Raw genomic sequence first — 56,132 nt, 5'->3', positions numbered from 1 at the left:
TTGACCGATAGATCGATGATGCCCCGGATCGGCGTCTGCTTGAACTTCCGCAGCATTTCACGCACGCGGTCGAAGATCACCACGGTGTCGTTCAGCGAATAACCGACGATCGTCAAAATCGCCGCGATCGAAGACAGATTGAACTCGATCTGCGTGATCGTGAAAAACCCGATGGTCAAGATGACGTCGTGAAGAAGGGACGCGATCGCACCGATGGCGAACTGCCATTCGAACCGGAACCAGATATAAAGCAGCACGCCCACAAGCGTCACGAGGACGGCGATCGTCCCGGTTTCCGCAAGCTCTCCGGACACACGCGGCCCAACGACTTCGACGCGACGATAATTGTAAGCGTCGAAGCCAAGCGCGTCCTGCACCTTCTGCACGGCCGCTTGCTGCGCTTCGTCTCCGCCGGGCTGCGTCGCGATCCGAATGACGGCTTCGTTGCCTGAGCCAAAGCCCTGGACCTCGAAGTCGCCGAGTTCGAGAGGCTGCAACGTCTGTCGGATCGAGCCAATGTCCACGGCTCCACTCTGGCTTTGCACCTCAATCAGAGTGCCGCCCCTGAAGTCGATGCCGAGATTGAGTCCGACGACAAAAAACAAGACGAGCGACGCCACCATGGCGACCACTGAGGCAGGAAAGCCCCAGCGCGCAAAGCGCATGAAGGGAACCGTGGTGTCGTCGGGAACGATGCGGAATGGCATAGCGATACTCAGATCGGCACTGTCTTGGGGCGCTGCGAGCGAACCCAGACGGCGACGATGAAGCGGGTCAGAACAAAGGCGGTGAAGACGGTCGTCAGAATGCCGAGAGCAAGGGTGACCGCAAAACCACGGATCGGACCGGAACCCAGAGCGAAAAGCGCGAAGGCAGCGATCAAGGTCGTGATGTTGGCATCAAGGATAGTGCCGAGCGCCCGACTGAAACCAGCTTCAATGGCATTGATCGCGGACCGTCCCAGCTTGGCCTCCTCGCGTATTCGCTCGAAGATCAGCACGTTCGCGTCCACCGCCATACCGACCGTCAGCACGATGCCGGCAATGCCCGGAAGCGTCAGCGTCGCCTGCAGGAGCGTCAGAAGCGCCAGCAGGAGCACGATATTGCAGATCAAGGCGAAATTCGCAAAGACGCCGAAGAGGCCGTAGACGAGCACCATAAACACGACGACACCGGCCGTGCCGATCAACGCGGCGATTTCGCCAGCGGCAATCGAATCTCGACCGAGGCTAGGTCCGACCGTGCGCTCCTCGACGATGGTGAGGTCGGCCGGAAGGGCGCCGGCCCGCAGCAGAACAGCGAGATTCTGCGCGCTTTCGACGGTGAAATTGCCCTCGATTTGCCCCGAACCGCCGAGGATGGGCGAGCGGATGACGGGGGCCGTGATGTATTTGTTGTCGAGGACGACCGCAAAGCGGCGCCCGACATTCTGCTGTGTCAGCTGTCCGAAAATCGACCCGCCGCGAGAATTGAAGCGGAAGGTGACGATCGGCGTGTTCGTCTGCTGATCGAAGGCCGGCTGAGCGTCGACAAGATCGTCACCGGAAAGCCGGGCCCGCGATTCGACGAGAACCGGACCGTCATTGGGATCGGCCGGCTCGACGATCTCACATCCGGCGGGCGGACGCCCCTGTTGCGCGGAGACGACGTCGCCCTCCGGGCACTCCAGATGGAATGTCATCTTCGCCGTCTGGCCGAGGATTTCTTTCAGCCGGCTGGTATCTTCAAGACCCGGGACCTGGACGAGAATGCGATCGTCGCCTTCGCGCTGGATCGTCGGCTCGGTGGTCCCGAGCGCGTTGATACGGCGTCCGAGAACGGACAGGCTCTGTTCGACGGCCGAGCGGGTACGCTCTTCAAGCCCCGCCTCCGTCAGGTTCAGTGTCACCTGCGCGCCGTCACGAGAGACCTCTACCTCGCTCACAGACCCCTGTCCGAAGAGCCCCGATTGCACGGGATTGGTCAGCGGACGCAGCAGCTGCATCACACGATCTGCTTCGCTCGGTTCGCGCAACGTGAACGTCACGCTTTCTCCGCGGCTGCGCAGATTGCGGTAGCCGATGCGTTCGTCACGCAAGGTCTGCCGAACATCGCCGACCAGTGTCTGAAGCCGGTCTTTGACCAGCGAATCGCGCTCCACCTGCAAGAGCAGATGGGCGCCGCCTCGCAGATCGAGACCGAGGACGATCTGGCGCTTGGGCATGAAAGACGGCCACGCCTGCACCGTCGCGGCGGAAAAAAGATTGGGAAGCGTCACGATCACCCCCGCCACAAGGACGAGGATGATGAGGACGATCTTCCAACGAGCGAAATAGAGCATGAAAAGGCGGGTCCTGAGGTCAGGCGGCGGAGCCGCTCACCGGCTCGGCCTTTGCTCGAACCTCATAAATGAGGCCTCTTTGCGCCCGCACCTTCACGCCTTCGGCAATTTGTACTTCGAGCTCGTTGTCGTCGATCACCTTGGTGACCTTGCCGATGAGCCCGCCACCGGTCACCACCGTGTCGCCACGACGGATCGCCTTCAGCATCTCTTCCCGCTTCTTCGCCTGCTGGCGCTGCGGACGGATGATGAGAAAATACATGATCACGAAGATCAGGATGAAAGGCAGAAGCGAAATCAACATCTCACCGCCGCCACCTGCGCCTGCGCCTTGCGCATAGGCCGGAGTCACGAACATAAAGGCCTCGGAATTTGCTTGCGGACCCGTCGGTCCAAACCGGCGCGGACTATAGCTGTGGCGCGCCCCTTTGCAACCGGTCCCGGCACGAGCGATCTGTCGACCCCTCGATCCTTATGTTACCGAGACGCCCCGCCTGTAGGACGTGAACCCAAGTGACTCAAGACCAAACGCAAAACCTCATTCCGCTCCTTGAACGTATTGCCGGTGCTCTGGAGCGGCTCGCTCCGCCCGTGGCGCCGCCGCTCGACCTTTCGGCCGATGCCTATGTATGGGATCCGCAGCCACCTCGCCTCATCCCGGTGAAGAACGTGAACCGCCTGGAAATCGAGCTTTTGCAGGGCATAGACCGGTCCCGCGACACGCTGCTTGAGAACACACGGCACTTCGCCAAAGGCTATGCGGCCAACAACGCCCTGCTTTGGGGCGCCCGCGGGATGGGAAAATCTTCTCTGGTGAAATCCGTCCACGCGCAGGTCTCGGCCGAAGCGCCCGAGACGCCACTCAAGCTCGTCGAAATCCATCGCGAGGATATCAACACACTGCCCGATTTGATGAACACCATTCGCGATCGGCCGGAACGATTCATCTTTTTCTGCGACGACTTGTCCTTCGATGCCGACGACACGTCCTACAAGTCGCTGAAAGCCGCACTCGAAGGCGGCGTCGAGGGCCGGCCGCGCAACGTGATCTTCTACGCCACCTCCAACCGCCGCCACCTGCTCCCCCGCGATATGATCGAGAACGAGCATTCGACAGCGATCAACCCGTCGGAGGCGGTGCAGGAAAAGGTGTCGCTTTCAGACCGCTTCGGCCTGTGGCTCGGCTTCCATCACTGCGATCAGACACAGTATCTGGCGATGGTGCGCGCCTATGTGGAGCACTTCGGCATCGCGACGCCGGAAGAGGAATGGCGCCCTCAGGCCTTGGAATGGGCAACGACGCGGGGGAGTCGCTCCGGCCGCGTCGCCTGGCAGTTCATTCAGGATCTCGCCGGACGGACAGGTCAGTCGCTCGGCTGACTGACCCCTGCCCGAAAACCCGGAAGGCGCCCGCTCAAGCGGACGCCATATGTCCGACCGGATTGACCGGGGTCGCTCCCTTGCGGAGCTCGAAATGCACCTGCGGCGAGGTGACGTTGCCGCTCATTCCCGACTTCGCAATGATCTGACCGCGCCGAATCTTCTCACCGCGCTTGACCAGCAACTCGCTGTTGTGGGCATAGGCCGAAACCCAGCCGCCCTCGTGGCGCACCAGGATCAGATTGCCGTAGCTCTTCAGCTCGTTGCCTGAATAGATCACGGTGCCGTCTTCGGCGGCCTTGACGGCCGTGCCCTCTGGCACGGCGAGATTGATGCCATCGTTGCGCTCACCGTTCGGCTTGCTGCCGAACTCCGCAATGATGCGCCCGTGCACCGGCCACCGGAAGCCTGCGCCTCCAGATTTGGCAGTGGTATCGGCTGCAGGCGCCGCGCTTTCTTGCTTGGGCTCCGCCGATGGCGGTGTGTAGCTCACCGGCGTCTTTTCGGGCCGCACCTCAGGCGTGGCTTCCGGCTGTGCATCCGACATCGTTCCGTCTTTTGGATCGACGCGCGCAACCTGCGTTTCGCCACCGGACGGGATTTTCAGCGTCTGACCGGGGCGAATATTGCCGCCCTCAATGTTGTTGGCCGAGGCGAGCTCGCTCGTCGTGACACCATGCGCATGGGCGATGCTCCACAGCGAATCACCGGAGCGAACGGTATAGCCCCCGCTCGAGGCCACGTTGTTTTGCTGGTGCGGCTGCGGGGCTTCGGTCCGCGCAACCGCAGGCTCCGCACGGCGCGGCTGAGGCGTGCCTTGCGAATCGACGGTCACCTTCCCGAGAGGCTTCGGCATGCCGCTCGGCGCGTAAGGCTTCGGCGGCGTATAGGGTTTCGGAGCAGATGCCTGCTGTTGCGGGTAGCTCGTCGGCGCGCTCGAATAGCTCTGCTGCGTCCCGGCGGAACCCGGATAATTGTAGGCGGTCTGATAACCGCCAGAGGGTGGTGGCAACTGCCGCGACTGGACGGCGGGCGATGGCGCCGCGAACTGTTGCGGTGCCTGATAGGCATTCGCTTGGGCTGAAATTGTCTGCTGCTGATTCGCCGTCGAGCCGGTGTAGATGGGCTCAGTCAGACGTATGGCATCGGCGCTGCACCCGGCACCGAGCCCGGTAATCAGGGCGAGCGCACTAATGCGGGTGAACCAGAAGCTGGCAGACTGACGGTATGACCTCATCGAACAAACTCACGCAGGCATTGGGGATGCTGACGTGATGTAAAAGCATTAACATTGAAAAGGCGTTAAGGGACGCCGGCAAAACGAACCAAAATCAAAGATTGCGGGCGATGCCTTCGATCAGCGGCACGAAACGGACGGCACCGAGATCGCGGGTGTCCACCCGCGTCCCCTCTTTGCGAAAAAGCGTCAGCCTCTGCACGGCATCGACCGGTCCGACCGGCGCAACGAGAATGCCGCCATCGACCAGCTGTGCGACGAGTTTGGCGGGCGCAACGGCCGCTGCAGCGGTGACCAGGATCCGATCGAAGGGGGCCTGTGTCTGCCATCCCTTCGACCCGTCTGCGACGATGCCGGCGATATTGGTGATGCCGAGAAGATCCCAGCGCGTCTGCGCCAGTTCCAACAGCGTCCGATAGCGCTCAAGCGTGGTCACCCGGCGCGACAACCTCGCGAGAATGGCGGCCTGGTACCCGGAGCCGGTGCCGATCTCGAGAACATGGTGACGTGGTTCGAGTTCGAGCGCTGTCGTCATCATCGCCACCACCGAAGGCGCACTGATGGTCTGCCCGCATTCGATCGGCAAGGCGCGATCGAGATAGGCATCGTCTCGATACAGATCCGGGACGAAAGCCTCGCGCGGCACCGTCTCGATCGCCCCGAGCACCTTTCGGTCCGAAATGCCGAGTTCGCGCAGCCTCAGAATGAGGCTGGCCAGCCGAACACGCGCCTCAGGATCTGCCTCGATGTCAGGATCGTCGCTCACGAAGAGGCCCGGTTTGCCCCGCTTGGAGCCGTGAAATGGCGTGTGAGCTCCTGGCGGGCAGGTTCATCGGTCATGTCGAGAGACAAGGGCGTGACGGAGATATAGCCCTGAGCGAGCGCCGCCAGATCGGTTTCCGGGGGCGGCTCCATCTTCGAGTGCTTGAAGGCGATCCAAAAATACGGCCGCCCGCGCCCATCGCGACGTTCGTCGATATGCATCCAATCGGCAGCGCGCTTGCCCTGACGCGTGAGGAGAACGCCCGAAACGTCCTCAGCTGAACGGTTGGGGAAATTGACGTTGATGAGAACGCCTGACGGCAATTGCAGACCGAGTACGCGCTCGATGATCCCAGGGGCATGAGCTCGGGCGCAATCCCATCTCGGATCGTCGATCGTGTCCGCCCCGAACGCCTGCGACAGAGCGAAGGAGCGGATCCCGAGGATCGTCCCTTCGATCGCACCGGCAACCGTACCGGAATAGCTCACATCGTCGGCGATGTTCTGTCCCCGGTTCACGCCAGAGATCACCAGGTCCGGCTTTTCGCCGATGACGACCTTCGAGGCCATGATCACGCAATCCGTCGGCGTTCCGCGCACGGCGAAATGGCGCTCGTCGACCTCCCGCAAGCGCAAAGGGTCGCTCAGGGTCAACGCATGCGCCACGCCCGATTGATCTGTCTCCGGCGCGACCACCCACACATCGTCGGAAAGCGCGCGTGCGATCTCCTCTGCGACCTTCAGGCCCGGAGCATGGATTCCATCATCGTTGGTGACGAGAATTTTCATGCGCCGATCCGCTCCATGCCGCCCATATAGCGCCGCAGCACCTCCGGCACGGTGATCGACCCGTCGTCGTTGCGGTAATTCTCCATGACGGCGATCAGCGCCCGACCGACCGCCACGCCGGAACCGTTCAAGGTATGCACGAAGCGCGGCTGCTTTTCGCCTTCGGCCCGGTAGCGCGCGTTCATCCGACGCGCCTGAAAGTCGCCGCACACCGAACACGACGAGATTTCCCGGTAGGCACCCTGCCCCGGCAGCCAGACTTCGATGTCGTAAGTGCGCCGCGCGGCAAATCCCATGTCACCCGTCGAGAGGACGACGACGCGATAAGGCAGTTCCAGCTTTTTGAGCACCGTCTCAGCGCACGCCGTCATGCGCTCATGCTCTTCGAGGCTCGCCTCCTGGCTGGTGATGGAAACGAGCTCCACTTTGTTGAACTGATGCTGTCGCAGCATGCCGCGGGTATCGCGCCCGGCCGAACCCGCTTCGGACCTGAAACAGGGCGTCAGCGCCGTGAAGCGCAATGGCAGCTCCGATTCGTCGAGGATCGTTTCGCGCACGAGATTGGTGAGCGGCACTTCCGCCGTCGGAATGAGCCAGAGACGCGCCGCCGAGGCTTCATCGTCATCGACGGCTGCAGTTGCGTAGGAATCCTCGGCAAACTTCGGCAGCTGGGCGGTGCCGAAAAGCGCATCGTCCCGCACGAGGATCGGCGGAGCGACCTCGGTATAGCCGTGCTCGCTCGTATGAAGATCGAGCATGAACTGGCCGAGCGCCCGCTCCAGGCGCGCAAGCTGGCCCTTGAGCACGACGAAGCGCGAGCCTGAGAGTTTCGCCGCACTTTCGAAATCCATCAGGCCCAAGGCCTCGCCGATTTCGTAATGTTCCGGCGCGCTATCGCTCAACACAGGGTCGCCGACGAGCCGCAGCTCGACATTGGCTGTCTCGTCGGGCCCGACGGGCACATCCGGCAGTGGCACGTTCGGAAGTTCGGCGAGTGCCGTCCGTAGCGCTTCCTCGAGTGTGCGCTCCAGGGCTTCGCCTTCCTGTATGGCACTCTTCAGCTTGGCGACCTCGTCGATAAGGTTTTGGGCCGCGGCCTCATCACCCGAAGCCTTCGCCTTGCCGATCTGTTTCGAAGCCTGATTGCGCGCGTTCTGCGCTTCCTGCAATTGACGGATATGAGCGCGCCGCTCATCGTCGATATCGATCAGGCGTTGAGCGGCCGGCTCCGCCCCTCGATCGGCGAGAGCGCGGTCGAGCGCCTGCGGATCTTGGCGAATCCATGTGATGTCGAGCATCTTTCGCGAACCTCTGCTGGACGCCTTGCGGCGACTCCGCGTGCTTGTCTATGGCCGCAGGGCGTAACGCAACGACGGCAGCGGTCAAGTCTCGCGTTGAGGAAGATCCGCAGATCCGGATGACTTCAGCCGTCCAAGACCAGGTTCACCCGACTATGTCGCAGCTTCCTCGTCCCTTGCAGCATTCTTCAGTTCCACCCGTCGAACGGCGTAGATGGAGATTTCGTAGAGAAGAATTGTCGGCAACGCGAGACCGATCTGGCTGATCGGATCAGGCGGCGTAAGGATCGCCGCCAGGATGAAGGCGATCATGATGGCGTATTTGCGCTTGGCTTTGAGGATCGCCGCATCGACGATCCCGACGCGGCCGAGAAGCGTCAGGACGACCGGAAGCTGGAACACGAGGCCGAAGGCAAAAATCAGCGTCATGATGAGGCTGAGATACTCGTTCACCTTCGGCAGAAGCTCGATCGATGCGCGCCCGGCGCCACCCGTCTGTTCCATCGAGAGGAAGAAGGCGAGCGCAAGCGGCATCACCGCGAAATAAACGAGCGCCGCTCCGATAATGAAGAGGATCGGCGTGGCGATCAGGTAGGGGTAGAACGCCTGACGCTCATGCTTGTAGAGCCCCGGCGCCACAAATTTGTAGATTTGGTTGGCGATGACCGGGAAGGCCAGAAAGAGCGCGCCGAAGAAGGCAAGCTTCATCTGCGTGAAAAAATATTCCTGCGGAGCCGTGAAGATCAGACGGATGCTGCGGTCCGCACCCGCTGCCCGCTCATAGGGAATGATCAGAAGATTGAAGATCTGATCGGCAAAATAGAAGCAGACCACGAAGGCGATCGCGATTGCGATCAAGGCACGCAGAAGACGCTGACGCAGTTCGATCAGATGCTCGATCAACGGCGCTCGTGAGGCTTCGATATCGTCGTCGCTCATGCTGCGTCGCTCGTGCGCGGGCTTCCGCCTCTGTTGTCGGGGGCTTCTTCGGCCGCCCCGTCGTCCTTGCTCGACGCCACGTCTTGCACCTTTTCTTCCGCCGGTGCCGGGCGATCATCCACGTCCTCCGTGGGCTCCGTCACTGCAGCTTCGCCTGATGCGGGTTCTGCCGACGGGGAGGCCTCCTCCTCCGCGGGCGCGAGAGCGGATGGCACAGTCTCGGCCGCCGGCTTCTGACCCGTCCGATTGGCGGCGGCCTCGACGTCTTTTTTGACGCCGGCGAGGGGATCCATCTTGGAAATCGACTGCAGCGACTTCCGGGTTTCCTCCAACCCGGCCTGTTGCTCGGCCTCTTTCAGAGCATCGTCCAGCTGGCGCTTGAAATCGTTCGCAGTGCGACGGATCTGGCCCATCGTCTTGCCGAACGTGCGCAGCATCCCAGGCAGATCTTTCGGCCCGACGACGATAATCGCCACGCCGGCGATCACCACCAGTTCGGTCCAGCCGATATCAAACATGGCCGAGCTCAAACATAGATTGTGTCGGGTTCGCCGTGGCCGATGCTGTTAGCCGACCTTGTTCTTCTTCTCCGCCGGCTCCACGCTGGCAGGGTCGTTGTGCTCGATGGTCCGGGACTGGTTCGTCGACGTGGTATCGTCGTCCTCCTGCAAGCCCGTCTTGAAGCTCTTGATGCCTTTAGCGACATCACCCATCAGGTCAGAGATCTTTCCGCGCCCGAACAGGAGCACGATGATGATCGCGATGATAACGATCTGCCAGAAGCCTATCGACATAGGATAAACCTTTCAAAACTCGCCACGGCCGGTCGCGGGACTATTGCAAATCGTCGGATTCGCATCAACTCGCCCTCTTCTCCGATCCCCTGTCCCGTCACGAAACTGCGACAGGCATTGAGATGCGGCGACCAGCGTTTCCTCCAAACAGTCCCGGAGTGATATAAGTGGCCCGATCATTCAAAGCCACATCGAATTCTGCGCCGTCCGAAAGGGGCGAAACCTTCCGTAGGGTCCGCCGTGGCAAACGACCCTCATCCACAAGAGCGGTGAGATTGAGGCTGGAATAGCCGGCGTTTTGCCGCAGATCGGAATTGGTGAAAAATGCGCTGATTCCCGAGAATCGCTGGCTTGGCGTATCAATCCGTCAGTCGCCATCCAAAGGGTCTTCGTCGTCCCGCAGCCCCTCGCTCCCAAAGGCAGGCGGCGCTTCGAAGCCCGGCGGAATGTTTGCGTTCAGAAGACCGGCCGCCTTCAAGTCGAGAAGACCCGGCAGATCGCCGATTGCTGCAAGGCCGAAATGATCGAGAAACTCGTTCGTCGTGCCGAAAGTCAGCGGGCGCCCCGGCGAACGCCGGCGACCCCGCGGCCGCACCCAACCGGTCTCGAGCAGGACGTCGAGCGTACCCTTGGATGTCGAGACGCCCCTCACCTCTTCGATCTCGGCACGCGTCACCGGCTGGTGATAGGCGATGATGGCGAGCGTCTCCATCGCGGCCCGAGAGAGCTTGCGCTCCTCCACCTTGTGCTCCTGTAGAAGGAAGCCGAGGTCGCTCGCAGTGCGGAATGCCCAGCAATCGCCGATGCGCCTCAGATTGACGCCCCGGCTCGCATAAGCGGTCTGCAATTCGTGCAGCAGCACGTCGACCGTAACGCCCTCGGGCATCTTCGCGGCCAGTTCCGCCTCGCTCATGGGTTTCGCCGAGGCGAACAACATCGCTTCGAGCATGCGCAGATGCAGCCGGCGATCCTCCGGCGACAGGCTGGTCACATTGCTGCCGCTGGCAAAAAGATCAGGCACGCTTCGCCTCCAACGAAGCAGACCTCCGCCGCACGTAGAGAGGTGCAAAATTGGATGACTGCGTCAATTCCAGCTTGCCTTCCCGCACCAGTTCGAGACTTGCCGAGAGCGCACTTGCCCGGGCTGTCGCCCGCAGTTCCGGCTTAGCCAGAAACTCGGTGAGATACGTATCCATCGGCATCCAGGTCGCATCGTCACCGATCAGGCGCATGAGGCGATCGCGTGCTTCCTGCAGACCGATGACTTTGCGCTTCTTCACCTTCACGAAGCTCGCAAACTGGCGCGCACGCAAAGCCGAATAAGACTGCAAAAGGTCGTAGAGCTCTGCCCCCCATCGCATTGTCCGGTCGCTCGCGATGGCTTCCGGCATGCCGCGTTCGAAAAAGCTGGAACCAAGCTTGTCCCGGTCCGACAGCTTCTCGGCCGCGTCGCGCATGGCCTGCAGCCGCTTCAGGCGGAAAGCGAGCCGCGCCGCCATTTCCTCGCCGGACGGTTCTTCCATCGGTTCGGGATCGGGCAGAAGAAGCCGCGACTTGAGATAGGCGAGCCACGCCGCCATCACGAGGTAGTCGGCAGCGATCTGCAGATGCAGCTTGCGCGCATGATCGATGAAAACGAGATACTGCTCGGCTAAAGCCAGCACGGAAATTTTTGTCAGATCGACCTTCTGACTGCGGGCGAGAGCGAGGAGCAGGTCGAGCGGGCCTTCGAAACCATCCACGTCGACAAGCAGAACCTCGGCCTCGTCGACGGGCGTATCTTCCTCGAAAGCATCCGCCGCAACACTCATCCAACAACCCTGTCTGATCCCAACAACTGCGACAACCGCTCGTGCAAGAACGCCCGATCTCCGACCACATCGGCAACGCTGCCAAGAAGGGACGTCTCGGCACGCTTCAGCACATCGCCGGAAAGCTCCGGAACGGCATTCGCCACGTCGCGCATCTCTTCCATTTCGCCGTTGCAGTGAAGGACGACGTCGCAGCCTGCGGCGATCGCACGCCGTGAGCGTTCGGCTGGACTGCCGCTCAGCGCCTTCATGGAGATGTCGTCCGTCATCAGCAGACCATCAAAACCGATTCGCTCGCGTATGATGTTAGCGATGATTGCAGCGGAATGCGTGGCCGGCTGGGCGTCGTCCACTGCGGAATAGACGACATGGGCCACGATGCCGAGGGACGCGCGCGCGGCCAACATTCGAAACGGTGCGAAATCGACGGCCTCGAGTGCCGCCAGATCCGCATCGACGACGGGAAGCTCTTCATGGCTGTCGGAAGCCGCGCGACCATGGCCAGGTAGATGCTTGATCACCGGCGTCACGCCGCCGGCACTCAGTCCGGCCATGACGGCGCCGCCGAGCGTCACCACCATCTCGACCGTGTCGCCGTAGGCGCGATCGCCGATGATATCGTGACTGCCAGGCACCGGCACATCGAGGACCGGCAGACAATCCACGTTGATGCCGAGTTCGATGAGGTCGAGCGCCATCAGCTTCGCGGCAAGCTGCGCCGCCTCGATTCCGGAAACAGGATCCGTCTTGTAGATGTCCCCGAAGCGCTTCGCTGGCGGATAGGAGCGCACCACCGGCGGGCGAATGCGTTGGACCCGGCCTCCTTCCTGGTCGATCAGGATCGGAACGTCCGGACGATCGAGCGTCTCGCGGACGCTGTCCGTCAGCCGCCGGATCTGGCCAGCATCCTGGATGTTGCGGGCAAAGAGAATCACGCCCCAGGGTTTTTCATCGCGCAAGAAAGCGCGTTCTTCCTCGCCGAGCGTGAGCCCGGCGAGGCCGCAAGCGAAGGCCTTCGCCATCATTCAGTTCGATATCCTGCGTGGAGTTCTACTGCGTTACGAAGCAACTGCCGCCAGCGCTCTGCAGATTCTCGCACAACGAGATCGCCGCCTCGCGCGAAGCCATCGGACCGACCCGGACACGGTAATAGATACCCTTGTCGCCGAGATCGGCCTGAAGGATCACTGCCTCCTGGCCTCCGAGAAGCTGCGGGAAACGCCGCTGCAGATTGCTGTAGGACGATCGGGCCTGCTCTTCTGAACGTTGGGAGCTGACCTGAACCGCCCATCCGGCCGGTGCCGTGGAGGCGACCTGCGGCTCTGACGCGTTCGAAGACGGCGCAGACGCCGTCAAGGAAGAGGCCGAAGCCGCTGGCTGCTGTGCGGTCTGTGCCGAACTGGGAGAAGGCGCGACAAGATCCGGTACCGTCGGCCGTGCCTGCGGCAGGTTCGCGATGTCGAAGCTCGGAGTTTCGGCGGATGTCGGCGTTTCGCCGAGCCCGTTCGGCTGCGCGCTCGCTTGCGCGTTGTTTCCGGCGCTTTCATCCGCAGGAATACCGCCGTCCTCCGGCTGGACGCGCACGCTCTGCACCTGGACCGGCTGCGGATCTGTCGCCGGCGCAGGGCCTGCGAGCTCCGTCGGCTGCTGCGAGGTCGCGGACTGGCTGCTCGGAGTGTTTTCGACGATCGTTCCATCGGGACGGACCGTCAAAGTCCGGACCTTCTTCGGTCCAATTGGCGTGACCTGCGGCCCCACCTGCGGCTCAGCCGTATCGTCCGAAATGCGCGCGGAGATCTTTCCGTCGTCGTCTGCCGCTACGGCCCCATTATCGGCACCCTCGCCGTCTTGCGCGTTCGGCAACACGATGCGAGCGATTTCTCGTGGTTCCTCGTTGCGGTCGACGAGCTTTTCATCAGTCTCGGGATCGCGACCGGAAACACGGTCGAACACGGCCTGGCCGACCTCGTCGTCTTTCTTGTCGCCCGGGTTTTCGACGGCCACTTTCACATCGCCGCCATCGGCGGTGATGATGGGAACGGAACCATCCGAATCACCCTCGCCCCCACCGAGCATGGCGATGACGCCGCCGCCGACAACGACGACACTCAAGACGGCCGCCAGCGCCATCAGACCTTTGCGGCGTCCCTTGCGGCCATCCCCCTCGTCATCCATGCGGATCTGACCATCGGGATCGCCATCGGCGCGACTGACGAGCGGATCACTGTCGACAAGGAACGGAAATTCTTCGTGGCTCGGCTCGGGCGTGTCGGCCAGGTCATCGCTCGCGGGCCAGTCGCGCTCCGCATGCGGAGCCCCGGCCTGAACGTGTGGGACATAAGGAGCACGCGGCTCGCGCGGCTGCGGCACACGCTCATCCTCAGACGAATCCGATCGCTCGTAATCGGCACCGCCGTGCTGCGGCTCCGACCATGACGGCTCTTCCCTCTGCGACTGGGCCGCGAGTTCGCCTGGGAGTTCATGCTCCATCCAATGAGCAAAGTCTTGAGCCGCGTTGCGATGGGATTCGGGGTACGCCCCCTCCGGAGCGTCATAAGGCTCCTGCGGAGGCTCCTCGTAACCGGAAGACTGAGGCGAATCCTCATAGGCGCCATACGGATCAGAGGCCGGATAACGATCCTCCGGGAAAGAGCGCTCGTCATCGACCTCCTCCGCGGCAGGGCCGCTCGGAAACCTCGTCACCAGAGATGAAAGAGGATGCTCGACGCGCGGCTCCTCGGCGCGCGGCCCATGGCTCCGCCAATACGCCTGCTCTTCCGGCTCTTGCGCAGGCTCGGGCACGAAACGGGGTTCGGCACGCGTGTAGCTCTTGGGGGTGTACGGCTCGGGCGTGTAAGGCTCAGGCGTGGAGCGCTCGGGCTGGCGCGCACGGTTCGATTGCTCGAACTCCCGCATCAGCTCCGCTTCGAGCTCGGACGAGAACGCGTCCACGTCGGGCTCCCGCCTTGTCGGGGCAGCCTCGGCACGTGGCGACGGACGATAATATGAGCTGTCTTCGCTGACGATACGCGCCAGCTCGACGAGCGGATCCTCCTCCTCCGGGCCGGCAGGTCCACCGCCGGGTCCGTGATGCAAGTAGGAGGTTTTCGGACGTTCATCCGCCATCGGCAAACCTTACGCGTTGTTCCGGTAACGCCGGGCGCTCCTGAGATTCAGCGCATCTCCTTGGGCGCCTCGACCCCGAGCACCGACAAGCCCGCTCGGATTACCATGCCAACAGCATCCACCAAGCCAAGCCTCGCTTTTGATATCTCTATATCATCAGGCTTAATGAAGCGTAATTGCGGCGACTCCTTGCCTCTGTTCCAGTGAACATGAAAGGAATTCGCTAAATCGTAGAGATAATACGCAATCCGATGCGGCTCTCTGCTCTGGGCGGCAAGCTGCACGATACGCGGCCAATCGCAGAGCTGCTTGATGAGCTGGAGCTCACCGGGATCTTCGAGCCGGATGAGCCGCTCAGCTGAGGCAAGTTCTGCGGGTGTCTCGTCAATCTCCGGCATTTCCTGCGCAAATTGCCGCCGCACGGAGGCCGTCCGCGCATGCGCATACTGCACGTAGAAAACCGGATTGTCCTTCGACTGCTCGGTCACGGTCTGGAAATCGAAATCGAGTGGCGCATCCGCCTTGCGGGTCAGCATCATGAAGCGAACCGCGTCGCGCCCCACCTCGTCGACGACGTCTGCGAGCGTCACGAGATCACCGGCCCGCTTCGACATTCTGACGGGTTCTCCTGCACGGAAGAGCCGAACGAGCTGCGAGAGCTGCACTTCCAGCTCGCCCTCGCCTTCAGAAATGGCCTTAACCGCCGCCGTCATGCGCTTGACGTAGCCGCCATGATCAGCGCCCCAGACATCGATCATATGAGCGAAGCCACGCTCGAACTTGTCGAAGTGATAGGCGATGTCGGAGGCGAAGTAGGTATAACTGCCGTCCGCTTTCTTCAAAGGCCGGTCGACATCGTCACCGAACGACGTTGCGCGAAAGAGGAGCTGCTCGCGCTCGTCCCAGTCTTCGTCCTCATTCTCCTGCCCCTTAGGCGGCGGCAGCGTTCCCCAGTAAACGAGGTCCCGCTCTTCAAGCCACGCAATGAGTTCCGCCACCCGGTCACGGCCATTCCCGATCAGCGAACGCTCGGAGAAAAACACGTCGTGCCGGATATTGAGGCTGGCGAGATCGTCGCGGACATTCTCCATCATCGCGGCGATCGCGAAGTCGCGCACCAGAGGCAGCCAATCGGCTTCATCCAGGTGCTTGAGCGCCTCACCGTATTTTTCGGCAAGCGCCTTGCCGACGGGAACGAGATAGTCGCCCGGATAAAGCCCCTTCGGGATCTCGCCGATCGTCTCGCCAAGCGCTTCGCGGTAGCGCAGATGAACGGAGCGCGCGAGCTGGTCGACCTGCGAGCCCGCATCGTTGATGTAATATTCCCGCGTCACCGCCTGGCCGGATGCCGCCAGAAGGTTTGCGATCGCATCGCCCACGACGGCGCCGCGGCAATGGCCGACATGCAACGGCCCCGTGGGATTGGCGGAGACGTATTCGATGTTGACGGCCGCACCCTGCCCCGCCTGCACGTAGCCATAGCGGTCGCCGGCTTTCAGGATGGCTGCGAGTTCCCGCGCCCAGAAGGATTGCGCCAGACGCAGATTGAGAAAGCCGGGGCCGGCGATCTCCACGGCGTCCACATCGTCGTGCTGGGAGAGCTCGGCACCGAGCCTGGTCGCCAGGTCGCGCGGCTTCATCGCCAGAGGTTTCGAGAGCACCAGCGCAGCGTTGGTGGCAAGGTCGCCATGCGCGGCATCGCGCGGCGGCTCGACCACCACGCGCGCAAGCAGCTCCGGCGCGATCTCGCTTTCCGTTACGACCCGGGCGATAGCGGCCCGGACCCGCTCCGCAAAATCATCAAAAAGGTTCATGCTGGAATATCCGTTGCCGTCTACGCGGCATACCGTTCGATAGGCTTGGCCCCTAGCCGAGATCGGGGGTGTGGTCAAACAGGCGACGGTGCTCGGCGACCGCGAAGCCGTCGCTCATCCCGGCGATATAATCGGCCGCACGACGTGCCCGCCTTCGTTCATCGGCCATATCGACCTGTGCCTGCCACACCTCCGGCAGGAGCTCGGGCTCCGACTGCAGGCGGTTGAAAAGATCCGTCACGATCGCCTCACCGGCATGGGCTGCCCGCATAACGCTCTCATGGCGATAAAGCCGCGAAAAAAGAAAGCCTTTCAGCTCCTTCTCCTCGCGCGCCAAGTTTTCCGAGAAGCCGACCGTAGGCTTCCCGGCATGGGTGACCGCACATGCCGACGCCGCACCTGTCTCCTCAAGCCGCCTGGCCGTCTCGACAAGCACATCGGTGATCATCACGGTGATCAACCGCCGCGTGAGCTCGGCCGCGAAGCGCGAGCGCTCCAGAGTGGGAAACGCCTGCTTGAGCTCGCCGATGATACGCGCCGTCAGAGGAACCTCGACAAGATCCTCCAGATGCAGGAGACCGGAGCGCAATCCGTCATCGATGTCGTGCGCATCATAGGCAATATCGTCGGAAATTGCGGCGATCTGGGCTTCCGCGCCCGCGTAATTTTCCAGATCGAGGTCGAGCGCCTCATTGAGCTCCACCACCACTGGAGAGAGCGCCGACATTTTCCCTTTCAGTGGCCCGTTGTGCTTGACGAGGCCCTCCAAAGAGGCACGCGAAAGATTGAGACCGTCATAGCGCGCATAGCGCCTCTCCAGCCGCGTGACGACACGCAGGCTCTGAAGGTTGTGGTCAAAACCACCATATTCTCCGAGCGCGGCACTCAAAGCCCGTTCACCGGCATGACCGAACGGCGTGTGCCCGAGGTCGTGCGCAAGCGCGATCGCCTCCGTCAAATCCTCGTCGAGACCGAGGGGGCGTGCAATCGAGCGCGCAACCTGCGCAACCTCCAAGGAATGCGTGAGCCGCGTCCGGAAATGATCGCCTTCCGGCCGGATGAAGACCTGCGTCTTGTGCTTCAGTCTCCGGAACGCGGTGCAATGCACGATCCGGTCCCGGTCTCGCTGGAACGGCGAGCGCAGACGATCCTCCCTCTCCTCATGCACACGGCCACCTCCCTCATCCGGGTCTGTGGCATAGGGCGCTCTCCAGCGGGCGCCGTGCTTGAGGAGATGACGAGGAAGGCTCGCACTCATGATCTGGCTACGATTGACTTGCGGGGCAGTGCTTCTTAGCTACGATGCATTGAGATGAGCAAGGTGGCCACCATGACCGAGGCCTCGACGATAAGCGCCCACAACACCGAACAAGCCCCGGAGACGGCGGTTGTTTTGACGGATCGTGCGGCAAAGCGCATCGCCAAAATTCTCTCCGGCGAGCCTGCGGAGACGGCTTTGCGGATTTCCGTCGAAGGCGGCGGCTGTTCCGGCTTTCAGTACCGTTACGATCTCGTCCAGGACCCGCATGACGACGACGATCTCGTGCTCGCGCGCGACGGAGCTACAGTGCTGATCGATTCCATGTCTCTCCCCTTTATGGAAGGCGCGGTGATCGACTTCGTCGACGATTTGATGGGTCAGTCCTTCCAGATCAAAAACCCGCATGCCACCGCCTCGTGCGGCTGCGGCACCAGCTTCTCAATCTGACACATAGAACGCGCTGACCGACAAAGGGCGCGCAGAGATCGGACAGGCCGTTGAAGATTGCCACCTGGAACATCAACGGCGTGAAAGCGCGCCTTGATGGCCTCGTTACCTGGCTCGGAGAAGCGAGCCCCGACGTCGTGTGCCTGCAGGAAATCAAATCGATCGACGAGGCCTTCCCGCGCGAACCGATCGAAGCGCTAGGCTACAACGTCGCCACGCATGGCCAGAAAGGCTTCAACGGCGTCGCGATCCTATCGAAACGACCGCTGGAAGACGTGACGCCGCGTCTTTCCGGCGACGAGGACGACGTCCAGGCTCGCTTTCTGGAGGCGATCGTGCCGGACGACCACGACGGCATCGTTCGTGTCGTCTCCGCGTACATGCCGAATGGCAATCCGATCGGGACGGAGAAGTTTTCCTACAAACTCGCCTGGATGGAACGCTTGGAAGCGTGGGTGGACGATCGGCTCGCGCTCGAAGAACCCTTCGTGCTGGCGGGCGATTTCAACATTATCCCGGAGTCGATCGATGCCCGCTACCCGCAAAGATGGACGGAAGATGCCCTCTTCCAACCCGAATCGCGCAATGCCTACAGGAAGCTCACCGCACGCGGCCTGACCGAAGCGCTGCGCACGGTGACCGATGCGGGCGACATCTACACGTTCTGGGACTACCAGGCCGGCGCCTGGCAGAAGAACAACGGCATCCGCATCGACCATCTTCTCTTGTCGCCCGAAGCCGCCGACCGTCTGGCAGCCGTGGGCATCGACAAGCATGTGCGCGCCTGGGAAAAGCCCTCAGATCATGTCCCGGTGTGGATCGCACTCAGCTGAGGCCGACGTGAAAGTCAGGCGTTTTCGGCAAGCCGCTTCAGCTTTGCGAACATCGAGTCGCTGTCCTCACCGTAATTGAGGGTTCCTACGAATTTTCCGTCCTGATCCATCAGATAGACCGAAGCCGTGTGATCGATCGTGTAGTCACCATCGTCGGTCGGGACCTTTTTGTAATAGATCTTATAGGCTTTCGCGATTTTCTCGATCTGCTCTTCATTGCCCGAAAGCCCGCGGATATGCGGATCGAAGGCGGAGACGTAATCCTTCATCTTCTCCGGCCCATCACGCTCCCAGTCGACCGAAACGAAGACGAAATTGAGCTTTTCCGCATCGTCGCCCAGCCGCTTGATCAGACCCGAGAGTTCGTAAAGCGTCGTCGGGCAGACATCGGGGCAAAAGGTGAAACCGAAATAGATCACCGTCGGTTTGCCGCGGAAATCCTCCTCGCTGACCGTCCTGCCCTCTTCATCGACGAGCGTGAAGGGGCCGCCGATGGCGGCCACCCCAACGCTTTGCTGCAATCGCTCAGGCGGCGTCAGTAGAAAGGCGAAGACCGCCGAAACGGCGAGGATCGCTATCGCTCCTGCAACGAGCAGCCAAATTTTGCGCATCGACATCACTGAGTTTTGCTGTTTTCCGGCATTTGCATATTGTGCCCGTCCATCTCCATTGGCTTGCCGCCGGGGCTAGGAGCGCCAACGGCCGTGGCGGACATTTCCACATCGACCGAACCTGCCTTCTCGAAAGTGAGCGTGACCGGCACGTTCGCCCCTTCTTCGATGGGAGCGGTCAGATCGATGAACATGACATGCAGGCTACCGGGCTTCAGTTCGACCGTCGCTCCGGCCGGCACCGGGATGCCATCTTCGAGCTGGCGCATCTTCATCACGCCACCCGACATATCCATGGTGTGAAGTTCCACCCGACCGGAAATCGGCGATGAGGCGGAGACAAGACGGTCGTCCTCATCACCGGTATTCGTGATCTTCAAAAACCCGCCGCCGGCGGTGGCCGAAGGCGGCGTCGCGCGTGTCCAGGGATGACCGATCTCGAGATTGCCGAGCTTGTATCCGTGAGCGAGAGCGGGGGTGGCGGCAAAGACAAAAGCAGCCGCAAAGAGTTTCGTAACGAGGCGCATCGATTTCTCCATCTGCGCATAAAAAGAACCGTCGGCAGAGGCCGCACGGAAGGGAAAAGCGTCAGTTGGAGAGAATGGGTGGCGCGCGGGCTTCGGCGGCAAGACGCAGCTCGGACGGATGCGAGGTCCCGCCCCTAACGTCGCGGGCGACCACAAGAAACGGCCCGAAACTCGCAAGGAGAATTGCACCATCCTGCGGTACCAGCGGCTGCAAAAGGCTCGCGGAATGGCAAAGCGCAGAACAACAGGGGCATGCCCCGTTGTCGTGGCTCTTGCCCTCGTTCTTCTGGCCAGGCGATGCGAGCGGATTGCACAGGGCCGTCGAATTGCCCCCGGCCATAAAGCCGATCGCGTAAGCACCTGAAACGCCTTGAAAAAGAAGCATATAGGCGACGACGACGGCGACCAGGCCACCGACGAATTTGTCACCGAGCACGTGCCTCATAAAGCGCATGACAAAGTCATGCCCGATCGCCGGGCGGAAGCCAATGCCAAAAAGACGAAACTCAATCGAAGGAATTAGGGTCGCGCAGCAATGCCGGCCCGGGTGGCCCGGATGGCTTTGTCCGCAGAGCACCCCGCGCGAGAGACAGTTTCCACGACAGCAATCGACCGCATGGCGGCGGCCTTCATCGATCTGCGATTTCGGGGAATGGCTCCCGGGAGCCTGCGAGACGAAAGCTACTTCGTCTTGCTCTTGGCGAGGTAATCCTCCGCCAGAGCCATAGCCGTGCGGCGATCATTCTCGCTCGCGGCCGCAAAGGCCTCCTCATGGAGCGATTGGATGGCGTCGTCGCCACGGTAGGAATTGCGCGCGATTGAGAGCCACATCAGCCCTTTCACCGCATTGCGCCGGATGCCGATGCCGTCGAACAGGAGCCGTCCGAATTCCGCCTGCGCCTGGGCATGGCCTTTGTCAGCCGCGAGTTTCAGCCATCGCGCCGCCTGGCGATCGTTCTTCTCACCGCCGCGGCCGCTCAGATACATCATGCCGAGCTGAAACTGCGCCTCCGGATCGGCGAAGTAGGACGCGGCATAGGAATAAAACCGCCGGGCCTTCCCCTCATCGGCGACGACCGTTCCCGTGATCCCGTCACGAAAATAGCCCGCAAGCGCGACGAAGGCATCGGAGACAAAGCGCGCATCCGAGCCGCGCGGGTTGCCGTCGGCATAGTCGTTGGCGATTTTGGCAAAGATCCGAAAGGCGTGCGCATCGTCCTCGCTGACGCCGTCGCCAGTGGCGTAGATGCGCCCGAGCTTCCACAACGCGGCAGTGTGGCCCTTATCCGCAGCATAGGACAGCGCCTCCAGGGCCTCGGCAGTATGGCCCTGTTTGTAGGCGATATATCCTTCGCGAAATGCCTCGCGGGCCGACATATCCGGATCGAAGGCGAAGGCAGGCGTCGCCATCGCCACCGCCAGACACGCGGCCGGCAGAACACTACTGATCCGCATAGCACACCGTTTCCGCCGCGCCGCCCGGATGCGTCACGGCACCTTTTCGTGCCGCTCCGACGGTCTGCGCGTATTTCCACAAAGCGCCGGAGCGATAATCCGTCTCGCGCGGCGTCCATCTTTGACGCCGACGATCCAATTCTGTGTCCTCGAGCTCGACCGAGATCGTCCCGGCCTCTGCATCGATCTCGATGACGTCGCCGTCCTCGAGAAGAGCGATCGGTCCGCCCACGGCGGCTTCCGGCCCGACATGGCCGATGCAGAACCCGCGCGTCGCGCCGGAGAAGCGTCCATCCGTGATCAGCGCCACTTTGCTGCCCATGCCCTGCCCATAGAGAGCAGAGGTCGTGGACAACATTTCGCGCATGCCAGGCCCACCTTTCGGGCCTTCATAGCGGATCACCAGAACGTCTCCCTCCCGGTACTGACGGCTTCGCACGGCCTCAAAACACTCTTCTTCCGTATCGAAGCAACGCGCCGGACCTTTGAAGCGCAGATTGGTCATGCCCGCGACTTTCACGATCGCGCCATCAGGGGCGAGATTTCCGGAAAGACCGACCACGCCGCCTGTCGGGCTGATCGGCTTGTTCGCGGGATGAACCACGTCCTGCTCATCGTTCCACTGAACATGTTCCAGATTTTCGGCAATTGTGCGGCCGGTGACTGTCAGGCAGTCCCCGTGCAAGAATCCGTTATCGAGAAGGGTTTTCATCAACAATGGGATGCCGCCTGCCTCGAACATATCCTTGGCGATATACTTTCCGCCCGGCTTGAGGTCGGCAATGTAGGGCGTACGTTTAAAAATTTTCGCAACTTCGAAGAGATCGAAGTCGATGCCGCATTCATGCGCGATCGCCGGCAGATGCAGTCCAGCATTCGTGGATCCACCCGAGGCTGCGACCACCGTTGCGGCATTCTCCAAAGCCTTGCGGGTCACGATATCTCGCGGGCGGATCTGCTGCGCGAGAAGCTCCATGATCTGCTCGCCCGCCGCATAGCAGAACCGGTCACGGAACTCATAGGGCGCCGGCGCGCCGGCCGAATACGGCAGAGCGAGCCCGATCGCCTCAGAAACCGTCGCCATGGTGTTGGCCGTGAACTGCGCCCCGCAGGCGCCGGCAGAAGGACAGGCGACCGCTTCCAGCTCGGCAAGATCGTCGTCGGTGAATTCGCCGCTCAGATGCTTTCCGACGCCTTCGAAGACGTCGAGGACAGTCACCTCCTTGCCGCGAAAACTGCCGGGCAGGATCGTTCCGCCATAGATGAAGATCGACGGCACGTTGAGACGCACCATTGCCATCATCATTCCCGGCAGGGATTTGTCGCAACCGGCAAGACCGATCAGAGCGTCGTAGCAGTGGCCCCGCATGGTGAGCTCGACGGAATCGGCGATCACCTCGCGCGATGCGAGAGAGGCCTTCATCCCGGCGTGTCCCATGGCGATCCCATCGGTCACGGTAATGGTGGTGAATTCGCGCGGCGTACCTTTGGCCGATGCAACGCCCTTCTTGACGACCTGCGCCTGTCGAGACAGCGCAATGTTGCACGGAGCGGCCTCGTTCCAGCAGGTCGCCACACCCACGAACGGCTGATGGATTTCCTCAGTCCCGAGACCCATCGCATAGTAATAGGAGCGGTGCGGCGCACGCGACGGACCCTCCGTCACATGGCGGCTTGGCAAACGTGACTTATCAAAACTTTTCGCGTCCATGCCCCTAAGCCCCATGAACTCTAGCCCCGGGTGGAGCCTTCGCCATAAAGCCCCGCCTGCGCTTCGTTTATGACTGAAACGTGGCGCTTGTTAATGGGTCTAAGGGGGTGAGCTTCTTGCGCTAAGCGGCTGTTGCGCAATGGCCACAGCGACTCCCGGCATGAAGCCGTCTCACAGGACGACACGAGAGAAGGCGGCGGTTCGGCCGACGCCGTGCGGAGGAAGGAACTCGCAACGGGGCCGCAATAACGGCCCCGTTAATTGCGCTGGTCAGTGCGTATCGCTCAGCCGTCCGAGCGCCGCCGCCAAGCGTTCGCGATCGGCAACGTATTCCGCCCGTTTCTCGCGCTCGGCCGCCACAACCTCTTCAGGCGCGCGGGCCACGAATTTCTCGTTGCTGAGCTTCTTGTCGAGGCGTGAGATCTCGCCATCGACCTTGCCTATCTCTTTCTCAAGGCGCGAGCGTTCGGCATCGAAATCGATGACGCCTTCAAGCGGCAAGGCACAGGTCGCCTCGCCCACGAGAAACTGGGCCGCGTTCTTCGGCACGTCCGGAGCGGTCGAGATGGCATCCACCCGAGCGAGCCGTTCGATCGCCGCCTGATGACGGGCAAGCCGCTCCTGCGTCAGCTCGGAGGCCGCGCAGACCACGAGTGGCGTACGGGCACCGGCCGGCACGTTCATCTCCGCACGAACGGATCGGATCGACGACACGAGCAGAACGAGCCAGTTGATGTCGTCGGCTGCAGCGTCATCCGAAAATGCGCTCTCCGGCCAGGACGCGAGAGCCAAAAGCCCGGCCTCCTCTCCGCCGAGTTCGTCCCAAAGCGCCTCGGTGATGAACGGGCTGAAGGGGTGCAAAAGCTTCAGGATATCGACGAGAGCCCGTCCGGCGACCGCGCGTGTCTCGGCCGCGGCCGCTTTGTCGTCCCCGTCGAGAACCGGCTTGATGAGCTCCAAATACCAGTCGCAGAACGTGTCCCAGACGAAGTGATAGATAGCATCGGCCGCCTCGTTGAAGCGGTACGCCGTGATGCCTTCGGTAACTGCGGCGACCGTGCGGGCAGCTTCCGTGAGGATCCAGCGATTGACCGGCAGTTTCGCATCAGCCGGATCGAAAGTCGCATCCAGCCGGCAGCCCTTCATCTGACAGAAGCGCGCGGCATTCCACAGTTTCGTTCCGAAATTGCGATATCCGGCAACACGTTGTGGAGAAAGCTTAATGTCACGTCCCTGCGCCGCCATGGCCGCCAGCGTGAAACGCAGCGCATCCGCGCCGAACTCCTCGATGAGTTCCAGCGGATCGATGACGTTGCCCTTCGACTTCGACATCTTCGCGCCGTGCTCGTCTCGCACGAGGGCGTGGATGTAGACGTCCGCAAAGGGCTCCTGCTTCATGAAATGCATTCCGAACATCATCATCCGGGCGACCCAGAAGAAGATGATGTCGAAGCCCGTCACGAGCACGTTCGTCGGATAATAGCGGGCAAGCTCCGCCGTCTCGTCGGGCCAACCGAGCGTGGAAAACGGCCAGAGCGCCGAGGAGAACCAAGTGTCGAGCACATCCTCGTCGCGGTCGAGTTTCACCCGGCTGCCGTAATGGCGGTAAGCGGCGGCTTCCGCCTCTTCCTCGGAGGCCTCCACGAAGACCTCGCCATCCGGCCCATACCAGGCCGGAATCCGATGTCCCCACCACAGCTGGCGTGAAATGCACCAGGGCTGGATGTTCTCCATCCACTCGAAATAGGTCTTTTCCCAATTCTTCGGGACGAAATTCGTGCGCCCCTCGCGAACGGAGGCAATCGCAGGCTTCGCCAGCGTGACGGCATCCACGTACCACTGGTCCGTCAGGAACGGCTCGATCGGCACACCGCCGCGATCGCCATGCGGCACGACATGGACGTGCTCTTCGATCTTCTCGAGAAGCCCCCGCTCATCCATCATCGCCACGACTTTGTCGCGCGCCGTGAAGCGGTCCTGCCCATGAAGAGCCGCGATGGTTTCGGCGAGTTCTGCACTCTCCGGAACGTCGCGCAGGAAATCTTCGTTGCCGTCGAGGACGAGATTGGCCTCCACGTCCATGACGTTAACCATGGCGAGATCATTCCGCCGGCCAACCTCGAAGTCGTTGAAGTCGTGGGCCGGGGTAATCTTCACAGCGCCGGAGCCGGCTTCGGGATCGGCATAATCATCGGCCACGATCGGGATGCGGCGACCGACGAGCGGCAAGATCACATGCTTGCCGATGAGATCGCGGTAGCGCTCGTCTTCCGGATGCACGGCCACGCCCGTATCGCCCAGCATGGTCTCGGGGCGGGTGGTCGCGACGGTGATGTAGCGGCCTTCCTCTCCCTCGATCGGGTATTTGAAGTGCCACAGATGCCCCTTCATCTCGACCTGTTGCACTTCGAGGTCGGAGATGGCCGTCAGGAGCTTCGGGTCCCAATTGACGAGCCGCTTGTCCTTGTAGATCAGCCCTTCCTTGTAGAGCTGCACGAACACTTTGATGACGGCAGCCGATAGCCCCTCATCCATGGTGAAGCGCTCGCGCGACCAATCGCACGAGGCGCCGAGACGTTTCAGCTGATTGAGAATCATGCCGCCCGACTCGGCCTTCCAGGTCCAGACCTTCTCCACGAAGGCCTCACGGCCGATATCGCGCCGGCCCGGCTCCTGACGCTGCATCATCTGCCGTTCGACGACCATTTGCGTGGCGATGCCGGCATGGTCCATGCCCGGCTGCCATAGGACGTCCCTGCCCTGCATGCGGTTGTAGCGCACGAGCACATCTTGCAGCGTGTTGTTGAGTGCGTGCCCCATATGCAAGGAGCCGGTCACGTTCGGCGGCGGGATGACGACTGCGAACGTGTCTGCGCCAGGCTCCGCACCGGCACCGGCACGGAAGGCATCGGCATCAAGCCATTTCTGGGAAATACGGGGTTCGACGTTCTTTGCGTCGAAGGTCTTTTCTAGCATGAGGGAAACGCACCATGGGCCCGGAAGCGGGCGCTGAAACCGCCGCGGTTAAACTGGTGCGCCCGCCGCCTGTCAACAAGCGGTCTGGATCAGCAGCCGCAACGGCTGCAAACAAAGGGGTCGCCGCGACCGAGGGCCGCGACAGAATTAATCAGCGACGTCCGCGGGAAACGCGCTCGATTTCTTCTCTGACGAGCCGCTCCACAAGCGGGGGAAGATTGTCATCGAGCCATTCTTTCAGCATCGGGCGCAGCATCTCCGAAACGAGATCCTCCAAGGTGCGCGCGTTCTGAGACAGAATGGTATGCGCCAAAGAATTGAAGGCACCGGAGACCGCCTCATCCGCATCATCGGACAAGAGCCGCTCCTCGGCGCGCGCATGCGCTTCATAAGTCGTCATAGAGCTGGGCTCCTTCGCTGCCGACCTTGCCGGCTCGAATGTCTCTGGCTCTGCGCGATGGCCAAAGGAAGGCTGCACAGCCTCCGGCATAACCGTTTCGGCGACCTTCGTCTCTTTTACCGGCTCCGTCTCAGGCTCAGGCGACTGAGCCTCAACGCCCCCGGCAGTCTCGAACGGGGCGGAGAAATCCGGAAAATCATCTTCCTCGTCGTCGGCCATTTCCTCGGCGAGAGACGGCTCCGCGACAGCGTCCGGCGCCGAGGCAGCAGGCTCGTCAACAGGCTGCGGGCCAACAGGCTGAGGAGCATCGGGCTGAGCAGCAGACGCTGTCGGCTCGGCCTCGTCATCCTCGATGGCGACGCGCAGAGACCTCGAAGCACGCGCCTCCGACTTGTCGCCGTCCTCGGAAATGATCTGGCGGATCGACGCCAGGATCTCCTCCATGGTCGGTTCCTGTGCCGCGCTCGGATTAGCCATAAAATGCTCCCTGGGCGGAGGCGTTAGCCTCCACACATCGAATCGCTTTGGTTGTACATGCGCATTTGAAGGTTAAAGAAAGCCCCTCGCCAGGGGCTTAAGAGCATAATCCCCAGGCCCGGTGCGCGCGATGCGTGCGCCGTCTGACAGCGTGGACCTCTGGGCATGGCTGCAGCAGGTGAGAAGGGGCGCTGACGGGCCGCGCGGCATCGCCATCAATAAAGGCCATGAGAGCGCGCGGAAGTGCCGGCGAGAAAGTTATTCTCCGTTTCCCCAAGCGCTACTGAGCCAAAGGGAAACGGCCAAAATGAGGGAAACCGCCTCGTTCGCCTCAGCGACCGTCCGGCGTTCTCAGCCCGAACCACTTGTCCTTCACGGCCTCGTAATGGGCTTCGGCGTGATACCGCTCGACCGGAAGGTTCAGGGCATCCGCGTTGAGCCGGCCGACTGCAGCAAGCAGCGAGAAAGCCGCCACGATGCGGTCACGCTGGCTGACCACGCGATTGACATTGGCGTCGAGAAGCGTGCTGCGAGCGTCCAAGACGTCGAGCTGTGTGCGCTGACCGACCCGCTGCTCCTCGATCACGCCCTGCAAGGCGATATCCGAAGCGGCAACCTGCGCCGTGGCAGCGAGGATGGAGGCGTTGGTTGCCTCGAGAGTTCCCCAGGCCGCAACGGTCGATGCACGCACCTGCTCGCGCGCCACATCCACCTCGATGCGCCGCTGACCAAGAAGCTCCTTCGCCTGCCGCACGCGGGCCGAGACCGAACCACCCTGATAGATCGGGATAGAGACACGGCCGATGATCTGCGCCGTCTCGCTGTTGTCAGGCCGCCCGACGCCGATCTCTTTCTGCAGATTGCCGGTCACGCTGACGGTTGGCAAAAGCTCGCCCTCGATCCGCTTCGCATCATAGGCGGCGGCATCCATGGCGTATTGCGCGGCGATGATGGACGGATGCCGGTCGAGACTGAGAGACAGCGCCTGCTGAAGCGAGCTCGGCAATTTGTTCCGGAACGGAAACGTCAGCTGAAGATTCTTGGCCTCGTGACCGACGACCTGACGGTAGATCGCCTTGCTGGCGACGAGATTGGCTTCCGCGAGGCTGAGGTTCGACTGGGCCAGGCTCAACGAGGCACGCGTCTGCGCCACGTCCGTGCGGGTATTCTCGCCCACGTCGAAGCGGTCTTGCGCCGCCCGCAATTGCTCGTCGAGAAAGTCGATATTCTGGCGCCGCAGCCGCAACAGCGCCTCGTCGCGCAGCACATCCATGTAGGCTTGGGCCGCATCGAGAAGGACGTCCTGGACCGTGCTCTCCAAGGCAAAGCGACTGGCATAGACGTTCGAGGTCGCACCACTCACGGCGTTGCGGGTCTGAAACCCGTTGAACAGGTTCTGCTGAACCTGGACGCCGACGGCGAGGTCCGAGGTGTTGCGGTTGAAATCAGCTCCGACGCCACCAGAACGCGCATAGCCGCCGGTATGCGTACCGTCGATTTCACCGTAAGCGGAAACCTGCGGCCGATTGCCAGCTTTGGCGATCGGCACGTTCTCGTCGACCGCGCGCATCTCGGCACGCTGCGAATTGATTGTCGGATTGTTCCAATAGGCTGAGGCGAGAGCCTCGGTGATGCTCTCTGCTCCGGCTGGAGAAGCCAGAAGCGTAGCGGCGAGAACAACGCCCAGGGAGTATCTACATGGGGTCAGGAGCACGTCGTCTACCGGAAGCTGCGACCGCCGCTCGCGGTCATATGGGTTTTAACATCAGATGCACGAAACTCGCCGCTTTTGCTACGACCCTCGGCATTTCTATTTTCGGCTGCGGCCCTTCTGCAACACCCGGCAATCGGGCATCAAAGGCCTCAAAAAACGAACTCGCGCTTGCGCTCAAAGCCCGGAATGATTGGTGCCGTCGCATCGAGAACCGGTCTGCCGCTGACATGGGTCCCGACGCGCGAATAGAGCATCACACGCCCCGCCTCGCCGTTCATCTCGATCGCGGCAAGACGGCCATATTCGCTCAATTGCTCGAAAATCGCCGGCGGAATCACCTCGATTCCTCCCGCGATTAGGATTGCATCGTACGGCCCTTCGGAAGGGTAGCCTTCGGTCAAAGACCCTTCGACGATCGCAACGTTATCGATTTTCAAAGAGACCATATTGGCCTCCGCAGCGTGACGCAGCTCCTCGTCCGGCTCGACAGAGACGACCGCTTCGGCAAGCCGCGCCATGAGCGCCGAGGCGTAACCGCGCCCGCAGCCGAGATCGAGCACCACCTCTTTGGGGGTGATCTCCATCGCCTGGATAATGCGACCGAGAAGTGCCGGACTGAGCAGCACGCGTCCCGGCGATTCGAGCGGCAAATCCAAGTCGGAATAGGCGAAGGGTTGCTGCACTCCGGACACGAAGCGCTCGCGGGGCACATTCAGAAATGCCTGAATGAGTTCACGATCGGTGACATCCCGGGTGCGGATCTGGTTGTCGACCATCCGCTGACGCAGGGTTTCATTGTCTGTCATGGCTCGTTCCTGACCGTTGCGTCGTCTTTCCTAGCGGGGGTCGAGCGGTGCGACAAGCAAGGCCGCCTGCAAACATGGAGCAGCCCGCAGAAAGAGCCGCAAATCCTCGCTTGAGACCGTCTATGACATCTCAACAGCAGGACGCGAACTCGTCTTCGGAGGTTTACTGCGTCTCTGCGAGGATGGGGGCTCTGGAGGCCTCGCCCGGAATCGAACCGGGGTATACGGATTTGCAGTCCGCTGCGTCACCACTCCGCCACGAGGCCAGAGGCGCTCCCGTAGCAAAGCTTTGCCGGTCCGACAAGCACAAGCAGCTCCCGCGGCAAAAAGATGCTGCGGGGGGCTGCATCCCGCTTTTTGGTGAGCCCAGGCCTCGTCGCAGGGCCTTTGTTTGCGCTATGAGGCCCGCGGGCAAAGGGAAACGAAATGTATCACGGCGGCGACCCGGCGGCGGCGGGGGCACTCTACGGCATTTTCCGCGATGACTGGATCGATCTGTCGACGGGAATCAATCCCCATGCATGGCCATGGCGCGAACGCGTCAAACTCGACGACGTCGCCCTAGAGCGGCTTCCTTCCCGGAGTGACCTCGACTCCGTGATTGCCGCAGCAAGAATCGCGTACCGGGTTCCGGACGACGTCGAGATCTTGCCTGTCGCAGGCATCGAGCCGGTCATCCGCCAACTCCCCTCTCTCACGAGGAAGGCGGTCCTTCTCGACACATCCTATGCGTCCTATCGCACAGCTTTCGACAACCAGATCCCTGTCATCAAAGCCCCGAGCGAGATTCCGGCGCGAACGAGCGTCATCTTGGTCAACCCCAACAATCCCGACGGCAGAGTTCTGTCGCCTGAAACGATTCTGTCGCTCGCCGGGAGCCGGCAGGACGCTGATCTCGTCGTGGTGGACGAAGCTTATGAGGACGGGATGACCGAACGCACTTCGGTCATCCCGTTCATGAGCCGGATTCAAAATCTCGTCGTTCTGCGTTCTTTCGGCAAATTCTACGGCCTGCCCGGACTGCGCCTCGGCTTCATCATCGCACACGGGCAGCTGATTGCGCCGCTGCGTGAGCGCCTCGGAGACTGGCCCATCTCGCAGTTGGCGATCACGATCGGTCGCCAGGCGCTCACCGACCGGCAATGGCGGGAAACGGCGCGCCTCAGCCTCGACACTCAGGCACGAGAACTCCGGGCGCTGCTGGCCGCCCATGGACTGCAGTTCGAAAGCCAGTCTCCGCTCCTCACCCTCCTTCGCGACGACCGCGCGACCGAGATGCACCGCGGCCTCGCCGCGCAAGGCATTTGGACCCGCATCTTCACCGACCGGCCGAGCTCGCTCCGCCTCGGCCTTCCCGGCGATAAGAGCGAATTCCATCGCCTTGAGGTCGCTTTAAACGAGATTTTGCCGTCATGAGCCGTCTTGTCGTTCTTGCCCTGGGCCTTCTGATCGACCGCCTCGTCGGAGACCCGGACGAATTGTGGAAGAAGATCGGCCATCCGGTCGCCTGGATCGGACGCTTGATCGAGGGTCTGGATCAAGGCCTCAACGATGAACGAAAAACCGGCGAGGAGCGCCGCAAGCGGGGCATGCTGGCTGTCGCCGTGCTGATTGGGCTAGCGGTCTTCGCGGGTGTCGTCCTGCAACGAATCGCGACAGCACTTCCCCTCTCCCTGATCGTCGAGGCGCTGATCGTTTCCGTCTTCCTCGCTCAGAAAAGCCTTTTGGAGCATGTTCAGGCCGTCGGCGACGCCATGGCAGAAGGCGGCATCGGTCCGGCGCGGAAAGCCCTCTCCTGGATCGTCGGCCGCGACGTCACCCAGCTCGACGAAGCCGGCGTCAACCGCGCAGCCCTCGAATCGCTGGCCGAGAACTTTTCTGATGGGCTGGTGGCACCTGCCTTCTGGTACCTTATCGGCGGGCTTCCCGGCCTCCTCGCCTACAAAGCGCTCAACACCGCCGATTCGATGATCGGACATAAGAACGAGCGCTATCAGGATTTCGGCTACGCCGCCGCGCGCCTCGATGATCTTGCGAATTATGTCCCCGCGCGCCTTTCCGCGCTCCTCATCGCGGCTGCCGCCGCCTTCGCCGAAGCCTCCCCGAGACAGGCTTTGAAAGCCGCGCGGCGCGACGCACCGCTGCATCGCTCGCCAAACGCCGGCTGGCCCGAGGCCGCACTCGCTGGGGCGCTGGGCCTCGCTTTCGGCGGACCACGAAGATACGGGAACGAGGCCGTCGAAGGGGCTTGGCTGAATGCCGAAGGCCGTAGCGAGGCAACGCTCAAAGATCTCCGCCGAGGATTGAGGCTCGCGGATGCGACGTGGCTGCTTGGTTTGGCGCTCGTGGCCGTCAGCGCGCTCCTGATCTGGGGATAACGAGCGAGGCCGCGCATCCTGGTCGAAGCGTCACGGCAGTGAAGCACGCTCGACATGGAAAATCGCAATGACAGAGCGTTCCATTCTCTCAGGAGACGCTCATGTGTCGAATCGCGTTTTGCTCCCTCGCCGCTCTGCTCGTCCTCGCAACGTCCGCCCTCGCACAAGAAGGCACCCACGAACCGACCGAGGCGCTTAAGAGCGAGACGATTCGCTCTTACGACGTGCCGGAGGCCAATCAGGCCGTCGGAGTCGACGAAAACTACTTTTACGCGGTCGATAACCGCACCATCGCGAAATACGCCAAGGAGACGGGCGAACGCGTCGCAATCTTCGAGCGCGCCAAGGGCGGCGCCGTGAAGCATTTTGACAGCGCCACAGTCATCGACGGCAAGATCTATGTCGCCCATTCCAATTATCCCGAATGGCCGATGACGAGCTCGATCGAGGTGTTCGACGCCGCTACGCTCGACCATTTGGAAAGCCACAGCCTCGGGATCGAGCGCGGATCGCTCACCTGGCTCGATCGCAAGGACGGCGTCTGGTACGGGGCCTTTGCGAATTACAATCGTGTCTTTGAGCGCAGCCAGCAGGCCTACGGCAACAAATACACCACCCAGCTCGTGCGTTTCGATGACGATTGGCGCATCGCCGAAGCCTGGATCCTGCCTGACGCGCTTCTCGAAAAATTCGACGACATGAGCAATTCAGGCGGTTCGTTCGGCCCTGACGGCAATCTCTGGCTGTCTGGGCACGATCCGGCCGAGATCTACAAAATGGAGTTCCCCGAATTCGGCTCCGTCATGCGCTGGGTGGCCACCGCCCCGGCCGAAATCGCCGGTCAGGGCATCGCCTGGGACCATTCCGAGCCTGGCGTCATCTACGGGATTGTTCGCGACGAACGCCGGGTCACAGCGACCCGCATCGACCTGCCGAAAAAGCAGGCCGCCACCGAATAATCTCAGGCGCTCTTGCGCTCGTGCGAACCGCGCGAAGCGGCGATCTCAAAAATGTGGTCGAGCGGCAGATGCTCTTCGAGATGCTGCGCCAGGGCGTCGAGGACCTCTTCGACGCCCTCGTCATAGCGCGTGCTGCTTGTCGCACCGAGATTGGCGAGGAAAGCTCCCCTGAAGGCGTCGGAGCCGAAGAGGCCGTGCGCATAGGTGCCCATGACGCGCCCGTCATAGGCGACGGCTCCATCAGGGTGCCCTTCGAGCTTTGCGAAAGGTTCAGCGCGTCCGGGCCCCACGGTCTCGCCGACATGGATCTCGTAACCTGAAAACTCCGCACCCGTCGCCATATGCACGCCCCGCACCGGCACGGTCGTCTTGTCGGCGGTGAGGTTCGTGGTGACGTCGAGAAGCCCGAGGCCACGCACATTCTGCGGCGCGCCTTCGATGCCGTCCTTGTCCGCGATCAGGCGGCCGAGCATCTGAAACCCTCCGCAGATCCCGATAACGTGGCCGCCACGGCGCACATGCGCGGCGATATCGATATCCCAGCCGGCCTCCCGCAGCGCCGCCAGATCGGCAATCGTGGACTTCGAGCCGGGAAGAAGCACGAGATCTGTGTTACCCGGCAGCGCCTCGCCCGGCTCGAGGATGACGAGTTCGACGGCAGGCTCCTGCCGCAACGGATCGAGGTCGTCGAAATTGGCGATGCGGCCGAGGCGCGGCACGACCACCTTCACGATGGCAGCACCTTTTTTCGGCGTCTCCGCGGGTTCTTCGAGTCCGAGCACATCCTCGGCCGGGAGCTTCGCAGCACCGGGAAAATGCGGCACGACCCCGAGGCCAGCCCATCCGGTGCGCTCTTCGATGATCCGCATGCCTTCGTCAAAGAGTGTAACATCGCCGCGGAAGCGATTGACAATAAATGCTTTAATGAGAGAGCGATCGGCCGCATCAAGAATCGCATGGGAGCCGACGAGGCTCGCGATGACACCGCCGCGTTCGATATCTCCGGCGAGAATGACCGGCACATCGGCCGCCAGCGCAAAGCCCATATTGGCGATATCGCCCTCACGCAGATTGACCTCCGCCGGGGAGCCCGCCCCTTCGACGACAACGATGTCTGCAGCCTCGAGCTGCCGATTGAAGCTGTCCATCACGGCCGCGAGGAACTCGGGCTTGCGCACCGTGTAATCACGCGCCTTCAGCGTCGCGACGCGCCGCCCCTGCACGATCACCTGCGCCCCGATATCGCTTTCCGGCTTCAGCAGGACCGGATTCATGTGCACGGAAGGCGGGACGCGGGCGGCTAGCGCCTGCGTCATCTGCGCCCGGCCGATCTCGCCGCCATCCGCCGTCACGCCGGCATTGTTCGACATGTTCTGCGGCTTGAAGGGTCTCACCTTGAGACCGCGGTTGCTGAAAGCCCGGCAAAGGCCGGCAACCAGAAGCGACTTGCCGACATGCGAGCCGGTGCCCTGGATCATAATGGCGGGGGTACGAGACACGGTAACTCCGAAGGGTTGGCGCAAAAGCCTAGAATTCGATCCCGACCTGCGCCTTCACGCCGGACCGGAACGGATGCTTCACCTGCGTCATCTCGGTGACGAGGTCGGCGGCCTCAATGAGCTCGTCCTTGGCGTTACGGCCAGTCACGACGACATGCTTCATCGTCGGACGCGCCTCGATCACCTCGAGAACTTCCTCAAGCGGCAGATAATCGTAGCGCAGGACGATGTTGAGCTCGTCGAGGAGAACGAGATCGTGTTCTCCGTCTTCGATCATCGCCTTGGCCTTTTCCCAGACCTCGCGCGCAGCGGCAATGTCATGCTCGCGATCCTGCGTCTCCCACGTGAAGCCTTCGCCCGTCGAGACGACGGTGATCTGATCAGAGAACTTCTCCAAAGCGTGGCGTTCGCCCGTGTCGCGCTTGCCCTTCACGAACTGCGCGATACCGACTTTCATGCCATTGCCGAGCGCACGAAAAACGAGACCGAAGCCCGCCGTCGTCTTGCCCTTGCCCTTGCCCGTATGAACGACGAGAAGCCCCTTCTCGATCGTCTTCGTCGCGATGATCTTGTCTCGCGCCTCTTTCTTCCGCCGCATCTTTTCGGCGTGCTTCTGGTTGAGCTCGTCCTCGCTCAGCTCTGCCTTGCTCATAAACTTCCTCCGTTCGCGAGCTCGTGAAGTTCGTTGTGGACCGAGTTGCGCCGCGGCGCCCACAGGCCGCGCTCGATCGCTTCGTTGAAACGCGCCGCGATCTCTTTCAACGCCGGCGCATTGTTGTCGGCCAGAAAGGCACGCACATCCTCGTCTTCGAGGTAGGCGGCATAGAGCTGGTCGAAATGATGGTGTTTGACCGCAGGCGTCGTTGCCGCGAATGCAAAGAGATAATCAACCGTCGCGGCGATTTCGAAAGCGCCCTTATAGCCGTGGCGCATGACGCCCTCGATCCATTTCGGATTGGCAGCACGTCCACGCACGACACGTGCGAGCTCTTCATCGAGGCCTCGGATCACCGGCCGCTCCGGACGCGAATGATCGTTGTGATAGGCCCGCGGCGCCGACCCTTTCAGCGTTTCGACAGCGGACGAGAGACCACCCTCGAACTGATAATAATCGTCGGAATCGAGAAGATCGTGCTCGCGGTTGTCCTGGTTCTGCACGATGGCATCCGTCGTCTTCAGCCGCCGCTCAAAGAGCTTGCGTGTCCGCTCGCCACCTTCGCCCTCCGAACCGCCGCCATAGGCATAGGACGACCATTCCAGGAACGCTGTCGCAAGATCTCCCCGCTCCTGCCAGATGCCTTCGTCGATCAAGGCTTGCAGGCCGGCACCATAGGCGCCGGGCTTGGACCCGAAGACGCGGAAGGAGGCGGCGCGGCGCGCATCGTCCTCCGCCATTCCCGCCTCACCCAACCGGGCGCTGTCCTGGCGGATGCGCGCAGCGATCGGATTGGCGTCCTCCGGCTCCTCGCGCTCAGAGACGGCGAGCACCGCCTGATGGAAGAGATCGATCTGATGCGGAAAAGCGTCGCGGAAAAGGCCGGAGATCCGCAGCGTCACATCGATGCGCGGGCGACCGAGCTCTGAAAGCGGCACGACATCGATGCCCGTCACACGCCCCGAGGCCTGCTCCCACACCGGGCGCGTTCCAAGAAGCGCGAGCGCCTGGGCGATATCGTCACCGCCCGTGCGCATGTTCGACGTGCCCCAGACGGTAAGCGCCATGGCCGTCGGCCATTCGCCTTCGTCGGCGAAATAGCGCTCAGCCAGAAGCTGTGCCGAACGCCAGCCGAGATCGAAGGCGGCGCGCGACGGGACGCCACGGACGTCGACGGAATAGAAATTGCGTCCTGTCGGCAGGCAATCGGCGCGTCCGCGCGTCGGTGCGCCGGATGGGCCGGGCGCCACGAAACGGCCCGAGAGCGCGGCAAGTGTTGCGGCGATCTCGGCTCGACCGGACCCATCGAGCGTCGGCGCAATCGCCTCGCGAAGTCCTGCCAACACGGCCTCGGTTTTTGGACCCGGTGCTTCGCAGGGCAGAGACAGATGCGCGTCGTCGGACGTCACCTGAGCGGATGCAGGCGTTGCCGCCGGAGCGCCGTCGACCGCTTCCAGAACCCTTGCAGGTTCCGTTGAAGGGCTGCCCGCCTCAGCTTCGGGAACGAGCGCGGCCACCAGCGCCGCCGCAAAGATCTCCAGCCGCTCCACCGTGTCGCCGTTGGTGCGCCAGGCCGCATCCGTGAGATCCGCCAGGAGCTTTGGCCGTTTTCCTTCCCAGCGCTCATGCAGCACGCAATCGAGCGGGTCGAAGCGGAGGCCGAAATCATCGGCGAGTGCGCGTAAGAGTGATGCGTCACCCGCCTCGCCCCCGCCGCGCGGCACACGCGCAAGCGCGGCAAGCGTATCCGTCCTGAGGCGCCCGCATGGCGACTGCCCCAGAATGTGCAGCCCGTCGCGGATTTGAAGCTCTTTCAGGTCGCAGATCTGCTCGTCGAGCTTGAGGATGATTTCCTCGCGGGACTCCTTGCCCGAGGCGATCCCGAGATCGGCAAGAAAACCCTCGCTTTCCGCGCGCTCCACGATCGCTTCGGCGACCTTTTTCGACCGCCGCGGATCGACGAGGTCGGCGGCCGCATATTCGTCGATCAGATATTCAAGCTCGGCTGCCGCGCCGTGGCTTTCGGCGCGCGTCATCGGCGGCATCAGATGGTCGATGATAACCGCAGCCGCGCGCCGCTTCGCCTGCGCCCCTTCGCCTGGATCGTTGACGATGAAGGGATAGACGAGCGGCACGGGCCCGAGGGTGGCCTCGGGAAAGCAATCCTGTGACAGCGCGAGCGCCTTGCCCGGAAGCCATTCCTGGTTGCCGTGCTTGCCCATATGGACGAGCGCATCGGCCGCGAATGAGCGCCGCAGAAAGGCATAAAAGGCGAAATAGCCATGCGGCGGCACGAGCGCCGGGTCATGATAGCTCGTCTTCGGATCGACGTTGTAGCCGCGCGCCGGCTGCACGCCGATGACGACATGCCCAAAGCGATGCAGGGCGAGCGCAAAGGCCCCTTCGTCAGGATCGAAGAACGGATCGTCTTCAGGCCGCCCCCAGGCCGCCTCGACCTCGCTCTGCACGTTCTCTGGCAGCGCCCGGAAGAATTCTCGATAATCGTCGAGCGAAAGTCGCTCGCCACCCGTGCGCTCGACCCGTCCGTCGATCGCATTCGTGGGCCCGGCGAGGATTCTTTGCATCAAGGCCTCGCCCGTCTCGGGCGCGCCCTCCGTGTCATAACCCGCCTCGGCCATGGCCTTCAGGAGGCGAACGGTCGATTCCGGTGCATCGAGACCGACACCGTTTGCGAGCCGACCATCCTTGTTCGGATAGTTCGACAGAACGATGCCGATATGTTTCGCCGCGTTCGGCTTCGTCGAAAGCTGCGCCCAGGCCGCCGCGAGATCGGCAACGAAGGCGACGCGGTCTTCGAGCGGGCGATGCGCCATCGGCCGGCACTGCGTGCGCGGCTCGAATGCCCCCTCTTCCTTAAAAGAGACGGCGCGCGTGATGAGGCGTCCGTCGACCTCCGGCAGCACCACGTTCATGGTGAGATCGGAGGGTGAGAGACCGCGCGGATGTTCACGCCAGATCGCCTCGGACACACCCGCAAACGTCACCTGCAGAACCGGCCGCCTTCCGCCATCGAGAACGGTCTCGGCAGACGGATCGCCGGTCTTGCCGAGTGCGAACGCAGTGGCGTTCAAGATAAGCGCAGGATCGTGCTCCTGAAACAGCCCCGTTACGAAGTCTTTGTCCGCCGCCGCCTTGAGGCTTGAGACGAAAACCGGAAGCGGCCGCAGACCACGTTCGCCAAGAGCCGTGCAAAGCGCTTCCACCGGTGCCGTCTGGCCCGACTGCACGAGGGCCCGGTAGAAGACGATTGCCGCCGTCGGTCCCTCGACGGACTTCAGTCCGGAATCGTAGACGCCGAAAGCCGGCACCGTCTTCGGTGGTGGAGGCGCCTCGTCGTAGCCGAGAAGATGGCCCGAGAACCGCAACGCGTTTTCAAAGTTCTCGGCCCCTCCCTCGACCAGATAGGACCAGAGCAGCCGCGTTTCGTCGGCGCCGAGCGTGCCCTCGGCGGCAAGATCGCCGTCCCATTTCGTATCGCCCGGCATCAGCGCCACTTTGGCGCCTGAGCCCCGTGCGATCCGCAGCGTCTCCTCGACGCCGTAGCGCCAGTAACCGACCCCGCCGAGCAGCCGCACGACGATCAGCTTCGCCTCGGCCAGCACCTTCTCGACATAGAGATCGACCGAATAGGGATGCGCAAGCGACATCCAATTGGCGAGCCTGACGGCCGGGAAATCACCCGGCAGCCGGTTCGCCGCTGCAGCCAACCCGGCAATCTCGGTATCGGCTGCGGAAAGGATGACGATGTCACCCGGGCTCTGGTCGAGATCGACCGCTTCGGAGGCCGCGTCGAGCCCCCGACTCTGGCCCTTGAAGATATGCAATTCAGCCTCCGAGGGCCTCCGTGACGGCCGCCCGATCGACATCGGACAGGCCGATCACCACGAGCTTCGGCTCGCCTGACGTTTCACCGTTGCCGCGATCAAACCAGCTCTCCAGCCTCTGACCCACAGCCTGAACGATCAACGGCACCTTTTTGCCGTCGATCGCGAGGCGTCCCTTGATGCGCAGAACGCCGGGCATGGCGAGCGCCTTGGCGATACGTGCTTCGGCCGCGGCCTTGTCGGGCGCGGTGATGGCGATACTGAAGGAATCGAAATCGTCGTGCTCGTGCTCCTCGCCTTCCATCTCATGGTGCGAAAGCCGGGTCTCGCTGTCGTCCTCGGCGCCGGCCCCGACGCCCAAGAGCACCTCCGGCGGCACGATGCCGTGGGTGGCGCGGATCAGCGAAGCGGCGACCCGCTTGTCCTCGCCGACGCGCTTTTCCACGCGCAGCATGCCCGCTTCATCGACGAGATCGCTCTTCGACAGGATAATGAGATCGGCGCAGCGCAGCTGATCCTCGAACAATTCCTCGATCGGATCGTCATGATCGAGCGACTGGTCGGCTTCGCGCTGCGCGGCGAGCTTCGCTTCGTCGCTCGCCATACGCCCGGCCGCGACGGCCTCGGCATCGACGACGGTCACCACCCCGTCGACGGTCACGCGGTCACGGACTGCAGGCCATGCGAAGGCTTTGACGAGCGGCTGCGGCAGAGCGAGGCCTGAGGTCTCGATGACGATGTGATCGGGCGCCTCGCCGCGTGCGAGGAGACTTTCCATCGCCGGCAAGAAGTCGTCGGCCACCGTGCAGCAGATGCAGCCATTGGAGAGCTCGACGATATCCTCCTCACCGCAGGCAGGACTGCCGCAATCGGAAAGAAGACCACCGTCAAAGCCCGTATCTCCGAACTCGTTGACGATGAGCGCAATCTTCCGGCCGTTCGCGTTCTCGAGGATGTGGCGGATGATCGTCGTCTTTCCGGCTCCGAGGAAGCCGGTGATGATCGTCGCGGGAATGCGTTCCGAAGCGTTTGTCATGAAGGAAGCTGTCCTTTCAGTGCCAGAGGCAGACCGGCCGCCGTGAAGACGACCAGTTCCGCCGAGCGGGCGATTTCCTGGTTGAGACGGCCCTGCGCATCGCGGAAGCGACGAGCAAGGGCGTTGTCGGGGACTATGCCGAGGCCGACCTCGTTGGAGACGAGGACGACGGGGCCCTTCGCCACGGAGAGGACCGCACAAAGCTCGCGCGTACGCACGGCAATGTCCTCTTCGGCGAACAAAATATTGGAAAGCCAGAGTGTGAGGCAGTCGACGAGCAGGGCCCGATCCGGCGCGGCCTCCCGGGCGATGGCGTCCGCAAGCGCAATCGGCTCCTCGACGGTGCGCCATGCCGGCCCGCGCCGGGCCTGATGCACGGCGATGCGCTCACCCATCTCCGCATCGTCGTCCGCTGGAGGGCATGTCGCGACGTAGACGGGGTTAAGCCCGGTTTCCTCGACGAGCCGTTCCGCATAGGTGCTTTTTCCCGAGCGGGCGCCGCCCAAAACGAGTGCCGTCGTTATCATGAGGATTTTGCGGACCATTCCCGCGCCAGGGGAAAGGCAGGCGTCACAAGCTGCCGGCTGCTCACCTTCGTGCCGACCGGCACGAAGGCCGCGTGCCCCGCGGCCACACCTTGAATGGGAAGAAACATCTCTGCTTCAGCGGCAGTCGGGCGAGGAAGCGGTTCCTGAAAGATCAGGCGACGGACATTGCCCCGGCACGAAAGCGAAACCGCCCTGCCCAGCCTCGACGCGCGTGCGCAGGTCGACAACGGTCGTTGCGGTGCGCCCGGCTCCGGTGCTGGATGGAATCGCCGACGGGAATTTTCGCGAAATTTGCATGCTATCCCCTTTACCGTCCCTCCGACGGCGTTCGAGTTGCCCTGGTCCGGCAGGTCTCCTGGCTTGCGGGTCTCAGCCCCTTCTGCGCCTTCCCGTTGCCGGTGGCATATGCAGAGGGCTCGCCGCGTACAGTTGCGGGGGCAGCTGCGGATGAGGGACCCCGATCTGGGTCATCCCTGTCGCATTCCCTTTTGATCCCCAGGTGCTGTGCACCATTCGGGAACCGGAACCATTTCAAAGACTAAACGGAATCAGAAGACTGTCGCAAGCGCGATTCCGCCGTACGCTTCGTTTCGCCCGCGCTTGTATCGCCCGGCGAAACGAAAGGCGTTTGCGAATCGATTTTGCCGGCAACGGGCGCCTTGCCGTTGCCATTGCCGGCGGGCGCGGCCACGTCGAATCGCCGCGCCATGCCCGGATAGCGCGTATAAATCCACACGGTGAACCGTCGCCGCCAGCGCCGCACCGCGGGAATATCGATCGACAACACGATCAGCCCGAGCGGCAGCATCCACAGGCCGAGCACCGGCAGGAAGGCGAACAGACCGCCGAGAACCAGCAGAATCCCGATACCCACACGCAGAAGCGGGCTATGCGGCAGAGGCATCTGCCGGCCGAAAAGATGGAGGCGCGAGCGCCGCTTGCTGTCGTTCTTTACCACTTCGGCTTCCTGCCTGTTTTGCATGCGTCAAAAATGGGCTGCGAAAGGATGCTTGCAATGCCCGATGAGTTTGGTATATCGCGCCCCAATTCCCCGGTAGCTCAGTTGGTAGAGCAAGCGGCTGTTAACCGCTGGGTCGCTGGTTCGAGTCCGGCCCGGGGAGCCACCTTCCTTCTCTTCTCATCCCACGATCTCGTCGAAACCGTGTCTTCACGGTCGGTGCCAGGAACTGTGAGCACCAGAAGCGGCCTGCCCAAGGCAACGCTGGGCCACGCGAAAGCCGGTCCCGTTTCCATCGTCACGAGGGAAATCTGAAACGAGCGCCGCTCGACCTCAAAGGTGAGGTTCTCCAGGCGATTCGCAACGCGCCGGCCCCCGCATCGCGTCAGACGTCTCCACGCAGGAGCGGATGCGCAGAAGATGATCGAACGCAGAGACATCCGCGACGACGATCCGCGCGCTCGCAGCGCAAAAACAAATAAGTCATCTTCATTATTATTATATATACAGGCACAGAAAATCGCGCCGAAATGAAGTCTATTCATTTCGATTAGTTTTTCTGGACACAATATATGGGCTAGAATAAAGGTATATCCAATATTCTACATTGAGACACGCCCTCCCCCGATGCAATGACAGACTCCCCAGACCTCTCCAGCGACGAAGAGGCGTCCGCAGCACACGTTTTCCGCATTGCCGCCGGCGACGCTCTCGTCGTGATTCTCACTTTCCTCGTCATGTTCATGGGCGTCGGCCAGCTCAGCGCTGAAGCCGGCCTCAACGCGGTGCAGACCGCTTTGATGACGAGCCTCACGGTCGCCGCGCCCGCTCAGGCTGCCGCCATGCAGATCCTGACGAGCGAGGGCGCGACCGCCGGCGCTTGGGCCGCGGCCGTCGTCGCCGTCATCATCGTCAATCTCCGCTTCATCGTCATGGTCGCCTCGGTCCTGGCGCGCTTGCCGGAGACGACCTTCTGGCGCGCCCTGGGCGGCGTCGGCCTGATTTCGGCGAGTTCCTTCGCCGTCATCCTCCCCCGCCTCATGGAGGAGCCGCCTCCACGACCGATTCTCTATTGCGGCATGGTCGGAGGCATGTGCTCGCTCTCCGCCGTCATCGGCGCCGTGGCCGGCCATCAACTCGCAGCCTCCGTACCGGTCATCGTCGGCGCCACCCTGGGCGCGATGATTCCCATCTATTTCGCCACGCTGATTGCCCGCCAGAAGAAGCTGCGGCCGTTGATGGTGAACGCTCTCTTCGGCGCACTTCTCGTGCCGCTCGGCGTGCCCTTCATGGGTGCATCCGCGCTTCTCATCCTGCCCCTCATCGTGGCGGGCCTCAGCATGCTGGTCGATCAAGGAAAACAAAAGAATGCCTGACGCTCTCTCTCACTGGCAGCTTTGGGCGGTGGCGGCCGGCGCCGGCCTTGGGACGCTTATGTTGCGGCTCGTGCCGCTGTTTGCGCGCGAGGCGATCGGCGGCGAACGCATCCGCGAATTCTTCGACCGGGCAGGCTACGGCATTCTGGGCGGCATCGTCGCGACATCGGCTTTGCGGTCGGGCCAGGGCCTGTTTCACGGCGCCCCCCTCATCGGGTCCGCGGTCGCGATCGTTTGCGTGGTCATCGCCTTCGCGATCGCCGTGTGGAAGGGAGGCACCATCGTGCCGACCCTGATCGGCCTTGCAGGCTTCGTGGCGGCCGGCCTCCTCTATCTCGGCTGACCGCCGCTCAATTAGCGCCTACGTGCCGCCTATGCCGTCCGCTGAATGATCGGATAAGACCGCTTCACGGAAACCGCGACAATGGCGGCGAGACCGGCTTTGACGACGTCTCCTGGGATGAAGGCCGCCGAGGCGATCGCGGTCTTCGTCAGCGGCAGGCCGACATTGACCGCGGTCCATGGGATACCGATCGCATAGAGAACCACGATGCCGCCGAGAGCGCAGAAGACGAACGACGTGACGACATTGAGTCGGTTCCAGCCCCATTCGTGCAAAGCCCCGACGGCGAAGGCGGCCGCGACCCACCCGAAAAGGTAACCGGCGGTCGGACCGAAGAAGACGCCGAGCCCGCCGCGACCGGCGGCAAGAAGGGGCAGTCCGACGGCGACGAGCGCGAGGAAGAGCAGGATCGACAGCGCTCCCCGACGCGCCCCGAGGATGGCACCAGCCAGCATCGGCCCCATCGACTGAGCCGTAACAGGCACGCCGATCAGCGGCAGCATCACCGGCGGGAAAATCCCGAGCGCAGCCATAAAGGCCGCGAAAAGGGCGATGTAGACTATGTCTTTAGTTGTGGTTCCGCGTCGTTGCATGACATCCTCGCATTGGACGTATTCGGCTGGAGGACGAAGCGCGGCGGCAGCTCGCCTTCGTCGCCGGAGTGATCACTGTAGGGCGAGCGCGCATCGATCGCATCGGCAACATCGCTGGCCATTCGAAGGGTCCGGACGATGAGCGGCAAGGCGAGCGCGACGGGATTTGCTCCAAGCCCCCTCGCCCGCTGCGCGTCGCGAATATCGTTCGCCTGCTGCGCAATGACGGGAATGAACCGGAGCGCCAGAGAGAACGCGAGACCGACCTTGGCGGGATTGACGCCGAAACGCCGAAACGGCGTGAGCGCGCTTTCGACCGCCGCGATCAGTGCGTCGGTGCGCGTTGTCAGCGTCACAAACGCCGCCAGGAGGATCAGCGTCGAAATCCGCAGGACGACGAGAGCGCCGAGTTCCCATGACTGCCAGACACCTTGGACGATGAAGAGAAGCACCAGCAGCCACAACAGAGGGCGCAATTGCTGAAACGCCTGCCGGCGCGAGATGCCTGCGAGCCAATAAAGGAGCAGCGTCGCGAGAAATGCGCCGGCGAGCACGGGAAGACTGCCGACGAGAACGAGCCCTGTGCCCGCCCCGGCCAGAACCAGGAGCTTGGCGGCAGCCGGCAGCTCATGCAGGAACGAGGATATCTCGCCGCGAGATCTCATTGCATACGCTCCACATACCGCGCGAGCGCGGAATTCGGCTCATCGTCGGCAATCACCCTGCCCTGGTCGAAAACGATGACGCGATCGAACGATTGAAGAAGCGGCAAGTCGTGCGTGACGACGATGACGGTCTCTTCCATCTCGGCGATGACCTTGGCAACCCGCCTGGCATTGCGCAAATCGAGAAGCGTCGTCGGCTCGTCGAATACGACACAATCAGGCCGCGTGATGAGGACGCCGGCCAGCGCCAGAAGCTGCTTCTGGCCGCCGGAAAGCGTATGGGAGGGATGCGAGCGAAAGGGTCCGAGCCCGTAGCGGTCGAGCACCTCTTCGACGAGAGCGCCACGCTGGGCTGCGGGTAGCTTCAGCCCCTTGAGGCCGAAGGCGACGTCTTCTTCCACGATCGGGAAGACGATCTGATTGTCTGGATTTTGGAAAACAAAGCCCACCTTGCGACGGACCGCCTTGCCCGACTTGGCCGTATCGAGGCCGTCGACGAGAACCTGTCCGGAGGTGGGAATAAGAAGTCCGTTCAAGAGGCGGGCAAATGTGCTCTTGCCGGACCCATTGGAACCGACGATCCCGATACGCTTCTCGTTCAGCGTCAGATCGATTCCCTTCAAGGCTTCGAAGGTCTCGAAGCGCTGATGAACCGCGCGAATCTCGATCGTCGTCATCATCTGCCCCTTGGAGCGTTGGCGCCGCCGGCATCTCTTTGATGGAAACGCGCCGGCGGCTGCAGGTTCGGAACGCGAACATCGTTCACATGTTCGTGCTCCGGAACCTTATTCGTAGCACCATCGCTTGAAACACTGTCTCAGGTGTCTCATTCTTAGCGGTGTTGCGCAGGATGAAACCCTGACTGGTCCTTCGGCAAAAGGTTCAACCAACCAGGGCGACAATCGCCGCGTAGCCAATTGACGGGACGACCAGGCAGCCAAAGCCGGTGTAGAATGTCGCCGTCATCGCACCATAAGGAACCAGCCGCGGATCGGTAGCAGCCAATCCGGCGGCTGTTCCGCTGGTCGTTCCCATGAGACCACCATACACAGCCGCTGCGGCCGGGTTGTTGAGGCCTGCCATCTTGGCAAGGAACGGGGTCAGGATCATCACGGAGATTGACTTCACCACGCCGGCGGCAACCGACAGGGCGATAACTTCCGAAGATGCGCCGAGAGCCGCACCGGTCACCGGACCGACGATGAAGGTCGCTGCACCGCCGCCGATCGTGGCCATGTCGACCGGGTTCGTGTAGCCGAACGCATAAGCGGTCGCCGCGCCGATCGCAGTCGACAGGATCATCGACACGACGAGAGCGACGACGCCAGGCACGCCGGCCTTCTTCAGCTCTTCAAGCTTCACGCCAAAGGCCGTGGCAACGATGGCGAAGTCACGGAAGACGCTGCCACCCATCAGACCGATGCCTGCGAACAGACCGACATCGGAGATGCCGTGCTTGCCGCCGGTGTATTTGCCACCGACAAACGCCAGGAGCAGACCGATGACGATCGCAATCGCCGAAGCATGAATGCGGTTGTTGAAGATTTTGCCAATATAGGTCGACACCCACATGATGAGGCCGACGACGACGAAGGCAGTAACCAGAGGGTATTTGGAGACTGCTTGTACCAGGATGTCCATGATTACTTGACCTCCTTCGCGGATTCAGGCACCGCGACGGTGGCGGCAGGAGCAGCATTGTCCGCATCGAGGGGCGGAAGTGGATCACTCTTCGGGCTGAGAGCCGCAATCGGCCGGATCAGCAGGAAGCCGGCGAAGACCGCGCCAAGTCCGGCGACAAAGGCGAGAGCGCCGGCGTCGAAGGCCGCGACGACGTTCTGGCGGGCGCACATCGCGACCACGATCGGGATGTACATAGCGCTCCAGAACATGATGCCGTCCTGGGCCAGCTTGGAGAGCTGTTCTTTATCCATAAGCTGGCGCGAGATGATGACGAGCAACAGCATCGCAATGCCGACGCCGCCCACATTCGCGTCAATGCCAACAAGATGACCGATCAGGTAACCGAGACCGGTACCTACGATCATGCACCCGCCCATCAGGGCTAGTCCGTAAATCACCATTTCACTTACTCCAGAGTATCGGAGCCCAAGTTTGAGGGGGCGGCGCGACGCGCCGCCCCACGTCACTCAATCACTCGACGACCATCAGGACGGCACCCGGCTTCAGGCGCTCGCCAACGGAAGCCGAAATCGACTTGACCGTGCCGTCGACCGGCGAAGGCGTGTTGTTTTTCATCTTCATCGCCTCAACCACTGCGAGGCTCTGACCCTTCGTCACCGCATCTCCGACGGCAACTTCGATAGACACGACGGTCGACGGCATTTTCACTTTGATATCCATCATTCACTCCATTGGTTCTCGATGGTTTCGGTTGTGGGGACCTTGCAATTTTCCCCGCAACGCCCGGCAACAGAGGCGCTAATATTCACCTCATCAGACGAGCAACTCTGTAATTCAATTCGATCTATGAGCTCCACATCATTAATCGTCTTCGCTAGAAGAACTTCTCTTCCTGAAATATATTCGGAAAGCTTGACGCCGAGGGAACGATTAAATTCCAACTCGACATCGACTTTGACGCCGATCTCGCGAGAGATTGCCGCAAGAGACGCATGAAAAGCTTGGAAATCGCCACCGAGATCGGCATCGATCAAGAGATCGAGATCCGATTGCGGGCGCACATATGGAAGGCCCGTCATGGCAGCGAGCGCAGCAGATCCAATGAGACCGAGCCGGATATCGAAACGGCGAGCGAGCGACAGCGCGACCCGCAAAGCCGCGTGCGGCGGGGGAAAACGGAGAGCCGCACGCTCCATCACCTCGTAGGGCGACAGGAAGGAAGCGACCTGCCCTGGCTCTACCAGGACCGAGCTCCTCACCCGTTCTTCGCCGATGCGCAGCGGGAAGGAGAAGCCGAGCTGACCCTGCCCGTCCGTGCACACCCTGGTCGGACGGCAGACGATGCCGGGGATCCGATCGGTCAGGAACCCATGCAGAACCGCCGCTTCGGTGGCGCGGTCGCGCATCGTGTGCGGCAAACCTTCCACAAGGGCGGACGCGAGCACCTGGCGGGCGTCAGGATGGAGATAAGCGAGGAAATGGCGCCGGTTCAGCATGGTCAGCGCCTCTTGATCCAGGCAGGATCCGCCTTCGCGGTCTTCTGCAAATTGGCCTGGGCCTCGACCAGCACGTCGAAGAGGCGCGTCTTCTCGGGCCCGACGATCTCGACGCCCGCCTGTGCGGCAGCATCGCCGAGCGGCAGACCGGGGATGAGTTTGAGACGCGTCGCCGGGGCGCCGACCACGACGTCCGGCGCCACTTTCACGACACGGCCTTTGATCCGCAAAATCGTGCGCGCCGCCTTTTCGACGGTTTCCGCAGCCATCGCCGTCGTGTGCGTGACGACGACTTCATATTCTGGATAGGTGCGTTCGCGGCGATAGGTGATGATTTCACCTGCGCGATCGCACACATGCCCGGACTGCGAAACGATGAAGCTGTCGCCCATCGGCAGACCGCCGACCACAAGCTCACGATAAGAAGGCCCGCGGGGCGATGCGACGAGGCTGATGTCATCGCGCAGCGGCACGCCGTCGAGCGTCAGCCAGCCGAATTCCTGACATCCATAAAGATCGTGGACGGTGTAGCCGAAACGCTCCGCGACCGGCAGCAGGCCTTCGTCGAGCGGAGTACCGGCCGTGAGGAGGATAGCCCCCTCTGGCAATTCGTTCTTCAGTCCTAGCGGACCGGCCTGCTCGAGGCTTGCCCGCAGGAACGAGGATTCTCCAAGGATAATCGAAGGTTTTTCCCGGCAGGCCGCGACGAGGAAGGCGTCGCGGCTTGAGCGCTTGAGGAAACTCCATTCCACCCCGCATTGGCGCAGCGCCTCGGCGGAGAAGACATTGACGAGAGGCGGATAGCTGACGAGCATCCGCGCTCCTGGCCCGGACCCAAGTCTTTCGAACAGGGTCCGGGCCACCGCGCAGCGGCCGGAAATCTCGCCATGGACCACGCCGACGATATTCTGGAACGCCGAAGAGCCTGTCGTGAAGGTGAGATACGCCAGATTGAAAGGCGTATGCACCTCCTCGATGACATGGGCGGCGGTAGGACCGTCGATACCCTTGTCCGCCAATGTCCGCCGCGGCATCTCCTCCAAAGTCGGAGCTGTGCCGAAAGCGTCCAGGGCTGCTTCGAGAACCGTCAGATCGTCAGACATGATCGTCGTCCCTTTTGGGTCGTCAGCGAGATGGAGCGTATTTCTCGGCGACTGCTGCGAACTCTTGGTTCATCAGCTTGATCACTTCAGGCCGGACTTTGCGGCCTTCACGCTCTGCACCGAGCTGTCCCCGGCCCCACGGGCCGAGCTTTTCGGCTTCACCGGCCGCCTTCGCGGCACGGATCGCCTTGATGTGCTCGATGATCGTCGGACGCATGCCCTCGATCGTTCCGACCAGCTCCTCGACGCCGCCGAGGGCGTAAAAGAAGCGCGGGCCGGCGGCGAAGACCGGATTGCCCTTCGACAATTCCTGCAGCGTCTCGAGATCCTTGCGGATGATGCGCGACACCGAGGTGAGCGGCATCACGTGGATCATCGTGCCGAAGTTGGCATCGAGCGACACGATGTGGTCCGCCTGTAGCCCATGGCACAGGAAGGCGCCCGAGATCGCCCGGCCGATGACCATGGCAACGATCGGATGACCCGCAAGCCGAGCCTCAGCGAGCGCCAGCTGATAGGCGCCGGTCGCCTTGTTCATGCCGAAGATCTCTTCGACCTTGCCCGGACCGTTTCCTGGGGTGTCAACGATGAGGACGAGCGGGCGCTTCTCGGCGACCGGCTTGGCCTTATCGGCTTCGAGGGAGGCATAGACGGCCTGCGCCATCTTGTAGCCCTCCTCCATGCCGATGATGCCGGCATAGACGACGGGGAACTTCTCGTTGAAGGCGTTGGCGTCGGAGGCGATGATCGTCACCGTCTCGCCATTGAGGGCTGCTGTTCCGACAACCGCACCCGGACCGAATTCGGGATCGTCGAAGGTTTTGGCACCGATGGTGCCCTCGTTGAAGCTGTCGGCATCGACGATCATGTCGATCGCGTCCCGACCTCTTCCCATCATGGTCTCAGTGGCTTCCATGATTGTCTCCTGATTAAGGGATTTGTGACCGGGCTCAGACCGACAGCCGCTTCACGTCGGCGAGGAACTCGTCGAGCGGAATGTCGGTAAGAGCGACGGGATCGGGATTGCCGGCTTTCACCCAGACGTCACGGGCATCCTGCGGCTGCATCTCGGCAGCGAGCGCGACTGCACGCAGCTGGCGTTCGACGGCCTCGGGCGAGCCGATGCGGCGCATCTTCTCAAATTCGGAGACCGGAAGAACGGCGAGCTTGGCAACGGCTTCACGGAAGGCGCCGATCGTGTTGTGCACGAGGACGTTGCAATCGCCCATGATGTACTTGTGCCGACCGCCCGTGGTGCGGAAGACGAGCGCACGATCGGAAGAATCGAACTCTTCCTTGCCCATCTCCTGTTCGATGACTTCAGGGCCGGTCAGGCCGAGACGTCCGAACTCGCTCATCACGATGGCGTCCGTTGCCGCCGCGACAAAGCCCATGCCGCCGAAGCAGCCGACCTTCGAGCCGATAAGCGTGATGACCGGCACCTTGTGGCGTGCCTTCTGCAACTGGTCCATCACCTCGGCATGGGCGAGAAGGCCTGCATTCGATTCATGCAGGCGCACGCCGCCGGTTTCGAAAGAGATGACGACGACCGGCTTCTCCTCGTCGGAGATGTCCGGATAGTCCGCCACCAGCTTGTCGTGGAACTCGATGGCGAGACGGATCGTGTTGACCATCTTCGCGCCACCGACCTCGCCGACGGAACCGCCAATGAAGCGGCCTTCCTGCGAGATGACGAAAACCGGGGTTTTGCCGATCTTGCCAACCGCGGTGACGATTCCATCGTCGAATTCGACGGCTTCGCCCAAGACTTCCAGGTGCGGGCTGTAGAACCTGTCGAACGGACCCGCGAGTTCTGTGTAGGTGCCCTCGTCGACCAGGCCAACGGCCCGGGCGCGCGCATCAGATTCCAGGAAGCTCTGCTCCTGAAGATCATTCCATTTCGGCATCAGATCTCTCCTTACTCGCCGGTCGCTTCCGCAAAGCCCTGGCGCAGGCGCAGCAGGACCACGGCAGGCGTGGCGTTGTTGTCGTTGATCTCGAGGTGGACATCGCCGAGGAGCGTTTCGGAGACGAACTTCTCCACCACGCGCTTCCACAGTTCGTCGAAGCCAGCGACCGGGGTAACGATACGGACCGAGACCGCGCCCTTCAGATCCTTGGGCTCCATCAGGACTTCCATGTCGCCCGAACCGACGACGCCGAGATGGATCGGCGTGTCGATCGAATGCGTCACCTCATCGAGCTTGAGGTCGAATTCCAAGGTATTCAAAGCCATGATTCAAATGTCCTTCGTCACCAGTTGCGGAACCGGGCCGGCGGGTTGTAGAGGCCGCCCGACCAGCTCACGAGGTCGCGGATGTTGCGGGCTGCGAGCAGCGAGCGGTTGGCACGGGAGCGATCGACGCCCAGGTCTTCCGGCGTCTTGACGATGCCGGCTTCACGCAGCTGCCGGGTTTCGTCCGGATTGGCCTTGATGCCGATCTCGGTGTAGCCGGCGACCGCACGAATGGCGGCCATGCGCGCATCGATGTCCGCGCAGCGATTGAGGTAGGCGATGCCTTCCTCGGTCACGACGTGGGTGAGATCGTCGCCGTAGATCATCACCGGCGGCAGATCGAGATTGGCGTTTTCGGCCAGCTTCCAGGCGTCGAGCTCTTCCACGAAAACGGGCGCCCTGCCCTCGCCGAACGTTTCAACACCCTGCACCACAAGGCGCTTGCCGCGCGGCATGTTGCCGATCTGACGATCGAGCGTCGGCATTTCCTTGCCGCACTTCAGCCAGCTATCGGTCACATGACGACGGCCTTTGGCATCGCAACCCATGTTCGGTGCGCCGCCGAAGCCAGCCACGCGCGACGCGGTCGCCGTGGAGGAATTGCCGTATTTGTCGATCTGCAGCGTGCCGCCGATGAACATGTCGAGGGCGTAATGGCCGGCGGTCTGGGCGTAAGCGCGGTTGGAGCGCAGCGTGCCGTCGGGGCCCGTAAAGAAGACGTCCGGCCGCGCCGCAACGTACTTCTCCATGCCGAGCTCGCCGCCGAAGCAGTGGATCGTATCGACCCAGCCCGATTCGATCGCCGGGATCATCGTCGGATGCGGGTTGAGGATCATATGCGTACAGGCTTTGCCCTTGAGGCCCAGCTCTTCGCCGTAGGTCGGCAGAAGCAGTTCGATGGCCGACGTCAGGAAGCCGATGCCATGGTTGATCCGCTTGACCTCGTATTCGGCGTAGATGCCTTTGAGGCACAGCATCGCGAGGAGGATCTGGCTCTCCGTGACGAGCCCCGGGTCACGGGTGAACAACGGCTCGATGAAGAACGGCCTCGGCGACTCCACAACGGCGTCGATCCAGTCGGCCGGAATGTCGACGCGCGGGAGCTTGTCGACGATCTCGTTGACCTGGGCAATCACGATGCCCTGACGGAACTTCGTGGCCTCGACGATCGTCGGCGTGTCTTCGGTGTTGAAGCCGGTGTAGAGGTTGCCCTCCCGGTCCGCCTTGTAGGCGCAGATGAGAGACACCTTCGGCGTCAGGTCGAGGAAGTAGCGGCCAAAGAGCTCCAGATAGGTATGGATGGCTCCAAGCTCGAGCTTGCCTTCGCTGATGAACTTGGCGACCCGGCCGGCCTGCGGTCCGCCGAATGCGAAGTCGAGCTTCTTGGCGATCCCGTTCTCAAACAGGTCGAGATGGACGGGCAGCGGCACGGCCGACTGCACCATGTGCAGATCGTGGATCCTCGACTTGTCCACCTTGTTGAGGCATTCGGCGAGGAAATCGGCCTGCTTCTGATTGTTGCCTTCGATATTGACCCGGTCGCCGGCGCGGATCACCGCTTCAAGCAGCGCGACCGTATCCTCCGGCTTGAACTGCTTTCCCGGACCAATGTACCGGGAGGCAGCCTCCAGCCTCTCCGCAGTATCTGCAGAGCGGCGGTCCCACTTCTTTTCTGTAGAGTTAGTGGACATGGAACAACCTCTGTTTCCTTATATTAGCGCGCAACGCTCGCGATAGCGGGCGAATGACACGCTTCTCCGTAGTAGAAGCGGTGTAGAGCGCCGCCTCCGTCTCGAATACTTAAACTGCCGTCAGGGCCGAGGTCGGTTGCGACGCCTCGGCAGCGCGCATCGCCTGCGTCGAAGGAGATCTCCCGCCCAATTGTGCAGGAGCGTGCGATCCAGGCCTGGCGAATGGGGTCGAAGCCTTCGTCTTCCCAGCGCCTCATCCACCGCTCGACCGAGTCGAAAACCGCCGACAGAACCGCTTCGGAATCGATCGTCCGACCGGCTTCGATCGCGAGAGATGTGGCAATGCCCTCAAGGATTTGAGGAAAATCGGACGCTTTGACGTTCACGTTGAGGCCGATACCGGCGATCACGTGGGCCATGTCCCCTTCCGGGGTCAGGACGAGCTCGCACAGGATGCCGCAAAGCTTGCGACCGTCGACGAGGATATCGTTTGGCCATTTGAGTTCGGCGGCGACGCCGGTTGCCTGCACGATGGCCTCAGCGACGGCCACGCCCAGCACGAGGGTAAGCTGGGGGACTTCTTCCACCGGCCGCTCCGGCCGCAACAGCAGCGACAGAGCGAAGCCCTTGCCCGGCTCCGAAAACCAGAAACGCTTGCCCTTACCGCGGCCGGCCGTCTGATGATCGGCCACCACCGCGAGACCCGGCCCTGCCCCTTCACCAGCGAGATCCCGGATAAGCCGGTTCGTCGAATCGACGGCCGAGATACGATAGACTGGGTCGATCCCGCCGCTGCGGCGCTCGACACCGCAATGGCTTGCGAGGTCGGCGGGCGTGGCAGCGAGGGCGAAGAAGGTGGACATGGTTTCGTCCGGAGTAAGGGTTTCGATACGTTGAAGGATGACGTCCGGTGTCTGCAGGGTTGGGGGGCGCGCAGACACCGGACGCTCCGTCATCCGACCAGGCCGATCGTCGAAGCGAAGACGCCGACGGCAATGGCGGAGACGATGACGCCGCAGATCGAGGCACCCATGGCCAGAGGCATAATCATGGCGTAGGGGCTCGCCTCGAAGGCGCAGCGTTGGGCGATCTTGGCGGTGGACGGCATGCAGGAGACACCGGCGATGCCCGTGGCAGGGTTGTACTTGCCCTTGCTCAGGAACCAGACCAGCCAGCCACCACCGATACCGCCGAGAGCGGAGACGGCGAGCGCCGTGATGCCGAGGACGAGCAGGATCGCCACACGCGGATCAAGCAGGGTCGAAGCCTCACAAAGCACGCCGAGCACAAGGCCGAGGAAAAGGGTCGACCCGTAGGTGATCGTGTTCTCAAGGAGCTTCTGGTAGGGCTCGATCTCTGCTTCCTTGATCGCAACGCCCATGAAGAAGGACAGGATCAACGGAGATGCCACCGGCAGCAGCAGGCAGAGGAGTCCCGCAGCAACGATGGTGAAGATGAACTTCGCTTGCGGGGAGACATCAGGGAAGTCGATCTCGACCTCGATGCCACGGTACTTCTCAGGCACCAGCCAACGCACGAGGTACGGATAGCCAGCGTAGCACAGCGACAGATAGAGATAGGCGATGATGGAGATCGGGACGAAGAGGTCCTTCGCCATGATCAGCGAGGCAAACAACACCATCGGGCCGTCCGCGCCGCCGATCGTGCCGACCGCAGCCGCCTGCCCCGGCGTCAAGCCGAAGTAGTAGCCGATCACCAGCGTCACGAAGGTGCCGAGCTCGGCGCAGACCGCAACCGTGATCGAAGCCCAAGGGCGCGCCAGAATGAAGGAGATGTCGGCCATCGTGCCGATGCCCATGAAGAGCATGCAGGCAACGAGCGAGTTCACGAAGGTGAAGTTGTAGATCGGCTGCAGAAAGTTGATCTGCATGATGTCGACCAAGGGGCCCGTCTCGGAGACCATCGGCGCGATGATGAGAGTGCCGATCTTGCCGGCCTCCAGGAACATGACGCCGGCGTTGACCGCCATCATGCCGAGGCCCATCGGGACCATGATCAAGGGTTCGAGCGTACGCTTGAAGCCGAGATAGGCGAGCGTGAAGCCGAGGATGATGAGGCCGATGCGCGAAAACGCGATAACCGGATCCTGAACGAAGAGCGTCCCGATACCCGGGAAGATGCTAAGGAGTTGATGTAACATGGTTTCGCCGGTCTATTCGGAAGGCTGCGAGAGGAATTTGGAGATGCCGACGATCACGCCGATCACGCCGAAAGCGATGATTGCGGTGATGAGGTAGGACATCCCGGCATAGACAATGATGTTCATGAGATCCTCGGGGGGTTGGGGGACTGACCCGCCGTGCGGGGCCGGTCGGTGAAGGCGGCTCCGGGGGCGGGATGGCCGCTCAAGAGCGCATCGACGCCGAAGGTGATGGCCAGAAGATCGGCCGAGCCTCCGGGGCTGATATTTCGGGTGATGCATGCCGCATCGAGACGGCGGATCGCGGCCATGCCGGCCTCGCTCAGCGCCCCGCCGAGACGAAGCACTTCGCGGGCTTCCGCACGGACGAAGTCGAGCGCCGCAAAGCCGCCGCGCCACAGAAGCGTCGTGTCTTCGGCGACAGCCATCAGGGAAATGAGGGTGTGAATGAGCGCCGTCTGGACAGAGGCTCCCGCTTCGCGGGCCGCCCGAAAAGCGGGGAGCCCCGCTTCGGCGACGGTGGGAAAACCCGCCTCCACTTCGCCGCGGATGCCCTGAACACCATAGCGTTGATAGAGCCACTCGCCGGCAGTCGCCGGTTCGCGATCGGCAAGACTGCAGAGCTCGCGGGCGCAAAGCCCGTCGACCATCAAGGCCGCAGTCGCGAAGAGAGCATCGGCGCTCATGGCCGCCGGTTCGCGCGCCAGCAGACCAGCCGCAGCGCTCAAAATACCGGCGGAGAAGAGAAAACCGCGTTGTGTGTTGACGCCGCCGGTGGCGGCGAGAAGCAGGCCTTCATAATGGGAACCAATGGCGCGCACGACCGGGAGAAGGCTGCCCACCTGCCCTTCATGACGTTGGCCGGCATCAGCACATTGAAAAAAGCAGGGAGCGATCGCGGCCGAGGACACCATGAAGGTGGAGATGTCCATGTCGCGGTGTGCGCCGTTGGAGCGGGCCGTTACGAGACCAGGCTTCGGATGGGTTGCGACTTCGAGCAATGCGCCGGCGAGGAATGCCGACCCGATGCGCCAGGCAACGGCGCTTACGCCGGCTTCGAAAGCGGGGGTCTGCTCCGGATTGTTCGCTGTAAGTTGCTGAGGGGCTTGCATAATCTCGTACTCATTTCGCCTCCCCAGGCTGCGCTTCGATGACAATCGTCGCTTGCGCATAGGCCTGCATCGGCGATTTCGCCGCGTCCGGACGACGCTCATAGCGGGCGGCGCGAGGGCGCAATTCCCCGTTGACCTCGAGCGCAGATAAGCGCCGAAAGTCGCAAGGAGATTCAGGAGTTCACCGGCACGGAGAACACTGATTCACTGGTGAGGAATGGGGTTGAGCAAAGGATGGAACGAACTCCCCGAAGGGGCGCCCAAGCTGCTCCAGTCACGAGATCACACGCCCCAGAGGGGCTCTGAAGATAGGTGCTCACCTCCGCGAATGCGGTCGGCGTCACCC

Annotated in this window: 54 protein-coding genes, 2 tRNA genes and 1 riboswitch (1 of these 57 cut by a window edge); of the genes, 9 read left to right on the top strand and 47 right to left on the bottom strand. The window is 62.3% G+C overall.

Annotation, left to right across the window (positions count from 1 at the left end; genetic code table 11):
- The 3 genes in view from secF to yajC are tightly spaced (at most 19 nt apart) and all read right to left on the bottom strand, a layout consistent with a single transcriptional unit that may run on beyond the window.
- Positions 1–707, bottom strand: the 5' portion of a protein-coding gene (gene secF / locus BLP76_RS19125) for a protein translocase subunit SecF (protein WP_092816154.1). It extends 232 nt beyond the left edge of the window; only the first 707 of its 939 coding nucleotides appear in the window; the start codon lies at positions 705–707; its stop codon lies beyond the left edge, outside the window.
- An 8-nt stretch (positions 708–715) separates the two neighbouring features.
- Positions 716–2,320, bottom strand: coding sequence for a protein translocase subunit SecD (gene secD, locus BLP76_RS19120; protein ID WP_092816152.1), 1,605 nt, complete (start codon positions 2,318–2,320; stop codon positions 716–718).
- Positions 2,321–2,339: 19 nt separating this feature from the next.
- Positions 2,340–2,678: a preprotein translocase subunit YajC gene (yajC, locus tag BLP76_RS17015; RefSeq protein WP_092816151.1), complete on the bottom strand. Its 339-nt coding sequence runs from the start codon at positions 2,676–2,678 to the stop codon at positions 2,340–2,342.
- Between the two features lie 155 nt (positions 2,679–2,833).
- Between yajC and BLP76_RS17010 the strand changes: the two genes are divergently transcribed.
- Positions 2,834–3,700 (top strand): ATP-binding protein, encoded by an 867-nt coding sequence (locus tag BLP76_RS17010; protein WP_092816149.1) that lies wholly within the window; start codon positions 2,834–2,836, stop codon positions 3,698–3,700.
- 34 nt (positions 3,701–3,734) lie between these two features.
- Here BLP76_RS17010 and BLP76_RS17005 read toward each other — a convergent pair whose 3' ends face one another.
- The 13 genes from BLP76_RS17005 to BLP76_RS16945 all read right to left on the bottom strand — a co-directional run bounded on the left by BLP76_RS17005 (position 3,735) and on the right by BLP76_RS16945 (position 17,528).
- Positions 3,735–4,937, bottom strand: a complete 1,203-nt coding sequence (locus BLP76_RS17005) for a M23 family metallopeptidase (protein ID WP_092816147.1) — start codon at positions 4,935–4,937, stop codon at positions 3,735–3,737.
- A 94-nt stretch (positions 4,938–5,031) separates the two neighbouring features.
- Complete coding sequence (locus BLP76_RS17000; protein ID WP_092816145.1) at positions 5,032–5,703, bottom strand: protein-L-isoaspartate(D-aspartate) O-methyltransferase; 672 nt, start codon at positions 5,701–5,703, stop codon at positions 5,032–5,034.
- Positions 5,700–6,488 (bottom strand): 5'/3'-nucleotidase SurE, encoded by a 789-nt coding sequence (gene surE / locus BLP76_RS16995; protein ID WP_092816143.1) that lies wholly within the window; start codon positions 6,486–6,488, stop codon positions 5,700–5,702. The genes BLP76_RS17000 and surE overlap by 4 nt, the downstream gene beginning before the upstream one ends.
- Positions 6,485–7,786 (bottom strand): serine--tRNA ligase, encoded by a 1,302-nt coding sequence (gene serS / locus BLP76_RS16990; RefSeq protein ID WP_092816141.1) that lies wholly within the window; start codon positions 7,784–7,786, stop codon positions 6,485–6,487. The genes surE and serS overlap by 4 nt, the downstream gene beginning before the upstream one ends.
- Before the next feature lie 153 nt (positions 7,787–7,939).
- Positions 7,940–8,725, bottom strand: coding sequence for a twin-arginine translocase subunit TatC (gene tatC / locus BLP76_RS16985; RefSeq protein WP_092816139.1), 786 nt, complete (start codon positions 8,723–8,725; stop codon positions 7,940–7,942).
- Positions 8,722–9,243: a Sec-independent protein translocase protein TatB gene (gene tatB, locus BLP76_RS16980; RefSeq protein WP_092816137.1), complete on the bottom strand. Its 522-nt coding sequence runs from the start codon at positions 9,241–9,243 to the stop codon at positions 8,722–8,724. Before tatB ends, tatC begins: the two co-directional genes overlap by 4 nt.
- Before the next feature lie 48 nt (positions 9,244–9,291).
- Entirely contained in the window at positions 9,292–9,519 is a 228-nt protein-coding gene (locus tag BLP76_RS16975) for a twin-arginine translocase TatA/TatE family subunit (protein ID WP_092816135.1), read from the bottom strand.
- A gap of 367 nt (positions 9,520–9,886) precedes the next feature.
- A complete protein-coding gene (gene scpB, locus BLP76_RS16970; RefSeq protein WP_338081426.1) occupies positions 9,887–10,540 on the bottom strand; it encodes an SMC-Scp complex subunit ScpB in 654 nt (217 codons plus the stop codon).
- Positions 10,533–11,330 carry a segregation and condensation protein A gene (locus tag BLP76_RS16965; RefSeq protein ID WP_092816133.1) on the bottom strand — a complete coding sequence of 266 codons (798 nt, stop codon included), beginning with the start codon at positions 11,328–11,330 and terminating at the stop codon, positions 10,533–10,535. Before BLP76_RS16965 ends, scpB begins: the two co-directional genes overlap by 8 nt.
- Positions 11,327–12,355, bottom strand: coding sequence for a beta-N-acetylhexosaminidase (gene nagZ, locus BLP76_RS16960; protein ID WP_092816132.1), 1,029 nt, complete (start codon positions 12,353–12,355; stop codon positions 11,327–11,329). The genes BLP76_RS16965 and nagZ overlap by 4 nt, the downstream gene beginning before the upstream one ends.
- A 25-nt stretch (positions 12,356–12,380) precedes the next feature.
- Positions 12,381–14,456, bottom strand: a complete 2,076-nt coding sequence (locus tag BLP76_RS16955; RefSeq protein WP_092816130.1) for an SPOR domain-containing protein — start codon at positions 14,454–14,456, stop codon at positions 12,381–12,383.
- Between the two features lie 47 nt (positions 14,457–14,503).
- Entirely contained in the window at positions 14,504–16,270 is a 1,767-nt protein-coding gene (gene argS / locus BLP76_RS16950) for an arginine--tRNA ligase (RefSeq protein ID WP_092816128.1), read from the bottom strand.
- A 52-nt stretch (positions 16,271–16,322) separates the two neighbouring features.
- Entirely contained in the window at positions 16,323–17,528 is a 1,206-nt protein-coding gene (locus BLP76_RS16945) for a deoxyguanosinetriphosphate triphosphohydrolase (RefSeq protein ID WP_092816126.1), read from the bottom strand.
- A gap of 72 nt (positions 17,529–17,600) precedes the next feature.
- Here BLP76_RS16945 and BLP76_RS16940 point away from each other — a divergent pair, with 72 nt between their 5' ends.
- Positions 17,601–17,978: a HesB/IscA family protein gene (locus BLP76_RS16940; RefSeq protein ID WP_092816177.1), complete on the top strand. Its 378-nt coding sequence runs from the start codon at positions 17,601–17,603 to the stop codon at positions 17,976–17,978.
- Positions 17,979–18,028: 50 nt separating this feature from the next.
- Positions 18,029–18,811: an exodeoxyribonuclease III gene (xth, locus tag BLP76_RS16935; RefSeq protein ID WP_092816124.1), complete on the top strand. Its 783-nt coding sequence runs from the start codon at positions 18,029–18,031 to the stop codon at positions 18,809–18,811.
- Positions 18,812–18,825: 14 nt separating this feature from the next.
- Here xth and BLP76_RS16930 read toward each other — a convergent pair whose 3' ends face one another.
- From BLP76_RS16930 to BLP76_RS16885, 10 genes are all read right to left on the bottom strand, one after another.
- On the bottom strand, positions 18,826–19,422 hold the full coding sequence (locus tag BLP76_RS16930; RefSeq protein WP_420867632.1) for an SCO family protein: 597 nt from the start codon (positions 19,420–19,422) through the stop codon (positions 18,826–18,828).
- A gap of 5 nt (positions 19,423–19,427) precedes the next feature.
- Complete coding sequence (locus BLP76_RS16925) at positions 19,428–19,949, bottom strand: copper chaperone PCu(A)C (RefSeq protein WP_092816120.1); 522 nt, start codon at positions 19,947–19,949, stop codon at positions 19,428–19,430.
- A gap of 61 nt (positions 19,950–20,010) precedes the next feature.
- Positions 20,011–20,403: a hypothetical protein gene (locus BLP76_RS16920; protein ID WP_139163769.1), complete on the bottom strand. Its 393-nt coding sequence runs from the start codon at positions 20,401–20,403 to the stop codon at positions 20,011–20,013.
- Between the two features lie 227 nt (positions 20,404–20,630).
- Positions 20,631–21,404 (bottom strand): tetratricopeptide repeat protein, encoded by a 774-nt coding sequence (locus BLP76_RS16915; RefSeq protein ID WP_092816116.1) that lies wholly within the window; start codon positions 21,402–21,404, stop codon positions 20,631–20,633.
- Positions 21,391–23,115 carry a dihydroxy-acid dehydratase gene (ilvD, locus tag BLP76_RS16910; RefSeq protein ID WP_092816114.1) on the bottom strand — a complete coding sequence of 575 codons (1,725 nt, stop codon included), beginning with the start codon at positions 23,113–23,115 and terminating at the stop codon, positions 21,391–21,393. Before ilvD ends, BLP76_RS16915 begins: the two co-directional genes overlap by 14 nt.
- 270 nt (positions 23,116–23,385) lie before the next feature.
- Entirely contained in the window at positions 23,386–26,091 is a 2,706-nt protein-coding gene (locus BLP76_RS16905) for a valine--tRNA ligase (RefSeq protein ID WP_092816112.1), read from the bottom strand.
- A 151-nt stretch (positions 26,092–26,242) separates the two neighbouring features.
- Positions 26,243–26,491, bottom strand: coding sequence for a PopZ family protein (locus BLP76_RS19255; RefSeq protein WP_420867633.1), 249 nt, complete (start codon positions 26,489–26,491; stop codon positions 26,243–26,245).
- Between the two features lie 808 nt (positions 26,492–27,299).
- Positions 27,300–28,682, bottom strand: coding sequence for a TolC family outer membrane protein (locus BLP76_RS16895; RefSeq protein ID WP_092816108.1), 1,383 nt, complete (start codon positions 28,680–28,682; stop codon positions 27,300–27,302).
- A 149-nt stretch (positions 28,683–28,831) separates the two neighbouring features.
- On the bottom strand, positions 28,832–29,488 hold the full coding sequence (locus BLP76_RS16890) for a protein-L-isoaspartate O-methyltransferase family protein (protein WP_092816106.1): 657 nt from the start codon (positions 29,486–29,488) through the stop codon (positions 28,832–28,834).
- Positions 29,489–29,680: 192 nt separating this feature from the next.
- Positions 29,681–29,754, bottom strand: a tRNA-Cys gene (locus BLP76_RS16885).
- A 160-nt stretch (positions 29,755–29,914) separates the two neighbouring features.
- Here BLP76_RS16885 and BLP76_RS16880 point away from each other — a divergent pair.
- The 3 genes from BLP76_RS16880 (at position 29,915) to BLP76_RS16870 (ending at position 32,825) form a co-directional block, all read left to right on the top strand.
- A complete protein-coding gene (locus tag BLP76_RS16880; protein ID WP_092816104.1) occupies positions 29,915–30,904 on the top strand; it encodes an aminotransferase class I/II-fold pyridoxal phosphate-dependent enzyme in 990 nt (329 codons plus the stop codon).
- The gene (gene cbiB, locus BLP76_RS16875; protein ID WP_092816102.1) at positions 30,901–31,866 is read left to right on the top strand and encodes an adenosylcobinamide-phosphate synthase CbiB; all 966 of its coding nucleotides are present in this window, start codon (positions 30,901–30,903) and stop codon (positions 31,864–31,866) included. The genes BLP76_RS16880 and cbiB overlap by 4 nt, the downstream gene beginning before the upstream one ends.
- Positions 31,867–31,967: 101 nt before the next feature.
- Positions 31,968–32,825 (top strand): cycloisomerase, encoded by an 858-nt coding sequence (locus tag BLP76_RS16870; RefSeq protein WP_092816100.1) that lies wholly within the window; start codon positions 31,968–31,970, stop codon positions 32,823–32,825.
- Positions 32,826–32,827: 2 nt separating this feature from the next.
- On the opposite strand, the gene BLP76_RS16865 is transcribed toward BLP76_RS16870, so the two are convergent.
- The 6 genes from BLP76_RS16865 to BLP76_RS19115 all read right to left on the bottom strand — a co-directional run bounded on the left by BLP76_RS16865 (position 32,828) and on the right by BLP76_RS19115 (position 41,366).
- Positions 32,828–34,303: a cobyric acid synthase gene (locus BLP76_RS16865; protein ID WP_171904421.1), complete on the bottom strand. Its 1,476-nt coding sequence runs from the start codon at positions 34,301–34,303 to the stop codon at positions 32,828–32,830.
- Between the two features lie 49 nt (positions 34,304–34,352).
- Positions 34,353–34,976: a cob(I)yrinic acid a,c-diamide adenosyltransferase gene (gene cobO, locus BLP76_RS16860; RefSeq protein WP_092816098.1), complete on the bottom strand. Its 624-nt coding sequence runs from the start codon at positions 34,974–34,976 to the stop codon at positions 34,353–34,355.
- Positions 34,973–38,824: a cobaltochelatase subunit CobN gene (gene cobN / locus BLP76_RS16855; RefSeq protein WP_200170604.1), complete on the bottom strand. Its 3,852-nt coding sequence runs from the start codon at positions 38,822–38,824 to the stop codon at positions 34,973–34,975. Before cobN ends, cobO begins: the two co-directional genes overlap by 4 nt.
- Before the next feature lies 1 nt (position 38,825).
- Complete coding sequence (cobW, locus tag BLP76_RS16850; protein WP_092816094.1) at positions 38,826–39,860, bottom strand: cobalamin biosynthesis protein CobW; 1,035 nt, start codon at positions 39,858–39,860, stop codon at positions 38,826–38,828.
- Positions 39,857–40,405, bottom strand: a complete 549-nt coding sequence (gene cobU, locus BLP76_RS16845; protein WP_425284199.1) for a bifunctional adenosylcobinamide kinase/adenosylcobinamide-phosphate guanylyltransferase — start codon at positions 40,403–40,405, stop codon at positions 39,857–39,859. The genes cobW and cobU overlap by 4 nt, the downstream gene beginning before the upstream one ends.
- Positions 40,406–40,736: 331 nt before the next feature.
- Positions 40,737–40,948, bottom strand: a riboswitch (cobalamin riboswitch).
- On the bottom strand, positions 40,947–41,366 hold the full coding sequence (locus BLP76_RS19115; RefSeq protein WP_244514644.1) for a hypothetical protein: 420 nt from the start codon (positions 41,364–41,366) through the stop codon (positions 40,947–40,949). It overlaps the preceding riboswitch by 2 nt.
- Positions 41,367–41,456: 90 nt before the next feature.
- On the opposite strand from BLP76_RS19115, the gene BLP76_RS16835 reads away from it, so the two are divergent.
- The 3 genes from BLP76_RS16835 (at position 41,457) to BLP76_RS16825 (ending at position 43,085) form a co-directional block, all read left to right on the top strand.
- Positions 41,457–41,532: transfer RNA gene (locus BLP76_RS16835), tRNA-Asn, on the top strand.
- Positions 41,533–41,998: 466 nt separating this feature from the next.
- On the top strand, positions 41,999–42,742 hold the full coding sequence (locus BLP76_RS16830; RefSeq protein WP_092816090.1) for an AzlC family ABC transporter permease: 744 nt from the start codon (positions 41,999–42,001) through the stop codon (positions 42,740–42,742).
- On the top strand, positions 42,735–43,085 hold the full coding sequence (locus BLP76_RS16825) for an AzlD domain-containing protein (protein WP_092816088.1): 351 nt from the start codon (positions 42,735–42,737) through the stop codon (positions 43,083–43,085). Before BLP76_RS16830 ends, BLP76_RS16825 begins: the two co-directional genes overlap by 8 nt.
- A gap of 29 nt (positions 43,086–43,114) precedes the next feature.
- Here BLP76_RS16825 and BLP76_RS16820 read toward each other — a convergent pair whose 3' ends face one another.
- The 15 genes from BLP76_RS16820 to mdcB all read right to left on the bottom strand — a co-directional run bounded on the left by BLP76_RS16820 (position 43,115) and on the right by mdcB (position 55,786).
- Complete coding sequence (locus BLP76_RS16820; protein WP_244514642.1) at positions 43,115–43,618, bottom strand: biotin transporter BioY; 504 nt, start codon at positions 43,616–43,618, stop codon at positions 43,115–43,117.
- Between the two features lie 26 nt (positions 43,619–43,644).
- Positions 43,645–44,343 carry an energy-coupling factor transporter transmembrane component T family protein gene (locus tag BLP76_RS16815; RefSeq protein ID WP_092816173.1) on the bottom strand — a complete coding sequence of 233 codons (699 nt, stop codon included), beginning with the start codon at positions 44,341–44,343 and terminating at the stop codon, positions 43,645–43,647.
- Positions 44,340–45,020, bottom strand: a complete 681-nt coding sequence (locus tag BLP76_RS16810; RefSeq protein ID WP_092816171.1) for an energy-coupling factor ABC transporter ATP-binding protein — start codon at positions 45,018–45,020, stop codon at positions 44,340–44,342. Before BLP76_RS16810 ends, BLP76_RS16815 begins: the two co-directional genes overlap by 4 nt.
- A gap of 205 nt (positions 45,021–45,225) precedes the next feature.
- Complete coding sequence (gene madM / locus BLP76_RS16805) at positions 45,226–45,984, bottom strand: malonate transporter subunit MadM (protein WP_170130534.1); 759 nt, start codon at positions 45,982–45,984, stop codon at positions 45,226–45,228.
- Positions 45,985–45,986: 2 nt separating this feature from the next.
- Entirely contained in the window at positions 45,987–46,427 is a 441-nt protein-coding gene (gene madL / locus BLP76_RS16800) for a malonate transporter subunit MadL (protein WP_092816082.1), read from the bottom strand.
- Positions 46,428–46,497: 70 nt separating this feature from the next.
- A complete protein-coding gene (locus BLP76_RS16795) occupies positions 46,498–46,710 on the bottom strand; it encodes a biotin/lipoyl-containing protein (protein ID WP_244514641.1) in 213 nt (70 codons plus the stop codon).
- Positions 46,707–47,483 (bottom strand): malonate decarboxylase holo-[acyl-carrier-protein] synthase, encoded by a 777-nt coding sequence (gene mdcG, locus BLP76_RS16790; protein WP_092816078.1) that lies wholly within the window; start codon positions 47,481–47,483, stop codon positions 46,707–46,709. Before mdcG ends, BLP76_RS16795 begins: the two co-directional genes overlap by 4 nt.
- 2 nt (positions 47,484–47,485) lie before the next feature.
- Positions 47,486–48,586: an acyl carrier protein gene (locus BLP76_RS16785; RefSeq protein WP_092816076.1), complete on the bottom strand. Its 1,101-nt coding sequence runs from the start codon at positions 48,584–48,586 to the stop codon at positions 47,486–47,488.
- Positions 48,587–48,608: 22 nt separating this feature from the next.
- Positions 48,609–49,502 (bottom strand): biotin-independent malonate decarboxylase subunit gamma, encoded by an 894-nt coding sequence (mdcE, locus tag BLP76_RS16780; RefSeq protein ID WP_092816074.1) that lies wholly within the window; start codon positions 49,500–49,502, stop codon positions 48,609–48,611.
- A gap of 34 nt (positions 49,503–49,536) precedes the next feature.
- Positions 49,537–50,493 (bottom strand): biotin-independent malonate decarboxylase subunit beta, encoded by a 957-nt coding sequence (locus tag BLP76_RS16775; protein WP_092816072.1) that lies wholly within the window; start codon positions 50,491–50,493, stop codon positions 49,537–49,539.
- Between the two features lie 11 nt (positions 50,494–50,504).
- Positions 50,505–50,822, bottom strand: coding sequence for a malonate decarboxylase acyl carrier protein (mdcC, locus tag BLP76_RS16770; protein ID WP_092816070.1), 318 nt, complete (start codon positions 50,820–50,822; stop codon positions 50,505–50,507).
- 17 nt (positions 50,823–50,839) lie between these two features.
- A complete protein-coding gene (mdcA, locus tag BLP76_RS16765; protein ID WP_092816068.1) occupies positions 50,840–52,513 on the bottom strand; it encodes a malonate decarboxylase subunit alpha in 1,674 nt (557 codons plus the stop codon).
- Positions 52,514–52,536: 23 nt separating this feature from the next.
- The gene (locus tag BLP76_RS16760; protein WP_200170603.1) at positions 52,537–53,454 is read right to left on the bottom strand and encodes a biotin--[acetyl-CoA-carboxylase] ligase; all 918 of its coding nucleotides are present in this window, start codon (positions 53,452–53,454) and stop codon (positions 52,537–52,539) included.
- An 11-nt stretch (positions 53,455–53,465) separates the two neighbouring features.
- A complete protein-coding gene (madB, locus tag BLP76_RS16755; protein WP_092816064.1) occupies positions 53,466–54,674 on the bottom strand; it encodes a Na+-transporting malonate decarboxylase, carboxybiotin decarboxylase subunit in 1,209 nt (402 codons plus the stop codon).
- Positions 54,675–54,796: 122 nt separating this feature from the next.
- Entirely contained in the window at positions 54,797–55,786 is a 990-nt protein-coding gene (mdcB, locus tag BLP76_RS16750; protein WP_092816062.1) for a triphosphoribosyl-dephospho-CoA synthase MdcB, read from the bottom strand.
- Between the last annotated feature and the right edge of the window lie 346 nt (positions 55,787–56,132).

This window comes from Afifella marina DSM 2698, assembly GCF_900102695.1.
GTDB lineage: Bacteria > Pseudomonadota > Alphaproteobacteria > Rhizobiales > Afifellaceae > Afifella > Afifella marina.
This window is presented reverse-complemented; position numbering and strand designations above follow the sequence as displayed.

What these genes read in the sequence shown, in the direction of transcription:
- secD (WP_092816152.1), bottom strand. Translation starts at nt 2,320, where the DNA reads ATGCTCTATTTCGCTCGTTGGAAGATCGTCCTCATCATCCTCGTCCTT.
- yajC (WP_092816151.1), bottom strand. Translation starts at nt 2,678, where the DNA reads ATGTTCGTGACTCCGGCCTATGCGCAAGGCGCAGGCGCAGGTGGCGGC.
- BLP76_RS17005 (WP_092816147.1), bottom strand. Translation starts at nt 4,937, where the DNA reads ATGAGGTCATACCGTCAGTCTGCCAGCTTCTGGTTCACCCGCATTAGT.
- surE (WP_092816143.1), bottom strand. Translation starts at nt 6,488, where the DNA reads ATGAAAATTCTCGTCACCAACGATGATGGAATCCATGCTCCGGGCCTG.
- serS (WP_092816141.1), bottom strand. Translation starts at nt 7,786, where the DNA reads ATGCTCGACATCACATGGATTCGCCAAGATCCGCAGGCGCTCGACCGC.
- tatC (WP_092816139.1), bottom strand. Translation starts at nt 8,725, where the DNA reads ATGAGCGACGACGATATCGAAGCCTCACGAGCGCCGTTGATCGAGCAT.
- tatB (WP_092816137.1), bottom strand. Translation starts at nt 9,243, where the DNA reads ATGTTTGATATCGGCTGGACCGAACTGGTGGTGATCGCCGGCGTGGCG.
- BLP76_RS16975 (WP_092816135.1), bottom strand. Translation starts at nt 9,519, where the DNA reads ATGTCGATAGGCTTCTGGCAGATCGTTATCATCGCGATCATCATCGTG.
- BLP76_RS16965 (WP_092816133.1), bottom strand. Translation starts at nt 11,330, where the DNA reads ATGAGTGTTGCGGCGGATGCTTTCGAGGAAGATACGCCCGTCGACGAG.
- nagZ (WP_092816132.1), bottom strand. Translation starts at nt 12,355, where the DNA reads ATGATGGCGAAGGCCTTCGCTTGCGGCCTCGCCGGGCTCACGCTCGGC.
- BLP76_RS16955 (WP_092816130.1), bottom strand. Translation starts at nt 14,456, where the DNA reads ATGGCGGATGAACGTCCGAAAACCTCCTACTTGCATCACGGACCCGGC.
- argS (WP_092816128.1), bottom strand. Translation starts at nt 16,270, where the DNA reads ATGAACCTTTTTGATGATTTTGCGGAGCGGGTCCGGGCCGCTATCGCC.
- BLP76_RS16945 (WP_092816126.1), bottom strand. Translation starts at nt 17,528, where the DNA reads ATGAGTGCGAGCCTTCCTCGTCATCTCCTCAAGCACGGCGCCCGCTGG.
- BLP76_RS16940 (WP_092816177.1), top strand. Translation starts at nt 17,601, where the DNA reads ATGACCGAGGCCTCGACGATAAGCGCCCACAACACCGAACAAGCCCCG.
- BLP76_RS16930 (WP_420867632.1), bottom strand. Translation starts at nt 19,422, where the DNA reads ATGCGCAAAATTTGGCTGCTCGTTGCAGGAGCGATAGCGATCCTCGCC.
- BLP76_RS16925 (WP_092816120.1), bottom strand. Translation starts at nt 19,949, where the DNA reads ATGCGCCTCGTTACGAAACTCTTTGCGGCTGCTTTTGTCTTTGCCGCC.
- BLP76_RS16920 (WP_139163769.1), bottom strand. Translation starts at nt 20,403, where the DNA reads ATGCGCTTTATGAGGCACGTGCTCGGTGACAAATTCGTCGGTGGCCTG.
- BLP76_RS16915 (WP_092816116.1), bottom strand. Translation starts at nt 21,404, where the DNA reads ATGCGGATCAGTAGTGTTCTGCCGGCCGCGTGTCTGGCGGTGGCGATG.
- ilvD (WP_092816114.1), bottom strand. Translation starts at nt 23,115, where the DNA reads ATGGACGCGAAAAGTTTTGATAAGTCACGTTTGCCAAGCCGCCATGTG.
- BLP76_RS16905 (WP_092816112.1), bottom strand. Translation starts at nt 26,091, where the DNA reads ATGCTAGAAAAGACCTTCGACGCAAAGAACGTCGAACCCCGTATTTCC.
- BLP76_RS19255 (WP_420867633.1), bottom strand. Translation starts at nt 26,491, where the DNA reads ATGACGACTTATGAAGCGCATGCGCGCGCCGAGGAGCGGCTCTTGTCC.
- BLP76_RS16890 (WP_092816106.1), bottom strand. Translation starts at nt 29,488, where the DNA reads ATGACAGACAATGAAACCCTGCGTCAGCGGATGGTCGACAACCAGATC.
- BLP76_RS16880 (WP_092816104.1), top strand. Translation starts at nt 29,915, where the DNA reads ATGTATCACGGCGGCGACCCGGCGGCGGCGGGGGCACTCTACGGCATT.
- cbiB (WP_092816102.1), top strand. Translation starts at nt 30,901, where the DNA reads ATGAGCCGTCTTGTCGTTCTTGCCCTGGGCCTTCTGATCGACCGCCTC.
- BLP76_RS16870 (WP_092816100.1), top strand. Translation starts at nt 31,968, where the DNA reads ATGTGTCGAATCGCGTTTTGCTCCCTCGCCGCTCTGCTCGTCCTCGCA.
- BLP76_RS16865 (WP_171904421.1), bottom strand. Translation starts at nt 34,303, where the DNA reads ATGATCCAGGGCACCGGCTCGCATGTCGGCAAGTCGCTTCTGGTTGCC.
- cobO (WP_092816098.1), bottom strand. Translation starts at nt 34,976, where the DNA reads ATGAGCAAGGCAGAGCTGAGCGAGGACGAGCTCAACCAGAAGCACGCC.
- cobW (WP_092816094.1), bottom strand. Translation starts at nt 39,860, where the DNA reads ATGACAAACGCTTCGGAACGCATTCCCGCGACGATCATCACCGGCTTC.
- cobU (WP_425284199.1), bottom strand. Translation starts at nt 40,405, where the DNA reads ATGGTCCGCAAAATCCTCATGATAACGACGGCACTCGTTTTGGGCGGC.
- BLP76_RS16830 (WP_092816090.1), top strand. Translation starts at nt 41,999, where the DNA reads ATGACAGACTCCCCAGACCTCTCCAGCGACGAAGAGGCGTCCGCAGCA.
- BLP76_RS16825 (WP_092816088.1), top strand. Translation starts at nt 42,735, where the DNA reads ATGCCTGACGCTCTCTCTCACTGGCAGCTTTGGGCGGTGGCGGCCGGC.
- BLP76_RS16820 (WP_244514642.1), bottom strand. Translation starts at nt 43,618, where the DNA reads ATGGCTGCGCTCGGGATTTTCCCGCCGGTGATGCTGCCGCTGATCGGC.
- BLP76_RS16815 (WP_092816173.1), bottom strand. Translation starts at nt 44,343, where the DNA reads ATGAGATCTCGCGGCGAGATATCCTCGTTCCTGCATGAGCTGCCGGCT.
- BLP76_RS16810 (WP_092816171.1), bottom strand. Translation starts at nt 45,020, where the DNA reads ATGACGACGATCGAGATTCGCGCGGTTCATCAGCGCTTCGAGACCTTC.
- madM (WP_170130534.1), bottom strand. Translation starts at nt 45,984, where the DNA reads ATGGACATCCTGGTACAAGCAGTCTCCAAATACCCTCTGGTTACTGCC.
- madL (WP_092816082.1), bottom strand. Translation starts at nt 46,427, where the DNA reads ATGGTGATTTACGGACTAGCCCTGATGGGCGGGTGCATGATCGTAGGT.
- BLP76_RS16795 (WP_244514641.1), bottom strand. Translation starts at nt 46,710, where the DNA reads ATGATGGATATCAAAGTGAAAATGCCGTCGACCGTCGTGTCTATCGAA.
- mdcG (WP_092816078.1), bottom strand. Translation starts at nt 47,483, where the DNA reads ATGCTGAACCGGCGCCATTTCCTCGCTTATCTCCATCCTGACGCCCGC.
- BLP76_RS16785 (WP_092816076.1), bottom strand. Translation starts at nt 48,586, where the DNA reads ATGTCTGACGATCTGACGGTTCTCGAAGCAGCCCTGGACGCTTTCGGC.
- mdcE (WP_092816074.1), bottom strand. Translation starts at nt 49,502, where the DNA reads ATGGAAGCCACTGAGACCATGATGGGAAGAGGTCGGGACGCGATCGAC.
- BLP76_RS16775 (WP_092816072.1), bottom strand. Translation starts at nt 50,493, where the DNA reads ATGCCGAAATGGAATGATCTTCAGGAGCAGAGCTTCCTGGAATCTGAT.
- mdcC (WP_092816070.1), bottom strand. Translation starts at nt 50,822, where the DNA reads ATGGCTTTGAATACCTTGGAATTCGACCTCAAGCTCGATGAGGTGACG.
- mdcA (WP_092816068.1), bottom strand. Translation starts at nt 52,513, where the DNA reads ATGTCCACTAACTCTACAGAAAAGAAGTGGGACCGCCGCTCTGCAGAT.
- madB (WP_092816064.1), bottom strand. Translation starts at nt 54,674, where the DNA reads ATGTTACATCAACTCCTTAGCATCTTCCCGGGTATCGGGACGCTCTTC.
- mdcB (WP_092816062.1), bottom strand. Translation starts at nt 55,786, where the DNA reads ATGCAAGCCCCTCAGCAACTTACAGCGAACAATCCGGAGCAGACCCCC.